Origin of the sequence: Paenibacillus sp. DRB1-1, assembly GCF_052119485.1 — a bacterium.
GTDB lineage: Bacteria > Bacillota > Bacilli > Paenibacillales > Paenibacillaceae > Paenibacillus > Paenibacillus polymyxa_B.
The window spans coordinates 57672-115342 of the sequence record NZ_JBODQH010000002.1 but is presented as its reverse complement, the minus strand read 5'-3'; the positions used below and the strand labels follow the sequence as shown (position 1 = coordinate 115342).

The following is a 57671-nucleotide window of genomic DNA, read 5'->3' as shown; positions in this document are numbered from 1 at the left end:
TTTGTAGCAGGAAAAGCAGTAGAAGAAAATGAAGTGGCTAAAAAAATAACAAAAAGAGTGGTTAAGGAAGGACATGCTATCGGAAATCATACCTACTCACATGACTACAGTTATTTGTATCCTAATCAGACTGTGAATTCGAGTATTTTTATGAACGATATTGAAAAAACAAATCAAGTTTTAAAGCAAATATTGGGGCAGAATTTTTCCACAAGAGTAATTCGTTTTCCAGGCGGCCATATGACATGGCAGAGAAATGATCCCGATGGTATGGAAGTGCTGGACAAAGCTCTACAGGCTAAGGATTATCATCAGATTGACTGGAATGTGTTACCTAAAGATGCAGAAGGTGCACCTAAGAATGCTGAACAATTAATTCGCGAATTCATAAGGAACATGGGGACTAGAGAAAAAGCAGTGGTACTCATGCATGACACTTATGGGAAGGGAGAAACAGCCAAAGCCTTGCCTGAAATCATAAGATATTTAAAAAAGCAGGGATATGAATTTAAGACAATAAAGTGACTTGCCGATTCCAAACAAAACAGAAGGGACAAGCAATAATATGGATATTAAAGGTGTGGAGGATCTATATTTATCTTGCAAATCAGACCTCTTTGGCTATCTATTGAGGATATTGCATAACAAACAGGATGCTGAAGATTTGTTGCATGAGTGCTTTATTCGGTTTATAAGAGCTTCACCTGACTTGCCTCAAGATCGTATTCGATTTTATCTTTTGAGAATTGCTAAAAATTTAGCTATAGATTTAATCAGAAAACGAAAAAAGATGGATGAATACAACTTACGTAAGGAGCTGTTCCACTATCACTGGGATATCCTCGATTTTGAAATTCAGGAGGAGGTCAATCGAATTCTTTTGATGGCAAGTAATACCGAGCAAAGGACGGTACTTGAATTGCGTTTAGTCCGAGGATACTCCATAAAAGAAACGGCTAGAATCTTAAACAAGAGTGAAAATTCAGTAAAGTCTTCGCTGCACAGAGCTTCAAAACGCATTAAATTAAGATATATTTCCTGAACTGATTTGGACGACAGCAGACATTCTTTTATTCAGCAAATCGAAAGTACTAAATCTAAGAAAGAGAATAATTTCTTAAAGAGGAGTAGACATAGAGTCTGCTCCTCTTTTCGCTCGCTACAGAGATAAAACAATAAGATCGATATTTTCCACCATAATAGATAATAAATATCCCCTTTTTTTGGATTGTTTCTATTTATAATGAAAACGCACCCATAACAATCAAAGGAGCTGATTTTTTTGACACGTAACAAACGCTTAAGAAGATTGTCCACCGCCATGTTAACGGTGCCTATGCTCACGATGTTCGCTTCAGGTGCAATGGCAGAGCAGGAAATGAACGGACATAAGCCTCCGGTTTCTAGTGGAAGCGGCGTATTTTATGAAATTTATATCAATTCTTTTTATGATTCGAATGGAGACGGACACGGTGATTTGAAAGGAATCACACAAAAACTTGATTACTTAAACGATGGAAAACCCCATTCGGGTAAGGATTTGCAGGTCAGCGGCCTCTGGCTTATGCCCCTTAATCCATCTCCAAGCTACCATAAATATGATGTAACTGATTACTATCAGGTGGACCCGCAGTATGGGAGTCTAAATGATTTCCGCACCTTGATGAAAGAAGCGGACCGAAAGGGCGTCAAGGTGATCATGGACCTTGTTATCAATCATTCGAGCAGCGAGCACCCATGGTTTAAGGAGGCCAGTGCCAACCCACAAAGCAAATACCACGACTATTACGTATGGGCGGATGAGAACACAGATTTGGAAGAAAAGGGCTCGTGGGGTCAGCAGGTATGGCATAAGAATCCGAATGGCGAAGGGTATTTCTACGGTACATTCTGGTCGGGCATGCCGGATCTGAACTTTGACAATCCCGAAGTCCGCAAAGAAATGATCAAAGTCGGCAAGTATTGGCTGCAGCAGGGTGCAGACGGGTTCCGGCTAGACGCGGCGATGCATATTTTTAGAGGTCAGACGAAGGATGGTGCGGATAAGAACATCGCTTGGTGGAATGAATTCCGTTCCGAGATGGAGAAGGTAAATCCAAATGTATATCTGGCAGGAGAGGTATGGGACAAACCGGAGACCATAGCTCCTTATTACGGACCGCTCCATTCCCTGTTTAATTTTGACCTGGGTGGAACGATTTTGAACTCCGTGAAAAACGGTCGAGATCAGGGTATCGCGGCATTCGCCGAGAAAACGCTGCAACTGTACAAATCGTATAATAAGGCGGCACTGGATGCTCCGTTCCTGAGCAACCATGACCAGACCCGTGTCATGAGCGAACTGGGCGGGGATGTGCGAAAAGCCAAGCTGGCTGCTTCCATTCTTTTGACGCTTCCGGGTCAGCCGTTCCTCTATTACGGGGAAGAAATCGGTATGAAGGGAGAGAAGCCTGATGAGTATCTTCGTGAGCCTATGCGCTGGTACAAGGGAGATGGCCCTGGTCAAACGACGTGGGAGAAACCCAAATACAACACAGGCGAGGTATCGGTGGAAGTGCAGCTGAAGAACGATGATTCCCTGCTGGAAAGCTATCGCACACTCATCCGTCTGAGAGAAGAACATGAAGCTTTACGCAGCGACAGTTTGCAACCTATACAAGCAGGTTCTGCCAGCGTGACCGCATTTAAACGTACTTCAGGCAAAGAAACACTGTATGTATATCATAACCTGTCTGGAGAGCCGGTTACCCTGCAGATGAAAGATTTCGATAAGGGTAAATGGAAAGTGGTCTTCTCCACCTCAAAGAATGTAGAGGTGAAGAAAGGAACAGTTACAATTCCGGCTTACAGTTCTCTAATTACCGAAGAAGACAGAAAGAGCTGAATATACGGCAAAATTACTGTTCAGATGAAGCAGGATATATATCGATGAATCCAGTTTGGGGTGTTAACAGCACCCCATTTTTCTATATAAGTTTTGCTGCATACGAATAGAGGATTTAAAACCGTCAGGAGATCAGTTATATGTCAAAAAGACAGTTTTTACGAGGTTGTGTGTTGAACCGGGAAATTACTCGTTTCAACTAGACCACTTCGATGTAAAGCACGCCCCTTAGAGTACACACAGGGAAGGATAAATACATTCTCCAGTGTATATTCCAAGGGGCATTGTTTAGTACCCTCAATCATAGTAAAGATCGGACGATTCCATATGATTATAAAGGGGGTATGCCTTCCGGTACATTTCGGCTCTTGCTCTTAGCAAGCAACTTCTCATCGAACGGCAGATTCTCTTTGATCGCCCACAGGTCGTCATAGCTGAGAATCCAGCGATCGGCTCTGGACAGATCCTGCCGGCCGGAGCCGGGATTGTGGAAGCCGATGCAGTGCATTCCTGCGCTTTTGGCTGCCTGGACACCGTTCTGTGAATCCTCAATAACGATGCAATGGGCCGGTGCAATGCCTAGCTGTTCGGCGGCGTATAAGAAAATGTCCGGTGCCGGCTTACCCTGCAATACCTCTTCACCGGTGATTCGAATGTCGAAGTAACGGCCAAGTCCTGTCTTTTCCATAATGAGATCAATTAGCGCCCGTGGAGAGGAAGAGGCTACCGCGACCGGAATCCCTTTCTCTTGCAGCCAGTCCAGCCACCGTTCCAGTCCGTCGATCGCCACAAGGCCCTCGTGTGCAATCATCGTCTGCATCACATTTTTTCGGTGATAGGTCAGGGCCTCTTCCACCGTATTGGTGAGCTGATGTCTGTCCAGTACCTGACGCCACATAGATTCGAGTGTCACTCCAACATAGGTATGGTGCTCTTCTTCCGTCATGGACGCACCGAAATGGGCAAAGGAGCTGCGTTCAACTTCAAAATAAATCGGTTCACTGTCTACCAACACCCCGTCCATGTCGAAGATGACCGCTTTGACCGGAACGGACGCTGATGGGCCTCCTGTGCATTCATGATTCGTCGGTGTAACATGATGAATGCTCGTCATGTCCATTCTCCCCCTTGTTAGTAGCTAAATTTAGTTGCCCGAGCCATTCGATTGCAGCACAATCTTGATCGCCTGAGACGAAGGCTGAAGTGTCCGCTCGCTGATATTGCATCCAAGTGTCTTAAAGGCTTCATGGTAGTCATCAAGCGGATACGAGTGGGTAATGATTTTTTTGGCGGGAATGATCTGCTGCTCAATCAGGTAATGCGCCGTGGAGAACGTGCCCAGAGAATCAATCGAGCCGATGATTTTAAGGCTACGGTCAACGACCTCTTTCGGATTAAACGAGCTTATCCCATCTCTCAGCCCCACCAGCATCAAATACCCGCCGCTCGCAAGCTGGCTTAATACCTCAGTGCCGACCACTCCTGTGGTATCCACAATCATGTCCACCTGATTCTTTAACGGAGCTAGCTCATGAATGGCCGACTCCAGTGTGGCGTGCGCGGACCATCGCTCAGGGGCAATGGAATCCGCTATGGCGAGCCGCTCCTCCGAGATATCAACGAGGCAACCAGTTACACCTTTCGAAGCAAGAGCATAGCTGTACAGAATCCCGATCGGACCTGCGCCTAGAATAACGGTTGTGAAGTTCGGCAGCAGGTTAATCTGGTTGATCCCGGTTAGCATACAGCTCAGCGGTTCGGTCAGCGTCGCTTCTTCGTAGCTGATATGATCCTTCAGCTTGTACAAAAAACGGTCCTCAGTCACATAATAATCGGTGAACGTACCGTCGGCGCTGACTCCGGTCTCTGTTACGGCTTTATGTGTGCAATGATTCTGTCTTCCTGTCCGGCACATTTCGCATTGACCGCAGTAATATGTTGGATCAATCACCACACGGTCCCCAGGCTGCAGTGAACTGACGGCTGATCCTACAGCGATCACATCCCCCGCTGATTCGTGGCCCAAGATCGTGGACGGCACGGCATGATATTTGCCACTAATGATGCCTAGATCCGTACCGCATACGCCTGTCGCCCGAATCCGGACAAGTACATCGTTATCTTTTTTAATCTCCGGGATAGGTCTTTCCTCAAGTGCGATATCCCAAGCTGATTTGTATACCAGTGCAAGCATGAATAATTCCTCCTTTTGCCTATTGGGCAGATCGTTAGTGAAGGGTAGCAAGAACGGTGTCAAGCCGTTTAACAATTTCGACAATCTCATCTTCTGTAGCCGTGAGGGAAGGTCTCACTTTAACCACATTGCCATAACCGTAACGGGAACCTCTGAGAATTAATTGCTGTTCGTCAAATGCACGATCGATAATCCCATTGCTTTTCACTGCATCCGGGGCATCGTCCTCGTCGACAATTTCCAGTCCCCACATCAGTCCGACGCCACGAGCCTCACCAATGCAATCGTGCTTGTCGGCCATCTCCGTCAGCAGGGTTCCGAGCAGGCTTCCTTTGGACCGAACGGCTTCCAGAAAACCGGGCTCAGATACAACCTCCAACGTGGCTTTGGCTGCCGTAACCGAGATTAGATTGCTGCCTGAGGTGAAGGAGTGCTCGTGCTTCTCCAGGACATTAAGACGAGACTGCATTAATACCGCTGCTACCGGTACACCAATGCCGCCGAGACCCTTGGCGAGAGTAATGATATCTGGCTGGATATCCAACAACTCACTTGCAAACATGTAGCCTGTCCGCCCAATCCCGGTCTGCACCTCATCAGCGATCAGGATCAGCCCGTACTCGTTGCACAGCTGACGGAGCCGCTTAAAATATCCTGCAGGTGGGATGATATTGCCTCCGTTGCCCAAGATGGGTTCAATAATCATGCAGGCCACAGAGCCTGAGCTTGCATACTCAATGGCATCCGATATGGCTTCGACGCATTGATAGCCACACTTGTCAGGCGAAGAATTAAACGGGCAGCGATAGCAGTAGGGAGCAGGTACATGCAGGGAATTTGCTGCAGCCGAGTTGGGAAATTTCCTCCGCCGGAAGGCGTTGCCGGATATGCCTGTTGCGAACTGGGTCTGCCCATGATGGGATAGATACAGGCTGATTATATCGAGCGCTCCGGTATATTTCTGGGCTAGCTTTACAGCGCATTCGTTCGCTGTGGAGCCGGTAATATCTCTCATCCATCCCGCGTCGATGCCGTTCGGCGTATACTGGATCAGATGATCCAGGACTTCCTCGACGTAAGGCTCGGTAAAGGATGAGGACATGTGGGCAAGATTGGCGACTTGTTCCTGTACCTTGGTGACGACATGAGGGTGATTATAACCGAGCGAGAGATTGAAAGTGCCAGATACGCCATCCAAATATTCCTTACCCGAATCGTCAATCAGAGTAATGCCTTTTCCGTATCTGAAACGTTCTTTGGTTAAGGTATGCACGAAACTTCCCCTCCATATCAGAATATGCATTCTTATTAAGTCATCCTTATAATGTGTACCGCCCTATTACAGCATAATGCGGCTGAACTCACCTCCCCAAAATACTGCGATTTCACAGATAAGAGATAACCGCAGCAGCAGAATCAGCCCGAAAAGCCAAAATGTGATAGGCCTCACCTCCCCTAAGAGCTAAACAATATCATCCTTCCTTGCCCTGATGGACAAGGGAGTCAACTACTCGGCTACCCCGATCATTCCATAGATGCGTGAGAATAAGTGCCAGCAGCAAAATCAGAGTAAACCCTCCTAAAATCCAAAGGCTAGCCGTCACGGGCCATTCGCTCATGCTCCAGCCTATTACATATTGAAGCACCGAGCCGCCAATTCCGCCCGACGCAATCAGAATGCTAGTTGTCCGCTCGGTCATTCCCGGAATCAGCACGTTGGCATACACAAGCGCGATACAGAAGAGTCCAGACATGAATAGACCTGCACCGAAAATTATGAGGTATGTAGCCCATTGGCTGGATATAAACACCATGGCAACTAGGAAACAGAAAGTACCGATTGCACTCCAGAGCAGGAAAGGAATATATCCTGCCGACTCTGCAATCCTTCCTGAAAACATACGACCAATGATCATTGCAATCCAAAGCACACTGACACCCAGCGAGGCTACGGATCCCTGAAGCTGTAGCGTCTCTGTCAGAATAGAAGGTAGGAAGTTCATGAGCCCTAGTTCAAGACCCATATAAACAAAGAAGAATATAATGAAGATTCCTAGCAATACACGATGCTGTCCTGAGTAACGGGCTTGTTCAACTGAACGTTCAGTAGTTCGGATGTCTGCTTGGGTAAGGTGAGAGGAGGCGGAAGCAGGCATGGTAAGCCATAACAGCGCTAAGATAAAAGTGAGAAGGGAGATGGTGTAAAAGGTTAGATTCCACATTCCAAGCCAGATATACAGGCTAACGATCGCCGGAATAAGCAGTGCACCAAGTGCAAAATAGACATCCAGCTTAGACATGGCTACGGCCTTTTGTTCCTCCGTGAACTCAATTGTAAACGCTCCGATGGACGATTCAATGATGCCTGAGCCGAAGCCAATCCAGATGGCCATTGCGATGACCCAATTCCATGAGGGCAGTACACCCAAGATAATGCACGCTGCCACGATACTGCCCAGGGCTATGGATAACATGGACTTGCGACCCATATGTAGAGCCATGAAGGGGGTTAGCAGAACACCGACAAGAAATCCGAAAAACTGCAGGAACAGCAGTAATCCACCATCACTGTACCCCCGTCCATAGTGAGGCAGTAAAGTCGGCAGTAATGCACCAAGCACCACACTGGTGACGCCGATTAACAGATAGAAAGCACAACTTAAAGCGAATAGTCTCTTCAAGGCCTAACCCTCCAGTAGGTCATATTTTTTTATATGAGTATTTTTTTACTAGAATATACCATTAGATTGGAAATGTATATATATTTTTATATAGAAAATGTAAAAAAAGTCATTTGACAATTTTACGCGTATTTAACTTTAATTGTGTTTAATCCAGTTAAGGCGAAACCCGGTTATCTGAAGTAACTGCAAGCGGAAGGGGCAAATAAGATCAGCCCAAATTGTTTTCGGGCGCCAAACCGCTCATAATTGAGGCATAACTTTGTGTTTGCAAAATTAGGTTAGTAAGGAAGCCTAACAGTTGTTTTACTGAATAAAAACTATGATTGATAGGGTAGGAAAAAGAATGTTAAACGCTTACAATTCAAAAGGGAGAGGGAATTTTATTCGAAAGTTGAGAAGGAGAAAAATGAAGAGGAGAAGAAGGAATGCAGTGCAGCATAATTATCAATAGTCATGTGTACGGCTTTTTTGAACTTTACAACAAAAGGAGTCTACCAGAATGAATTTTTATTTAGAAATCCCGGAGCTCGACCGACATTTTCCTTTTCGGAGTTTTATTAATAAAGGCGACGTGCTTTGCTACCCTCACTGGCATAAGGAAATTGAAATTATATATGTGACCCAAGGAACCTTGGATCTGGGAATTAACGATATTTCGATACGCATGAAACAAGGTGAAGTTCAGTTTATAAATGGGGGTGATGTTCATTATTTCTTGGCTTCTCCCGACAGCGAACGGGTGGTTATTCAATTTGATCTGAGTTTTTTTCAAGAGGTTTCCACATTAAGTGATCAGAAACGCCCTCTTCGATATATATTTACGGAGATGGAGCAATCAAGCTGGAACTGGCCAGAAGAAACTGCAGCTAAAATGCTTCCTCTGATTCAGAGCATTTATGATGAGAATGTCAACCACCACGAAGGTCATGCCTATATGATCAAAGCCAAGCTGTTTGAGATGTTGACTCTTATTATGCGTGAAGTGCCGAGAAGCATGACGCCAAGGCTTCCTGAAATTTCTGAAAGAACCTTAACACAATCAAAGGACACCCTTTATAAGCTGGAACGTATTTTTGAGTATGTGGAATGCCATTATCATGAAACCATCTCGCTGAAGAATGTCGCTGATTATATGGGTTTCAGTCCCTATTATTTCGCCAGACTGTTTAAGAAGAATACGGGGATGACCTTTGTAGCATTTTTGAATGATTACAGACTGAACAAGGCCAAATGGATTTTGTTGAATGAAAACAATCCGATCACTGAGGTCGCAGAGGCAGCAGGATTCAGCAGTGTAAAGACGTTTCATCATCTCTTTAAGGAAGCGACAGGAACATCACCATTGAAATACCGCAGGACAATATTCGGGAATAATACAGCAAGAAATGAGGAGGAAAGCTTTTCATGAGATTTGTATGATAGAGCTATCCGACGAAGTGAAGGGAGAGTTACGAGGACTTTAAAATTTATGGATCCATGAGCAACCGCTTGATATGGTGGTGGGCTTAAATCAGAAGTGGAGGAAGAAGAAAATGGGCAATCGTATATACAATGTAGTTATTATCGGTTATGGAGGCATGGGAAGCTACCATGTTCAATTGATCGAATCTAATCAGCAACTTGCCGTTGGCGGTGTATATGATATTGTCGATTACCGAATGGAACTGGCTGCGGCTGCCGGCTATAAAACCTACGCTAGCCTGGATGCCGTTCTGGCCGATCAGGCCGTGGATATTGTTTTGATAGCAACACCTAATGATGTTCATAAGGAAATCGCGATCCAGGCGCTACAAGCCGGAAAACATGTCATTTGCGAAAAACCAGTTACGATAACGAGCGCGGATTTCTTGGATATTGTTGAGGTGGCGAAGAAAGAAAATCGTGTGTTTACAGTACATCAAAACCGTCGATGGGATGAAGACTTCCGAATTATCAAAGATATAATTGGTAATAAGACCGTAGGCGAGCTTTTCCAGCTGGAATCGCGAGTTCAGGGGGCTAATGGGATTCCAGGTGACTGGCGGCAACTAAAGGCGTATGGAGGAGGAATGCTGCTGGATTGGGGAGTACATCTATTGGACCAGTTGCTTCAGATTACGGACAGCAAAATAGAAAGCGTAGCTGCTACCCTAAGCTATATTTTGGGGACTGAAGTGGATGACGGCTTTACCAGCTTTATTGAGTTCAAGGATGGCCTGACAGCAGTCATTGAAGTGGGTACAACCAATTACGTAAAGCTACCGCGCTGGTATATTAAAGGAACCGAAGGAACCGCAGTGATTAGGGATTGGGATTTGAGCGGAGAGATCGTCACCCGAAATCCAGATGTCGCTCACGTGGAACCCAAGCCGATTCAAGCAGGTCAAGGATTGACGAAAACGATGGCGCCGCCGTCTGAGGAATCCACCCTTAAGTTCCCGATTGAAAAAATACCTGCTGCTGCAGAAAGCTTTTATGAAAATTTTGTCTCCACCATCGAAGGAAAAGCGGAGATTGCAATCAAAAGCGAAGAAGTACACCGTGTATTGGTGCTGATTGAGACGATTTTTGAGGCGGCGGCAACCAAAAGCGTGATTCGAAGAACTATTTAGATCTGCTGCTTTATTTTCGATCCGTCATAAGAGAGATATATAGGAGCCTGGAGAGAACCAAACAGATTTATGTAATGAAATTTTGGGATGCATTTAAGTAATCAGAAACCTTTGAAATGGTGAGCAAAATAATTTTGCCCACCATAAAACACAAGCGGGTATCGCTCCACAACCCAATTCTATTACTTGATCATTTTTAAGTTGCTGAGATTTCGAATAGATTTAATTTACACGTAAAGAGAAAAAGATGTTTTACATAAAATCCGCTATTTCCTCCTTATAAATCAACATATTCCACTCTAAATTCCTGGAGACGTCAAAGAGGTCACGAATGGGACGCTCAATCTGACAGTTTCGGGAAAAGGAAACTTAAGGGTATATGTACTTGATCTCCCGGGTAATCCTGCTCCCGGTAAGATCGGTGAAAACGGGCCTTTCTTGAAGCCTTAATTTTTAAATATAAGAAGCGTGGAGGAATGACATTCCTAGGAGTGTCGGTGGTTTGAGGTTTTAAAAACACACTCATAAACATATGGGTGTGTTTTTTTGGTGTTGAGGATGAGTCGTTCATGCCATTAACAGAATTTTATCATGATTAAGTAATTCGCCATATTCCTCGCCATTGATTGAAAGTAGCACAGATAACAAGAAGATGTAACATTTGCCGCAGCTTAGTACGTTAATGTAGACACCTTAACGTACTTAAGAGTATTCTTATGTGTACTTAAGAGGGACCCCATTGCAACCAAAACTAATGAATATGTAAGTATATAAAGGAGGCCCATATGTATGAAGTCTCATACTTCTGACCGTATTAAAATCCCGCCAGGATTGTGGGCAGGATTATGTCAATTAGGGTTTGGCGCCCACGACGTCGCTCGCAAAGCACGACTGCCGATCACCATTATTACTGAACCAGTAGTCAACACTGCCCAATATTTCGCGATCTGGCAGGCATATTCTGATCTCATTGGTGACACTGCCCAAGGAATCATCAAGCTTGCGACCGTCTTTGATACAGCGAAGTACCCACCGACCGTCTTAGCGACTTACCACGCTCGGGACTACCGCGACGCTCTAAACCGAATGGCTCGGTACAAACAACTGTGTCCCCCGGAAAGCCTACATATCACTGAGGAGGGCGAGAACTGCACAATTGATCTGGAATGGCTGTCTCCCGAGCAATCTGGTCCGCCGATGCTGGTTGGTATCACGCTGGCTTGTCTTCTGGAGATTGGACGCCGGGGCACAGGTCAACCTTTGACCGCGCAGCTTGTTGAATTTTCGCACTCCATGGGTGATGTACAGGCGCTTGAAGCTTACTTCGGCTGTCGTATCCGGATTGGTGCAAAACGTAACCGATTGACGCTACATCGAAGAGATCTGGGCCGCCCCTTTGTCTCGTACAACGAAGAGCTGCTGGAGATCCTGACTCCTGTTTTGGACCGGTCGTTGGATGAACAGCAGCGCAGCCGCTCAATTAGCGAGATGGTCAAATGGATCATGAAACGTAGCCTTACAGGAGGGCGCCCCGACATTCAGGCTGTGGCGAAGGAGCTCGGTATGAGCGATCGTACCTTGCAACGCCGGCTTACTGACGAAAACACGAGCTTCAAGCTTCTGTTGACACAAGCTAGACATGAGCAGGCACGAAAGTACTTGGCAGACCCCTCGCTTGATATTAAAGAGGTGGCATTCTTGATTGGATATGAAGACCAGAACTCGTTTTACCGCGCCTTCCGCCTATGGGAGGGTGATACACCTTCAAATTGGCGGACTGAACATTTAGGTACAAACTCGATATCAGGAGCACGCTAGGACTGCCTAATGAGTTTTGTCATTTGGCGTGTTAAACAAGAACTTTGGCGCATTATACTAGTTACTGGACAATCCAGACAAGATAACATAATCACTATCCGGAGCACAAGACTGTTTTAAAAAAGGAGAAGTGTATTATGGATATGGGATTAAACCATAAAACAGCTTTAGTTACAGGATCAACGAAAGGTATAGGTAAAGCAATTGCCATTGAACTAGCCAAAGAAGGTGTTAATGTACTAATTAATGGACGAAATTATGAAGAGGTAGAACGAACTGTAAATGAAATTAAGTCAGATTTCCCAGCTACCTCTCCTCAAAATGCCACAGCCGATATTGTGGATATTGGACAAAGAGATGCTTTATTCGAAAAATACCCTAATATTGATATTTTAGTTAACAATACGGGTATTTATGAAATTATGCAATATGAGGACGTAGACGATGAAGTATGGGAAAAATACTTCCGCACTAACGTTCTTGCTGCAAATGGATTATCAAAATTTTATTTACCTAAAATGTTGAAAAATGATTATGGTCGCATTATTTTTATTGCGAGTGAAGAAGCAATTATGCCTTCAGGACAGATGCCTCAGTATTGTATGACAAAATCTATGTTGTTATCATTGTCAAAAAGCTTATCTAAATTAACAATAGGAACAGAAGTTACAGTCAATACGATCATGCCAGGACCAACACTCTCTGAGAATGTGCACCAAATAATTGAGAGTATGTATCCTCATGAAGATATGACTTTTTCAGAAAAAGAAAAAGATTTTATGGTTACCAACCTGCCTCAATCTGAAATACAGCGATTTATCAAGCCTATTGAAATAGGTAGACTAGCTACATTTGTATGTAGTCCTTATGCATCTGCATTTAAAGGTTCTCCAATCCGTATGGATGGAGGAATGGTACCGACTATTTTTTAAATATATCTATATTGTTCATTATCAAAGAACCTTGAATTTAATCTCAACTCAATAACGAGTATTCCAGTCAAAATTAATGAAATTATTGTTGCATACTAATTCAATGCTACCACAGCAGCCGGTCACTCGGCTGCTTTAAACTAGCGGGCAGTATTTTAAGATGTCACAAAGTTCCATACCTAAGTGTTCTTACTCCATTTTTACTCCAATAACAATCTTTGATAATAGGTAGAGTAAAAGGGGGAGAACCGTGGTGCGTTTCCCGACGGGTTTACCCGAATATGAAGAAGCTTTAGAACTTGTATCCATAGCATTTTTCAAACACGGATTGTCGATATTCCAAAATACTGTTTAACAGTACTTTTTTCTCTCTAATATCATCATTTTCTTTTGAAATGCCGATATAAAATTGAGTCTAGAGAACTATTTTATACATAAATTTTACCTAAAGGAAGTGGAAAGAGATGTTCAAAAAGAAATGGCTTATCACCCCGTTGGTTGCGACGACACTGTTTTTCGGTCAATCTGCATTTGCGGCAAACATGTTTTCTGATGTGGAAGGAACCAAATATGAATGGGCTGCCGAATCGATTCGTTCCATGGTCGACAAGGGCGTTGTCAAGGGCTATGCAGATGGGACCTTCAAACCAAGCAAAACTATAACGAAAGCAGAATTTGTACATATGTTTCACAAGCTTTTTCCAGAAATCGATCATTCTTCTGGCGAATCTTCCGACTTTGTGGATGCGCGTAAACACTGGGCGAATAAAGATTTTGCAGCAATATTCAACGGGGACTATGTTTGGCCGTATGCTGAAAGTGTTGGGGGGAAATATCCAAACTATCAATTCTATGTCAAGCCTGACAAACCATTGACCCGCTGGGATGTGATGATGATCGCCTCTCTTCGGACGGATTATACCAATCAGACGCTTCATCCTGAGATTGAGGAAGTGATTTCCGCAGCTGCGCAGTACAAGGATATGAAAGTTCGTCAGGCCAATTACAATGACAATTTCTCGGCCTACTATCCGGTGCTGTACATCGACAAGACTGGAGAAGAGTACTCCTATGATGGCGATTCCCAGGATCAAAAGGCAGAAGCATTCTACACCCTAACCAAGATGGGGGTCCTTACCGCTAATGAAGGATACCTTCTCCCAAAAGCGCTAGTCACACGGGCTGAAGCTGTTACCATTTTACAGCGTTTGTACGAAGCCACAACGAAGTAATTTTTAAATCAATGATGATCAGACAAAAGCAAAAAAGATCCAACAAATGGCTTCATTTACACCTCAAAGGGTAGTGCTGTTAGGTTTTGATAAGCCGAATTCAGAAAATAAACAAATCCAAAAGTGTGTTGATGAATATTGGAAAAATTGAGATTTCAAACCGCTGATCTGAACAAATCAAATCAGCGGTTTTTTTTGTTTTAACGATAGATGCCAGTCAATAGTTTAGAATATGAAATTTTCATGTAAATTCATTAAAAATCTGAAAACAATTCCTTTTTTTAAACAAAAGAGGGCATTCTTTTTGTTTATAAAATATATGTAGTATATATCACTGTACTTTAATTCATTTTAATGTTTATAATAAATTAATAGCTTTAATCAATGTCTTACACTCATCTATGATGCTGAGGTTTCTAAGTATCAACTCTGAACTTCCAGCACACTCCATTTTTTTTACACTTCCAAGTCTACTTACACACTTTAATTTCTGACTACATCATGAAACTCAAAAACGTTTCACTTTAACATGTCGATTACTGTTTGTGGCAAGATATTTTGTTGTTTTTGCTGTGTCTATCTTAAATACATAGTAATGTGAACATCTGAATCCCCAAAAACATTTTTGTTTTACCGCTTTTTATGGAGAGGAAAGGGGTTTGACATGAGTAGCATGACTTTGCTTTTTTCAGGACAAGGGTCTCAGTATGTCGGGATGGGTTCGGCATGGTATGGCGGTTTTTCAGAGGCAGATCACATCTTTGAAGAGGCTGCTGATATTTTGGGGTATGATTTGAAAACTTTATGTATGAAAGGACCCATCTCCCAATTATCGAGAACATCCTACACCCAGCCTGCACTTCTCACAATTAGTGTAATCGCATTCAGACGTTACATGCACGATGTTGGGATTATTCCTAAATTTTCTGCAGGGCATAGTTTGGGTGAGTATTCTGCATTGGTAAGTAGCGGAGTCTTATCGTTTGGCGATGCTTTGCGGGTGGTACAAGAACGGGGACGCTTTATGGAAGAAGCCTCAGAGGCCGGCCTGGGTTGCATGATTGCTGTTCGGGGGGCTGATTTAAATCTGCTGGAAGAGCTGTGCGATCACTATTCCGTAACCAGTCAGCCTATTACCATCGCTTGTTATAACTCCTCCTATCAATACGTCGTTTCTGGTCATCATGCCTCTGTTGCTGCGGTGGCGGGACAATTAGAGCAACGTGGGTTCCAAATTACCCGTTTGCAGGTAAGCGGCCCTTTTCACAGCCCGCTTATGCAGCATGCTGCTGACCGATTAGCATTGGAACTGCAAAAATATACGTTTCATGAACCGCTGTGGCCTGTCATTTCTAATGTTACAGCACTGCCATATACGGATGCCAACAGCATTCGTCAAGGTTTGCATTTACAAATGATCCATCCAGTACGGTGGATACAAACGATGCAGTATATGGAGAAACATGGGGTGAAGCAGGGAATTGAATTAGGACCGCGAACGGTGCTGAAAAACTTGGCGAAGGAAACAAACATCGCTTTTGAGGTGCTTTCCTTGGACAGAGACTTGGATCGGCTTGAACTGGAACGTCGTTTTTCGATCCGTGATTGGTTGGTCAAACCGCTGGCGGTGGCGGTGTCTACACCCAATGCCAATTGGAATGAGGATGAGTATCATAAGGGGGTTATTTTACCTATTCGCAGATTGGAGGATTTACTCAAAAGCATAGAATCGGGCAGATCTTCTTCTGCTTATGAACTAAGACGCGAGGCGCTGGAGTGTATTCGCCTGATATTGCAAACCAAACAAGTATCTGCAGGAGAGCTGGAGGAAGTTTTAGACCTTTTGAGGAGGGATCAGGATGGAGCAGTTTCAAACTTTAATTGAAATCATTCAGGACCGAGCCAGTAGAGCTGAAAATGGAATTATTTTCATTTCGGGTGATACGCAGGAGGAGTATGTAAGCTACAGTCAACTTCTGGAGCAAGCACTGCAGGTACTTCATCAATTGCAGGAAAAAGGAGTACAGCCTGGCAATAAGCTAATTATGCAAATTGAAGACAATCATACCTTTGTGAATGTGTTTTGGGGTTGTCTGCTTGGCGGAATCGTCCCCGTACCTGTAAGTATCGGGAATAATGATGAACATAAAATGAAGCTGTTTAAAATCTGGAGTACCCTTACTTGCCCTTACATGATTGCGGATCATAAAGTATTAGAGCAGTTAGAAAAGTATTCTCATCAGCATGAGATGCTGGATTTCTTTGATTCTGTGAAAGAAGCGACCTTTTCTAGCCATGATTTTGATTATTCCGATCAGAACAAAGGGACCATTCATCAATCCAGACCGGAGGATTTGGCGTTTATTCAATTTTCCTCTGGTTCAACAGGTGATCCCAAGGGAGTCATGCTGACGCATGAGAATCTCGTATACAATATTCGGGATATCGCCAGTCAAACAGGAATGACTTCAAGTGATGCGTATCTGGGCTGGATGCCACTCACACATGATTTGGGATTGATCGCTTTTCATTTAACCTGTATCATCGCCCATGCCAAGCAGCTCATTATGCCAACAGCTCTTTTTATAAGACGTCCTTCATTATGGCTAAAAAAGGTGTCGGAGCATAAGGTGACTCAAATCTGTTCTCCTAACTTCGGGTATAAATTTTTCCTTGATCAGTATAAATCCAAAACAGCGGATAACTGGGATTTGTCAAGTGTTCGCATGATTTTAAATGGGGCTGAGCCCATATCGGTGGAGCTTTGCCATGTATTTATGGAAGCCATGAGTGTACATGGATTAAAGAAAAATATCATGTATCCTGTATACGGTTTGGCAGAGGCAAGCGTAGGTGTCTCCACTCCACCTTTGGATAAAGATAATTTTGTTACTATTCATTTAAATCGGCAGCAGCTACATGTAGGTGAACCCATAGAAGAAGTAGATTCATCCGATAAGCGTTGTCTTACGTTTGCGGATTTGGGCTACCCCATGGCCAGCACCTCTGTTCGCATTTGTGATGAGCAAAATCAGGTACTAAAGGACGATGTAATCGGATACACCCAAATTTGCGGCAAAAATGTGACTGCCGGGTACTATAACAATCCTGAGGCTACCGCAAAGGTCAAGACAGAGGATGGCTGGCTCATTACCGGAGATTTGGGTTTTATGAGAAACGGACGACTGGTGATTACAGGCAGAGCCAAGGATATCATTTTCGTGAACGGCCAGAACATTTATCCGCATGATATCGAAAGGATTGCAGAGGAACTGGACGGGGTGGATCTGGGGAAAGTAGCTGTCTGCGGTGTACATGATGCACAAACTAGACAAGATCGTATTGTTGTTTTTGTGATGCACACGAAAAAAATAGAGTTATTTTTGCCAACAGTCCAAAGGCTGAAAAGCCATTTGAATTATCGGGGAGGATGGCATATTCAGGACGTAGTTCCAATCCGCCGTATTCCCAAAACAACTAGTGGAAAGGTTCAGCGCTACAAGCTGGCTCAGAGCTACGAGCAGGGAGAATTTGATGTAGTATTGGCAACCCTGGCGGAGGCCACTCGAATTACACAGGAAGCGAACGATGCCCCTGTGCATCAAGGTGAGATCGAGCAAAAACTGATTGGGATTTGCCAAGCTATTTTAAATGTACAGTCAATTGGGACGGAAGACAGCTACTTTGATATCGGCGTAACTTCCTTACAACTCGTTCAGATCGTGGACCAATTAGAGGAACAGCTCGGGATTCATATTGAGGTAACGGACTTTTTCTCTTATCCGACTATCGCCAAGCTAGCTGGTTATATATCCAGCCAGGATTTAGGTCATAAGGTGATTACAGCACCGCAATTGGAATCCAAAGAGGAGGTAGAGGACCTGGATATTGCTATCATTGGCATGTCCGGTAAGTTTCCTCATGCGGATACACTTGAGCAGTTTTGGGCGAATGTAGCTTCCGGTACAGATCATATCAGTCCATATAGCGACGAAAGAAAAAAGGATGCCGAAGGTTTTATTTCCCGTCTGAATATGGAAGGCCGAAACATGCAAATCGCCGAAGGTGGCTATCTGGACGAAGTGGACAAATTTGACTACACCTTCTTCAAGCTGACTCCACGGGAAGCTTCTCTGATGGACCCGAATCAACGTTTATTTCTGCAAACTGCTTGGAGCACGATTGAGGATGCAGGCTATGGAGGAAAACAGCTGTCGGGGAAAAAGGTAGGGGTGTATGTTGGATTCTCCAAAACCAGCTTTGAATATGAACGATTGTTGTCCGAAGTGGAGCCAGGAGCGCTTCCAAACTTTGGCATAGGCAATCTTCCGTCCATTATCTCCAGTCGGATTGCGTATTTGCTTGATTTAAAAGGCCCAGCACTGACCATTGATACGGCATGCTCCTCGTCACTCGTAGCGGTGCATCTGGCGTGTAAGTCGATTTTGAATGGAGACTGTGAGATGGCTTTGGCCGGTGGAGTGAAGACCATTTTGCTGCCGTTGAAAGCTGGCATTGGCATGGAATCCTCCGATGACCGGGCACGAGCATTCGACGATCAGTCGGACGGCACAGGCTGGGGCGAAGGCGTTGGAGCCGTTCTCTTAAAGCCGCTCCGCCAAGCGGAAAAAGACGGAGATCACATTCTGGGTGTGATCAAAGGAAGCGCGATTAATCAGGACGGCAGTACGATTGGAATTTCCGCGCCCAATGCGCTGGCTCAATCAGAAGTCATTTCACAGGCGTGGCGTGATGCACGGATCGATCCCGAGACGGTAAGCTATATTGAAGCCCATGGTACTGGCACCAAGCTGGGCGACCCCGTTGAAATTAAGGGCATTACCCAGGCATTCCGCAGATTTACACAGCGCAAGCAGTTTGTGGCGATAAGCACGGTTAAAACGAATATTGGGCATTTATACGAAGCTGCTGGGATTGCGGGATTGATCAAATGCGTGCTGTCGATGAAGCATCAACAGATTGCACCGCTCGTTCATTTTCGCACACCCAACCGGAACATCCATTTTGAAGAATCTCCGGTGTATGCCAACACTAGACTGAGGGAATGGAAGACAGACGGATTTCCGAGAAGATGCGGGGTGAGTTCCTTTGGCTTCAGCGGGACAAACTGCCACGTGGTGCTGGAAGAATATATAGCGAAAAAGGGTGCGGACCTAGAAACCACCGACCGAAAAAATGGATCATCGCCATTGTTGCTGACACTGTCGGCGCGAACTGAAGGAGCTTTAAGTGAGTTGATTGCACGGTACGTGGATCGCTTTGAACGTGAGGAAGAATTGCCGATGGAGGATGTCTGCTATACGGCTAACACGGGCAGAAGCCACTTGACATACCGAGTGGCTGTGATAGCCGAAGGAGCGGAGGCCCTGAAAGCGAAATTACTTCAGCTTTATGAGCAGGGCAAGGCCATTGAAGGTGTATACATTGGAAAAGTAGATAGTAGTGGTGGTACAGAAACAGCCGTCGGAAGCTCGGACACTTTGCAAGCACTGGAGCAAGTAGCAGTGAAGTACGTACAGGGGGCACAGATAGACTGGGACACGATATACGCAGGTCACCCGTACAAAAGGGTTTCTCTACCTACGTATCCGTTTGAAAGGAAAAGGTGCTGGATTCATGTTCCAGAACAGGTTCGAGCAGAGCAGAACGCGCCCGTTTATAAAAAACCAATAGTAAGGGAGTCTGAAAATATGGGGAATGAGTATTCGACTTCAGCGTCGTTTACTGAGCAGCATAAATCTTCCATTCAACAAAAGCTAGCGAAAATGATCGGTAATGTGTCACAACTTAGTCTTGAGGAACTGGAACCGCAAACACATTTTCTAGAACTAGGGCTGGACTCCATTAATTTGTCCCAGGTCCGCCACAGCATCAAGGATACATTCGACCTAGATGTCCCGATGAATGAATTTTTTGAATCGCTGACCACGCTCGAACTGCTGACTAACTACGTCGCAAATCAAGTAAGTATTTCCTATTCAGACGAGGTAGCAGTTGGTGCTTTGGAAAGCCAACCGAAAATACCTCTTCATCGGGTAGAAGCTACTACAGTATCAACCTGGACGGGGCAGGATTCCAGCGCAATTGGTACATCGTCTCATGGAATAGTTACGTCCGGGCAAGAGCCATTTCAAAGCGCAACAGTTATAGCGACTTCTGCGAGTGTCGAGCAGATTTTGCAGCAGCAGCTGCACGTGATGTCACAGCAGCTTGATGTGCTCCGAACTCAACCGACTCCTCCGTCATCCGTTTCCCAATCATTTCAACCGGAAAGGGTTTTGCCGTCAGCAAATAGAGGAAGCGCAGAGATCATTGAAACCAAACAGGAAATCGCAACTGCATTAGCTACTGTTCCACCGGTACTAGCTGTTCCGAAGAATGCAGGCCAGGAACCAAAACCGTTTACACCCTATAAAAAGCTGGAGGTCAAAGCCAATGAATTGCTTTCACACCGACAAGAACAACATCTCCAAGAGCTGATTGAGCGCTATACTGCTCGGACGCGAAGCACCAAGCAGTACACTCAGCATTATCGGTCTGTCTACGCGAATAACCGTAATGTAGCCGGATTTCGGCCTATTTTGAAGGAAATGGTCTATCAAATTGTTTCTCAACGTGCAGACGGGTCCAAAATTTGGGATTTGGATGGGAATGAATATGTGGATTTGACCATGGGCTTTGGTGTTAATCTGTTTGGACACAATCCAGCCTTTATTCGTGAAAAAATTGAGGCAGAGCTAAATAACGGCATGTGTGTCGGACCCATGTCTAACATGGCAGGACAAGTCGTCGAGAAGATTTGCAAGCTGACCGGTGTAGAACGGATCGCTTTGTACAATTCCGGCACCGAGGCGGTTATGGTTGCCCTCCGTTTGGCGCGTGCTGCCACTGGGCGAGCCAAAGTAGTCATTTTTGCTGGCTCCTATCATGGTACGTACGATGGTGTGCTCGCGTTGGGTAGTGCAGGCAATAATAAGGAGAAATCCACACCTCTGGCGCCTGGCATCTTGCAGCATATGGTGGACGATATCGTTGTACTCAACTATGGAACGGACGAATCGCTGGATTATATACGTACACATGGGCAGGAGCTGGCTGCTGTGCTAGTGGAGCCGGTGCAAAGCCGTCGTCCCGATTTTCAGCCAAAGGCCTTTTTGCAGGAGGTCCGTCAAATCACGGAGCAATCCGGTACGGCCTTTATTTTTGATGAAGTGATTACAGGCTTCCGGATTCAATCGGGAGGCGCTCAAGCGTGGTTTGGGGTACAAGCTGATCTTGTGACCTACGGTAAAATTATTGGCGGAGGGATGCCGATCGGTATCGTAGCAGGGAAAGCCGCCTTTATGGATGGGATTGACGGAGGAACCTGGAGCTTCGGAGATAATTCCTATCCTCAGAATGAGCATCGGCGGACCTTTGTAGCCGGTACGTTCTGTCATCATCCGCTGGCGATGGCGGCATCCCTAGCAGTGTTGGATTATTTGGAAAACCACGGTGAGCAGCTGCAAAATCAGTTGAACAGCCGTACTTCGACGTTGGCAGCAGAGTTAAATAGTTACTTTACCAACGAGCAGATACCCATGAAGATTGTTCACTTTGGTTCACTATTTCGCTTCGTTCTCAAGGGTGATCTGGAGCTTTTCTTCTATCACATGCTGGAAAAGGGTATTTACATCTGGGAAGGGCGGAACTGCTTCTTGTCGACCGCTCATACGGAGGAAGATATTGCGCGGATCATACAAGCTGTCAAGGACAGTGTAGATGAGCTGCGTAAAGGGGGATTCTTGCCTGATCTGACCCCGAACGGGAAAGGCCCAGGTCCAGGTAAGCAAAGTGTGTCTATAGCCAACCCTTCAGAAGTATCGACAGTGGACGTGGATGAAACGGTTATCCCACTAACCCCGGATCAAAGGCAGTTCTGGTTCGCTTAATGTCAAGAAACGAAGTGACTTCCATCTTGATACGCGAACGTATATTAATGTGAGAAGTTAAGTGAACTGTCCAATCCCGTATTGATGTTGCCGGAAAATTGAGTAAAGTGCACTTCGGCGTCTTTACCCTCCAAATTTGATAAAATGTCAGGTTCTATTTTAGGACTTGGCATTTTTAGTAGTGTGGGTATCAGTTATGAGAAAGTCGGTCGGAGATGAAGAAAATCTCAATTGGGCATGCGTATAGCTTCATCGAATTCAATTGTCATAAATTAGATGATAAATTCTAACATTTACTTTTAAATTGAGTCTTTAATTTGAGCTTTGAGTATCATAACTTTTAAACTTTATGAGGACGCATGTCAGCGAGCAAAAGAAAAGATTTGAGTTTTTAAGAATCAATACTGGAAAAAAACTATATCCTGCATAATAAGTTGAATAAAAGAATTTAGCCATTAATGGTTTAATAAAACAAATTAGATCCTCGTTTTACTAGATGGATAATTATATTTTATTAGTATAAGGATGGTTCCTTATACAGTGGATCGTTCATATTTACCTTCCTATGAGAACTTTATCTGTACCCCTAGCTAGGTTAAATCGTGCTTTTTGGGTTAGCGTCACAGCTGGAAAGGATAAAATTAATTCCTTGAATACCCCATAGTAAAGGAGTCTGAAAAGATGGTGAATGAATATTTCTCGACGGAATCTGCTTCCAATCCGCAAAAATCTACGATTACAAATAAACTGTCAAAAATAATCGAAAGTGTATCCCAACTCAGTCCAGACGAATTAGAGCCGCAAAAACATTTTTTAGAACTGGGTTTAGACTCTATTCTTCTGTCTCAGGTTAAACACAGCATTAAAAGTACATTTGGCTTGGATATCCCGATGAACGAGTTTTTTGAATCACTGACTACGCTGGAGTTGCTGACAAACTATATTGCTGATAGGGTAGCCTCGACCTCTGAAGAATTGACCCGGAATTCGGAGGAGCATCAGCTGGCTGCGTCGTCCAGTATCACTTCTTCGGTGCCTTCCGTCTTGCCGGGCTGGAGTCAAAAATCTGCTATCCCTATAGAAGGCCCAGCATCACATGAAAGCAAGCTATCAAATAAGGATGTACTTGCGGGGAGAGAACGAATTTTAGAAATGCAACTTCAACTCATGTCGCAGCAGATGGAAATACTGTGTCAATCTCGACCTGCACCAGTGGCAATGCCTGAATCGCTTTCACTACAAACTTCTGTCGAGCCTCAGACATCCGCGATGAAGGAGGTAGCTGCCACAGTCACTTCTGTTTCCCCCATACAGGCTTCCGTGTCGGCTGTTTTGCCAGACAGAAAAAAATCAAAAGCATTTGTTCCCTATCAAAAAATAAATGTACAAGCCCATAATTCACTTTCACTTAGGCAGGAAAAGCATCTGCAAAAGCTGATTGAACATTACACGATGCGCACACGAAAGACCAAAGAGTATACTCAGCAATACAGGTCTGTATATGCCAATAACCGGAATGTGGCCGGATTTAGGCTTGCTCACAAGGAAATGGTGTATCAGATTATATCGCAGCGTGCAGAGGGTTCTAAAATTTGGGATTTGGATGGTAATGAATATATTGATTTGACGATGGGGTTTGGGGTCAATTTGTTTGGTCACAATCCATCCTTTATCCGTGAATCGATAGAGAAGGAAATACATAACGGGATGTGCCTTGGACCGATGTCTAATATGGCCGGACAGATTGCCGAAAAAATTTGCAAAATGACAGGCATGGAACGAATTGCGCTATATAACTCGGGGACAGAGGCGATTATGGTCGCTCTTCGGTTAGCACGGGCTGCCACCGGGCGAGATAAAGTGGTGATTTTTTCTGGTTCCTATCACGGTACCTTTGATGGAATATTGGCATTGGGGGGGACAACGGATGACAGGGAACAACATTCCACTCCCCTGGCACCTGGTGTACTACAGCACATGGTGGACGATGTCGTTGTGCTCAGCTATGGAACGGACGAGTCACTCCATTATATCCGCTCCCATGCCCATGAACTGGCTGCTGTTCTCATAGAGCCAGTGCAGAGTCGTCGTCCTGATTTCCAGCCCGCAGCTTTTCTGAAGGAAGTACGCCAGATTACGGAGCAATCCGGGACCGCGTTCATTTTTGATGAGGTAATTACGGGCTTCCGTATTCAGCCAGGGGGTGCGCAGGCGTGGTACGGCATTGAAGCTGACCTTGTAACTTACGGTAAAATCATTGGCGGCGGTCTTCCCATCGGTATCGTGGCAGGGAAAGCATTGTTCATGGATGGAATTGATGGAGGAATGTGGAGTTTCGGAGATGACTCCTATCCACCGCATGAGCAACAACGGACGTTTGTAGCGGGAACTTTTTGCCATCATCCCCTGGCTATGGCAGCTTCCCTGGCCGTACTAGAGCAGTTGGAGAAGGACAGGGGGCAATTGCATAACGAGCTAAATAGTCGTACGAAGGCGTTCGTAGAAGAACTGAATCACTATTTTACGGAGGAACAGATACCTATAAAGGTCGTTTACTTCGGTTCCTTGTTCCGCTTCGTCCTTAAAGGTGACTTGGAACTATTCTTCTATCACATGCTGGATAAAGGAATTTATATATGGGAAGGCCGGAACTGTTTTTTGTCAACGGCTCATACTTCGGAAGATATAGAGCGGATTGTACAGGCAATTAAAGAGAGCGTTAATGAGCTCCGCAAAGGAGGATTTCTGCCGGATCTGCACCCTCATGAAAACGATCTAAACAAGGCCTTTTTTCCTGAAACTGCAACTGCAGACCTTAAGGAATCGACGATTAAGCTGACTCCGGATCAGAAGCAATTATGGCTCGCCTCAGTCTCGGATTCAAAGGAATCGCAGTCGCTTCATGAGACTGTTTTACTGCGTTTCGAGGGTCCGCTACATGTTAAGGAATTTAATGAGGCTGTTCATCGCATCGTTAAACGCCACGAAGCCTTACGCACCTTTATGGGGGAGGACGGAGAAACGCAGATCATCGCCCCGGCAATGGCCGTCAGCATTCCACTACATGATATCAGCAGTCTTACTGTAGAGGAACAGAAACATGATATCCGTGCTTGGATGGATAAGGACAGGGAGACCGTATTCCCAATAAGTGCGGGGGACCCTTTATTCCGTATCCAACTTTTAAAAACGTCGAATGAGAAGCACATCGCTGCATTTACATTTCATCATCTGATTGCAGATGGCTGGTCCATCGGTGTGTTTTTCCATGAATTGGAACGATTTTATTCCGCTTGTGTACAGGGGGAACACTGCACGCTTCCCGATCCTGTTCCGTTCCGAGATTTCGCAGCATGGCAGCAAAACCAGTTAGAGGCAGGTGGAGCGGCTGCCCTTGCTTTTTGGTCAGATGTACTTGCGAAGCCATTGCCCGCCCTTGACTTGCCGTCTCTCCAACGCAACATCAGCTCTCCTTCTTCGCGCGGAGCACGGCACACCATTGTGGTGGATGCACCTCTGGTGAAGCAGCTGAAATCAGTCAGTATTCGGCTTGGCAACAGCTTGTTTGTGACTTTATTGTCTGTTTTTCAGCTTTTCTTGCACAGACTGACAGGCCAAAATCAAATAATGGTAGGTATTCCAACCGCAGGGCAATCTCATATGGGTGTGTCCCCGCTAATTGGCAACTGCGTTAACTTGCTCCCAGTGATTTGTGAGGTAGACTCTGGAGCAACGTTCACGGAATTCACACAGACGGTCAAGCGAGTAATGCATACGCTGGATGCTTATCAGAAATACAGCTTTGCAGGACTTGCCCAGTTAGGATTAAGCCATCTGCCCGTTCTGAAGGTGTTATTCAATATGGACCGCCCCATTCCGGAGTTTGACTATTACGGACTGGAAACAGAATTGCTGGAGCACGAACTATTGTTTTCTCAATATGAGTTGTTTTTGAATGTTACGGAATCTGGTCAGCAGTTGCGGCTTGATTTTGACTATGCTGCGAGTCTTTTTCAACAAGACACTATGGAATTATGGGCGCAATACTTTCTACATCTGCTGAGCTCAGTTGTGCAGGAAGACGGAATGCGTATATCTGCGCTGTCTTTGCTTCGAAGTACGGAAAGGGAGCGGCTTTTGGAAGTGTGGGCGACATACGCGGATTCTAAAGGGAATTATCCTTGTGTCCTGGACAAATATAAACATCCGTCTCCTACTGGTACCATCGGACAAGTATATTTGGCCACATCCGCTGGTTTACTGGGAACGACGCTGGAATGGGCTTATATCGAGGTTGGAGGGAGAATGCGACATATCGGTGCAGCCAACCGAGATGTTCTTATTCGCGGTCATCAAGTGAATCTTGAGCAGATAGAGAACCATCTTTTGCGAGCACTGGATTTGGATGCCTGTGTTTTGACGGCACGGAAAGACGGCGAGAGCAGTAACTCTTCGTATCTAGTGGCTTATATAGTGGACAATAATTCTAATTCGTGGGATATAGCGAAGCTGAAAGAGAGTGTTAGCTCAATACTTCCTGATTATGGGCAACCTCGCTTTTGGGTTCTGATGGATAGCATCCCTCTTTTGGCTGATGGGAAGCCGGATTTTCAATTATTGCCGAAACCAGAAGATATCAGGATAGAAGACTCGCAGAAGCAGGTTTCTGACAGTAATATGACTGAGGACAAACTGATATCCATATGTAAGGAAGTTTTGAATGTATCTGATATCGGATACAACGATAATTTTTTTCAAATGGGTGGAGACTCCTTAAAAGCGACTGTTCTTCTAAGCAGAATTAACAAGGAATTCGAAGTATATATTCCGCTGGTACAAATTTTACATTTGCAAACGATTGCACAACTGGCGGCACATGTAAAAGGAGGACAAAAGCGAAAGTTTGAGCCGCTTGTTCCGGCAGATTTACAGCCCTTTTATCCGGTATCTCCCGCTCAAAAAAGAATGTATGTGCTGGATCAACTGGGTGGAGGTGCAGCGTATCATGTATCGGGTCAACTGCATATAGAGGGAGAGTTACACGTTTCCAGGTTCATTGTTGCAGTGAAGGAGGTTTTTTCACGGCATGAATCCTTTCGGACGTATTTTGAGATAGTAGACGGGGAAACCGTGCAGAAGGTACAGGATGTGCTTTCACTGGACATTCCTGTTACTCCAATTTCCGAAGAGGATGCTAATCACACCCGTGAACTGTTTATTCAGCCTTTTGACCTGAGTAAGGCTCCTTTAATTCGTGCTGAGCTGTTCGCAATCCATCGTGACCAGTTTATGTTGCTGATCGATATGCACCATATCATTTCAGACGGCTTCTCGATGGCAGTATTAATGGATGAGATCAGCACGCGGTATCAGGGTATGCCACTTGCCCCCATTGACGTTCACTACAAAGACTATGTCGTTTGGCAAAAACAACATTATGCCGGAGACAGCCAAGCAAAGGATGAAGCATTTTGGTTAGACACGTTGGACGGCGAGCTCCCTGTATTAGACCTGCCAACTGACTTTGCTCGTCCGTCAAGTCAGAGCTTCGCAGGGGACAGCCTTACCTTCATTGTGCAATCCAAGCTGACGGATAGACTTAATCAATTGGCAAGAGATACGGGAACAACGCTCTTTATGGTGCTTTTGGCAGCTTATAATGTGCTGTTAAGCAAATACTCCGGGCAAGAGGACTTCCTCGTAGGTACACCGGCAGCGGGTAGAGGGCATGCGGATACGGAAGCGATGATCGGCATATTTGTGAATACTTTAGTTCTCCGTAATCGACCGCTGGCATCCCAGCCATTCAGTGCTTTTCTGGAGGACGTAAAACATAACACTCTGCTTGCGTTGGAGCACCAGGAATATCCATTTGATCAACTGGTCGACAAACTGGATCGAGTACGCGATGTAAGCCGCAATCCCATCTTTGATACGATGTTCAGTCTGCAAAATAAGGGAACAGAGGTCATTGAACTCGGCGGACTTCGTTTGCAACCGAATGAGTTTAATTTAGGTGTATCGAAGTTCGATCTTTCATTACATGTAACAGAAACTCAAGACCAGTTAACTTTCACCTGGGAGTATGCGACCAGTCTGTTTAAGTTGGAGACGATTGAGCGATTTGCCCTCCATTATATAAAAGTGCTGGAAATCGTAACTCAAGATGTCGGAATTCGCTTGGCTGACATGGATATGCTGACAGAAGAAGATAAGCACTTATTACTATATGAGTTCAACAACACCTCTGCCTATTTTCCGCGGGATGCAACGATTCATGGAAGGTTTGAGCAGCAGGTTAGCAGGACTCCAGATGACATGGCAATCATATTTGGAGATAAGTGTATGACTTACCAAGAGTTGAATGAGCTGGCGAATCGTTTAGCGCGAACGCTGCGGGCGGAAGGAGTGGGACCGGATCAGCCGGTGGGGATTATCGCTCAGCGTTCACCTGAGATGATGATTGGCATCTATGCAATTCTAAAAGCAGGTGGAGCTTATGTACCCATTGACCCGGGATACCCACAGGAAAGAATTCAATATATGCTTGAAGATTCGAAAACACAACTGGTGCTGACACAACCACAGTTTGCAGAACAGCTGAAGCAATATGCGGACTGCAAGGTAATGGTGTTGGATTATGCTTCCACGATCATGGCTTTGCAAGCGTCCAGGTCGACGGAGCCTACGACAGACTGCATGAGTAGCTGGCATGAAGATGCCTCCAACCTTGAGCCTCTAGCAGAACCAAACCATGCGGCCTATATCATCTATACATCCGGTTCCACAGGGAAACCGAAAGGGGTTATTGTTGAACACCGCTCAGTCGTGAATCGGCTCTGCTGGATGCACAATAGATATGGCCTGAGCGCAGAAGATACGATTTTGCAAAAAACTGCCTTTACTTTTGACGTATCCGTTTGGGAGTTGTTCTGGTGGTCGATGGTGGGCTCTAAAGTAAGCTTGCTGCCAATCGGTGGAGAAAAGTCTCCCGAACAGATACTGAACACGATTAATGAAGACAAGGTGAGCACCCTTCATTTTGTACCCGCGATGCTGCATATTTTTCTGGAATACTTGGAGCAGCAACCAAGGGAAATGGTGCAAGCAAAATTGAAAACGTTAAAACATGTATTTGCCAGTGGTGAAGCATTGCCTCCTCAGCATGTGGCGCGTTTCTATCGAATTATGTCAGGGTTTGGAAGCGCAAAACTAATTAACTTGTATGGTCCAACAGAAGCTACTGTAGACGTTTCATTCTTTGAATGCGAGCCTGTGGAAGAGCACTCGGTGATCCCGATCGGTAAACCGATTGATAATATTCATTTGTATGTTGTACAGGAAGGTACGGAGCGATTGCAGCCGATTGGAGTGGTGGGAGAACTTTGTATCAGTGGTATAGGAGTAGCCCGTGGCTATCTTAATCGACCGGAACTGACAAAGGAGAAGTTCGCTGCCAATCCGTTTAACAGCGGAGCGGAGGACTATGAGCGGATTTACCGCACAGGAGATTTGGCGCGTTGGATGCCTGACGGCAACATTGAGTATCTGGGTCGGATCGATCAACAGGTAAAAGTGAGAGGATATCGTATTGAACTGGGCGAGATTGAAGCGCAGTTGCTGTCTGTAGACGGAATCCAATCAGCAGTAGTCGTAGCGCGGGAGAACAAAGACGGCTACAAGGATTTGTGTGCATACTTTGTGGCTTCTGAGCCATTAAGTCCGCTGGACGTGCAGAATGCGCTCAAGCAGAAGCTGCCGTTTTATATGATTCCAGCATATGTGGTGCCTATGCAGCAGCTTCCTCTTACGGCTAATGGAAAAACTGACCGAAAAGCTTTGCCTGAGCCGGACCGCCATGATTCTTTACAAACGGATTATGTTGCTCCGAGAACTGATGTCGAAAGGGCGCTGGTCGTGGTATGGCAAGACGTTTTGGGATGTGACCCTATAGGCGTTCGAGATCATTTTTTTCTGCTTGGCGGCGATTCTATTAAGGCCGTTCAGGTTGCCTCACGTCTGCGTCAGCATGGTTATTCCCTTGACATTTCTCTTTTGATGGAGCACCCGTTCATTGAGGATCTCAGCAAGCTTGTGACAACTTTGTTCCGCTACACAGACCAGAATTCGATAGATGGAGAGATTCCATTAACATCGATTCAGCGGCAGTTGAATGAACTGGGCACATTTTACACCTTGCGGACGGCAACATCCATGCTATTTGCAGGCAACCCGGACTTCGATGAGGATCTGTTACGGTCTGTGCTGCAAACATTAACTACTCATCACGAGGGATTACGGCTTGGTCTGGCGTCGATCGACGAACCGTCTACCCTTGTATACCGAGATGAAAATGAAGAATGGTTCACACTTGATGTGTTCTCTCTTGTAGATGATGACCATGAAGCTAGCAAGCAATTACAGATCGAATGCTTCCAGATTCAAAATAGTTTTGGAATGTTTGAGGGACCCAGAGTACGCGCAGGCTTATTCCGGATGTCGGGTTCCGACCAGTTCTTCCTTTCTGTAGATCCGCTAGTGGCTGATCCCATATCTTGGCGTATCCTGCTTGAGGATTTCACAACTGCCTATGAACAAGCTCTCAACGGGGAACCGATAGTGCTTCCTGACAAAACAGATTCTTACCGCTCCTGGATGCGGTGGCTAGAAGACTATGCAGACAGCAAAAAGCTGGCCAAAGAGAAACTCTACTGGCTGGATAAGGTTAATTTCGATGGAGAATTTATACCGAAGGACCATGAGACACCTGCACATTCCGAAACACTTCGTCCAGTAGACAATTGCATCATACAGCTTTCGGACGAGAAAACAAGCCAGCTGTTGACACGGGCTAACCAAACCTATAATACGGTGACCGCTGAGTTACTGCTTGCTGCATTGGGACTGACTATAGCGGAATGGTCCGGACAGTCTAAGATTGCCATTGGATTTGAACATTATGATCGGGAGCAACAAACTGTGACTTCGGACAAACCAGACCTTTCAAGAACCGTAGGACAATTCGGTTCCATATATCCGCTTGTTTTGGACATGGAGCCTGGGGAAGACAGTTCTCTTTTGCTCAGAAACGTGAAGGAGACGGTCCGGCAAGTACCCAACCAGGGTTTAGGATATGGATTACTAAAATATGGTTCTGCAACCTACGGCAGATCGGAATTTAATGCTAAGTATTACCCGGAAATTGGCTTCCGCTTGATTCATTCTGAATCGGTCAGTTCCTCTCACTTTCATACATCGCCTATGGATGTTGAATTATGGTCCGACCAGAATTGTAGCGTTTCAGGTTTAGCCTATCCCCTCTATCTGGATGGGTGGATAAAAGATGGTAAGCTTTCCATCTGCATGCTTTATAACCGTCACGCGTATGAAGCAGATACTATCCGAATGCTTCTGTTGCGTTTTGAACATCATTTGTCGGGCATTATTCAGCATTGTCTGGACCAATCCGGACGGCAACTAACACCATCGGATGTGGGAGCACGTGGTTTGGATCTAGATGAGTTTGAAGACATGAAGCAGTTTTATGAGAATCTATAACGATTCGTACGAGGAGGATATCCATGATCAAAGGACTTGAAATTGAAAAAGTGGTCAACTTGACTCCCTTACAGGAAGGAATGCTCGTTCATGCGCTGATGGAACCAGAATCACAGGCTTATTACGAGCAATTACGTATTTCTATTCGGGGAGATCTGGATTGGAATGCCCTGCAAAAAAGCTTTCAGCTACTGGTTCAGCGTCATGAAACGCTGCGCTCGAACATTTATCATAAATCCGCTTCTCGTTCGCGGCTGATTGTCTTTAAGAAGCGAAATACGGCGATTACTTACGAAAATATGACAGAACTGACCGGAAAGGAGCAAGCCGACGCTATTCGTAGATTTATGGATGTGGACCGTAACACCCATTACGATTTGAGCAGGGATATGCTCATCCGGATGGCTGTACTTCAAACGGATAAAGATGCCTATACGCTGCTTTTAAGTTTTCATCATATTATTATGGACGGCTGGTGTCTTGGCATCATAATGGACGAGTTGTTAACGGCCTATGAGGCCTATCATACAGGCCGTTCCGTTCAATTGCCTGAACCACGACCTTACACCGGGTATGCCGACTGGCTTGAAGAACAGGATCAGGAGGCCGCCAAGAATTACTGGAGTTCTGTATTACAAGGCTACGAACAAACAGCTGGACTTCCGATGCTAAAAACTCCAGCTACAACTTCTGAAAAAGACGGCTATCTGCTACAGGAATATAGAACGTCGCTGACGGAAAAAGAGACCAGCACTTTGCGTGCGATTGCTGAATGCAATGGGACCACGCTCAGCAGTCTTTTTCTGGCCGCCTGGGGAATTGTACTTGGTCGTTACAACGGAAGCAAGGACGTAGTTTTTGGCACGGTTGTATCTGGGCGCCCGTCGGAATTGGATGAAGTAGAGCGAATTGTTGGATTGTTCATTAACACCATTCCATTACGAATTAGATTAAATGAAGAAAAGAGTTTTGTTGAATTGTTGCGCGATGTCCAGAGAGCCTCTGTCCAAGGAAGGATGAACGGATACTGTTCACTTGCTGAAATCCAGTCGCAATCTGCACTCAAGCAACGCTTGCTTGATCATATCGTTGTATTCGAGAACTATCCGCTGGAAAACATGATCGGGAGACAGGACTGGCAAGACAAACTCGGGTTCATTATTGAGGACGCCCGGTTATTCGAAGAAATACCGTATGACTTTAATATTGAAGTTGAAGACAAGACGGCAATGAGCTTTATATTGTCCTATAACGGCAAGGTTTACAACGGTGAAGCGATGAAGCATCTGGCCGATCACTTGAAGCATGTCTTCCTCCAAATTGCCAGCAATCCGGATGTTTGCCTCCGTGACGTTCGGCTGTTAACAACCGAAGAAGAGGCAAATTTGACGAAAACATGGAGCGGACCCGTTGTCCAGTTTCCTTCACTTACTTTTCACGGGATATTCGAAGCGCAGACGGAGCGTACACCGGAACGAGCGGCCGTCATATATAAAGATACGCTGCTCACTTACAAACAACTCAATGATAGAGCAGACGCTCTTGCCCATTTTTTGCAGAAGCGTGGAATTACACGGGAGAGTCTGGTCGCTGTCATGGTTGACAGGTCTGTTGAGATGATAGTGGCGGTGCTGGGAATTATGAAAGCCGGAGCTGCCTATGTGCCAGTAGACCCCGTGTATCCAGAAGAGCGTATTGAATATATGCTGCGTGACTGTGGAACGACGATTGTGCTTACGCAATTTCACCTGACGGGCTGGCTGAAAACAATGGATTTTATGGGCGAGGTAGTCGATCTCGCTACCTTGCCACTCCAGCCCGAGATGGATTCGAACAAGCAGTATATCTCCACATATGAGCCCAGCTCTTTGGCGTATGTCATTTATACATCGGGTACCACAGGTAAGCCCAAAGGCGTTATGGTTGAACATCAACAATATGTCAACACCGCACTCGGTTACAGACACAGCCAAGGATTTAAAGATTTCCCTGTTAAGCTACTGCAAATTGCCAGCATGTCGTTTGATGTGTTTGCATGCGATTTGGCCAAGGCATTTGTCAATGGAGGTACCTTGGTCATTTGTCCTGAAAACGTGAGAAATGATCCAGCTGCCTTGGCTACACTGTTGGAGCAGCAGGAGATTACTACGTTTGAGACGCCGCCTGTGCTTTTAGCTCTGCTATTGAATTACATCTATGAGCATGGTACAAATATCAGTTCCCTAAAGCTGCTTACTACTGGAGCAGATAGCTTGGCTGTTGCAGATTACCGTAAGATGTTGACACGTTTTGGCAGCAAGATGCGGATTATTAATACGTATGGAGTTACCGAAGCCGCAATCGAATCTAGCTTTTATGAGGACGAGCTGGAAAAATTGCCTCTGTCCGGAATTGTCCCTATCGGCAGAGCTCTACCAAATCATAAGTTATATATTGTTGATGAAAGGATGCGTCCGGTCCCTGTCGGTGTAACGGGCGAGCTGTGTATTGGTGGAGCTTCTGTAGCGCGGGGATATCTGAACAGACCGGAGCTTTCGGCTGAGAAATTCGTGTCTGATCCGTTCTCGCCTGGTGGACGCTTGTATCGTACTGGGGATCTGGCGCGCTGGCAGCCAGATGGGAATATTGATTTTATCGGGCGAGCTGACTACCAATATAAAATTCGCGGATACCGGATTGAGCCTGGAGAAATCGAATCTATTTTGCTCGAAACGGAAGGAGTGCGCCAGGCTGTTGTTGTTGATCGACTGGACACAGCGGGACAAAAGTATTTATGTGCCTATGTTGCAGGTGCAGCTGAGAAAGACATACTGCGAGATAAACTGGCTCAGCAGTTACCAGTCTACATGGTTCCAGCCCAAATCATTGTATTGGAACAGTTGCCATTGACCCATAACGGGAAAATAGACCGATCCAATCTGCCCGAACCAGATGAAATAGCACCGTTGGATAGCGTATATGAGGCACCACAGGATGAATTGGAAAAAACAATCGCTTTGATCTGGGAAGAAGTGATCGGTGTTAAACCAATTGGATTACACAATAACTTTTTCGAGCTTGGCGGGGACTCGATTAAAGCATTGCAAATTGCAATCCGCTTAAATGCCAAAGGTCTGAAAATGGAAGTAAAGGACTTATTCCGTTACCCTGAAATTCACCTGATAGCACCGTTTATAAAAAAAATCACCCGTATCATTCCCCAAGGGATTGTAGAGGGTGCGGTAGACTTGACACCCATTCAACTCGATTTTTTTCAGCATCATCGGAGAGATCGTCACCATTATAATCAGGCGGTCATGCTGCAAAATGATGAAGGATGGAATGAATTATGGCTGAAAAATGCCATGGACAAGCTGGTAGCCCATCACGATGCATTACGGCTCATTTTTGTGGAAGAGGAAAAGGGAGCCTCCGCCTATAACAGGGGAGTGAACGAAGGTGAGTTCTTTACATTAACGAGCTATGATTTGACACAATCAAGCCAGCCTGAAGAAGAAATCCGACACATTGGTGATGAGCTGCAAAGCAGTTTGGATCTGCAACGAGGTCCTCTCATACGTTTGGCTTTATTCCATTTATCCGGTGAAGATCATCTGATGATCGTTATCCACCATCTTATTGTAGACGGTGTGTCTTGGAGAATTTTGCTGGAAGATTTGGGCACCGCCTATGATCAGGTAGCTCGAGGTGAGATGCCGAATCTGCCCGGCAAGACTGATGCTTACAAAGAGTGGGCTTTAGGACTGACCACTTACGCCGAAAGTGTACAGGTACGCCAAGAAATCAGCTACTGGAACAATGTAGATTCACGCAGGATACGTCGGTTACCAAGAGATCATGAAATCGCGGTTAGCCTGATGCAAGATCGACGCCAAGCGGAGGTGGTACTCAGCAGGGATGAGACGGAAAAGCTGTTGAAGCATGTACATCATGCCTATCATACGGAAATGAATGATCTGTTGCTTACAGCCTTGGGTCTGGCTTTTTATGAATGGAGCGGTTACAACGAAATCCCGATTTTGCTGGAGGGGCACGGCAGGGAGGAGATCATTAAAGATTTGGACATCTCACGTACAGTCGGCTGGTTTACCTCCCTGTATCCCTTTGTAATCGAGGTCAACAGACCCGAGAACTTGGCCTATCAGATCAAAATGGTTAAAGATAAGCTGCGGCGGGTGCCTAATAAGGGCGTCGGTTATGGTATTTTACGTTATTTGACCAAGGACCAGACTAAAGCCGCTTCTCTAGTCGCTGCACCATTCCCGGAAATCAGCTTCAATTATTTGGGACAATTCGACGAAGAAAACAAGACAGACATGCCTTGGCGTATTTCCCGATTAGCAGACTTAGCCAATGGTGAGAGAAGCCCGCGTGCGGAAAAGACGAATACATTTGACATTAACGGCATGATCACGAACGGAATCCTTCGGTTTGAATTTGAATATAACGGGCTTGAATATGGTGTAGCAACGGTAGAGCGATTAACGATCGGCTTTAAAAAACATCTATTGAATCTTATCCATCATTGTTGCACTAAAGATCAGGCGGAGCGCAGCCCTACGGATTTTACATATAATCAATTGTCTATGGGGCAATTTGAACAAATATCAAGCCGATTATCGGATAAGCTGGGAAATCTGTTGAAATAAATGATATCAGCAAGTTGAAACTCAAATTCTGCATGGATAAAGGAAAGGTGAATGATTTGGCACAGGTAAATATTAAAGATATCTATCCGCTATCCCCGATGCAGGAAGGAATGTTGTTTCATTCCATCCTCGACGCAAAATCAGAAGCTTACTTTGAGCAGACCGTTATTACCTTTAATGAAGTGCTAGATGTTCATTTGGTTCAGCAAAGCTTGCAGCAGCTCATGAATCGATATGATATATTCCGTACCATTTTTATGTATAAAGAAACAGAACGTCCGCTTCAAATTGTCCTGGAAGAACGTGAAGCGTTGCCTGTTCATTTCGAAAATATCAGTGTTTTTCCTGAAGCTGAGAAAAGGGAGCATTTTACTGACTTTTTAAAGACAGAGCGTCAAGCGGGTTTTGACTTGGAAAAAGATGTTCCGATTCGACTTGCCCTGTTTCAATGGGATGATGACTCTTGCAGGCTTGTCTGGAGTGTTCATCACATTATAATGGATGGTTGGTGCATGGGAACGGTAGCCCAGGAATTTTTTACTATGTATACTTCCCTTCGGTCCGGAGTGCCTGCACAATTGGATACGGTATATCCGTACAGCAGTTTTATTCAGTGGCTGGAGAAACAGGACAAGGGAGAAGCGACAGCCTATTGGCGAGGGTATTTAAATGGGCTTGAAAATCAAACAATTTTGCCAGGTTATAACCGTCCATTGAATCCAATCTTCGAAGCAGAACGTTACACATGCAAGCTGGGGAAAGAACTGACTCAAGGAATGGAGAGAATAGCTAAACACTACCACACCACAGTCAGCACTGTATTTCAGACGGTATGGGGATTATTGCTTCAAATGTACAACCACAGCCGGGATGTTGTGTTCGGGTCTGTAGTATCCGGCAGACCAGATGAAGTTCCGGGAATTGAAAATATGGTTGGATTGTTCATTAACACAATACCAACACGCATAACCAGTGATGCGGACCAGAGATTCTCAGATCTGCTGATATCTGTACAAAACTCCAACATCGAGTCTACTCAGTACTCTTATTCTTCCTTGGCAGATATTCAGAATCACACGGATTTGAAACAAAATTTAGTCCGTCATATTGTTGTTTTTGAGAACTATCCTTATTCAGAGGAGCTTATTCATGCGGAAAAAGGGCCTGATACACTTCAGGTCACCGATGTGGAGGATATTGTACAGACCAACTATGATTTTAATGTGATTGTCGTTCCTGGATCACAGTATGAAGTTACTTTTAGTTACAATCGGCTGGTTTACGATGAAAATTGGATTAGGCTAATTGCAGCTCATCTTAAACGTGGACTGGAACAGATTGTTCAACAGCCGGATCTACTGATTTCCGATTTGGAATTTCTGACGACGGAAGAGAAAAGTCAGGTTTTATCCCAATTTAGCGGAGTACAGATCTCATATCCTTCTAGTGATACCATCCATCTTTGTTTTGAAAAACAAGTAGAAAAGACACCGAATACAACAGCAGTTGTCTGTGAGAACTCCAGTCTGACTTATGCTGAGCTGAATGAACGTGCCAACCGACTAGCTCGTACCCTACGTAGTTACGGCACAACAACCGATCGGCTGGTTGGACTCATGACTGATCGTTCTATAGATATGGTGGTCGGCATCCTCGCTATTCTTAAAGCAGGAGGGGCATATGTACCCATCGATCCGTCATATCCAGAGGAACGTATCCGTTATATATTTGACGATTCCGGTGCAGACCTGCTTTTGACGCAAAGCCATCTTGTGGAAAAGGTCAAAGAGGCCGCTTTTGGAGGAAAAGTCCTAGTATTGGATGATGATCCAACTATATATCACATGAAAGGATCAAATCTGGAGGCCGTATCAGGAGCAAACGACCTAGCCTACGTCATATATACTTCAGGTACTACCGGACAGCCAAAAGGTGTAATGCTGGAGCACCATGGATTGTGTAACCTGAAAACGTATTTTGATGAAACATTGCAGATAAGTCCGTCAGATCATGCCCTACTGTTTGCGAGCTACGCATTTGATGCTGCCTGCTGGGAAATATTTCAGGCGCTATTTTGTGGCGCGACACTTTACGTGCCTACTTCGGAAATCATACTGAACTACAACCAGTTTGAACAGTACATGGCGGATCATAAAATTACGGTGGCGGCATTACCTCCTACCTATGCCGTCTATCTAAATCCAGAACGAATGCCAGATCTGCGTATTCTGTTCACCGCTGGTTCCGCTTCCTCGATGGAGCTCGTAACCAAGTGGAAGGATCAGGTTGCCTATTTTAATGGTTACGGACCGACAGAAAACTCGGTAGCAACGTCCATTTGGCCGGTGTCAGAGCACCCCGGAGCAATCGATACCATTTCCATAGGACGTCCCGTACCCAACCACCGGGTGTACATGATCGATGCTCTTGGTCATCTTTTACCTGCTGGAATAGCAGGGGAGTTGTGTGTATCCGGCCCAGGACTGGCACGCGGTTACCTGCACCGTCCGGAATTAACAGCTGAACAATTTGTGACCAATCCGTTTGCAGGTGGGGAAGCGGGCTATGAACGCATGTATCGGACAGGCGACCTGGCAAGATGGTTGCCTGACGGCAACATTGAGTACATGGGCCGGATTGACCATCAAGTCAAAATTCGCGGTTACCGGATTGAACTGGGCGAAGTTGAGGCGGCTATGCTGAAGGCAGATCGCATGCAAGAGGTCATCGTACTGGCACATGCTAACAGCCAAAACCAACACGAATTGGTTGCCTACTACGTGGCAGAACGGGAAGTGACAGGGAGCGAGCTTCGCAAGCAGTTAAGTGAAGAACTCCCGAATTATATGGTTCCCTCGCACTTTGTTCAGATGGAGCAAATGCCACTCACACCTAACGGCAAAATCGACCGTAAGGCATTGCCGGCACCGGAGCAGATCTCCCGTTCTACGCAGGAATATAGTGCTCCACGGACGGCAGAGGAGCAGGTTCTGGCTCGTGTGTGGGAGGCTGTACTGGGCGGCGGTCCGGTCGGATTGACGGATCAATTTTTTGATCGGGGCGGGGATTCGATCAAGGCGATTCAGGTGTCCTCACGCTTGCTGCAGGCAGGATACAAGCTGGATATCAAAGACTTGTTTAAGTACCCTGAGGTTGCTGAGCTAGCTACGCACCTGCGTGTGTCGGATAGCCAATTAGCTGATCAGGAAGAGGTCAGTGGAGCTGTGCTGCTGACACCGATTCAGCAGTGGTTTGTGGAACAAGAGCAGCCTGTGCCGGACCACTTTAATCAGGCGGTTATGCTTCACCGGGAGCAGGGATTCGAGGAAGAGCCACTACGCCAGGCACTGACGCAGTTGGTGGTGCACCATGATGCGTTGCGGATGGTGTTCCGCAAGGTAGAGCAAGGCTGGGAAGCGTGGAACCGCGGAGTGAAGGAAGGGAAGCTGTATGATCTGGAAGTGGCCGATTTTAAAGACGTGCCGATCGGTCCCACATTGGGTCAAGCTATAGAAGCCTGGGCCAGCACTATTCAGAGTAACATCCGACTGGATGAAGGACCTCTGCTGAAAGTGGGCCTGTTCCACTGCGCTGATGGGGACCATCTGCTACTGGCTATTCATCATATGGTGGTAGACGGTGTATCGTGGCGGATACTGTTGGAGGATTTGTCGAATGCCTATGAGCAGGCTGTACGTGGAGAAGCCATACAGTTCCCGACGAAAACAGACTCCTTCCGGGTCTGGTCGGAACGGTTGTCAGCCTATGCCGACAGCCTTGAGATGGAAAGTGAGCACGCATACTGGGAGCAACTGAATGAATTGACGGCATACGAGTCTTTAAGGCTTACGGAATTGCTGAATTCTAAAAAACCATTGACCATAAATGACACGGCTACTTTGAGCTTGAAATTCACGAAAGAAGAGACTGATCAACTGCTAAAGCAGGCCCATCGCGCGTACAACACAGAAGTGAATGATCTGTTGCTGACGGCACTCGGCAAGACGTTAAGCACTTGGTCTGGCAGTGAGCAGGTTGCAATTCTTCTGGAAGGCCATGGCCGGGAAGAAATCATGAAGGATACGGATATATCACGAACGGTCGGCTGGTTTACAAGTCAATACCCAGTGCTGCTGCGGATTAACCGGGAAGATGATATCTCCGGGCACATCAAACGGATGAAGGAGATGCTGCGCAGCATTCCACATAAAGGGATTGGATACGGCATCTGGAGATATCTCAGCCAGAACGGACCGTCCGAGGCAACATACGCCGAGCCACAGATCAGCTTTAATTATTTGGGCGAATTTGATCAAACGCTACAGCACAGCGAAACGCGCATGTCACCGTACTCCAGTGGAGCAGATGTTAACGAACAGACCCGTATGCCGTGTTCCCTGGATGTGGGGGGCATTGTAACAGACGGAATGCTTGAACTGGATATTCGTTATAACACAAAAGTATTACAGGAAGATAATGTAGTAAAACTAGCCAGGGAGCTCAAGCAGAACGTGTTGGAAGTGATTCGCCACTGTGTATCACGGGAGCGTTCTGAATTGACGCCGAGTGATGTGCTGCTTCCGGGTCTAAGTCTGGAAGCATTGGACCGGATGGTGGAACAGATTCAGCCTGACGGAGAGCTTGAGAATATATACCCCATGACGCCGATGCAAAAAGGCATGCTGTTCCACAATATGCTGGATTCCCGGTCCAGCGCGTATGTGGAGCAGTCCACCTTTGAACTGAAGGGAACGCTGGATCTCGTAGCGTTTGCTGCCAGTCTGGACTTGCTGGTGCAGCGTCATTCAACACTGCGGACTAACTTCCGGAGCGATTTGCAGGATGAGCCCTTGCAAGTGGTATACCGGAGTAAACGTGGAGATTTGTACGTGGAGGATATACGTGAGAAGGAGAAGGCGGCGCAGGAGCAGTATATCGAGGAGTTCGCGCGTCGGGATCAGCAGAAGGGGTTTGATCTGGCAAAGGATACGCTGATGAGAGTATCCATCTTCCGTACATCAGACGATTCATACCATTTTGTATGGAGCTTCCACCACATCATAATGGACGGCTGGTGCTTGTCACTGGTCACCAATGAGGTATTTGGAGGATATACCACCCTTACAGAAGGAAAGCCACCACAATTGCCTGTGGTAACACCATACAGTCGATACATCGAATGGCTGGAGGAGCAGAACCGTAAGGAAGCAGTGGAGTATTGGAGTAGTTATCTGCAGGGCCATGAGGAGACGACGGTCTTGCCTCAGGCCAAAACAGGGAAGGCGAAGGGATATGAGGCTGAATATCTGGAATTTGATTTAGGTATAGACCTGACGGCGGAACTTCAGAAGCTGGCAAAGCAAGAACAGGTGACGATAAATACGCTGATGCAAACAGCCTGGGGTGTTTTACTGCAAAAATATAACCGCACAGAGGATGTCGTTTTCGGTAGTGTGGTATCAGGACGTCCAGCGGACATTGCGGGAGTAGAGCAAATGATCGGACTTTTCATTAATACCATCCCAGTCCGTATTCAAGGTCGACCGGCAGCTGCATTTGCTGAGTTAATGAAGCAAACTCAGAGGCAGGCGCTTTCTGCCAATGCCTATGACACTTTCCCGCTATATGAAATTCAGGCACTGACCGAGCAGAAGCAGGATTTAATCAAGCACATTATGGTATTCGAAAATTATCCGGTGGAACAGCAGGTAGAACAGCTGGGAAGTGATGGGCAGGAACCATTCACGATTTCGAACGTGGTGGTCACAGAACAAACCAACTACGATTTGAATGTTGTCGTGATGCCGGGAGAAGGCATCAAGATTCGTTTTATGTATAACGCATTGAGCTTTGATCAAAACGGGATTGAGCGTCTGTATGGACATTTTGCCCGTCTGCTGGAGCAAATTTCATTCAACCCGTATATTCGCGTTGAAGAACTGGAAATGGTGACAATAGCGGAAAGACAACAGATTACAGGCGAGTTTAACGACACGGCTTCTGTATATCCTCGCAATCAGACGATCCAAAAGCTGTTTGAGGAGCAGGCTGCGCGTACGCCTGATCATATTGCTGTAGCTTTGGGGCATCAATCTCTAACCTATCGGGAACTGAATGAGAAGGCTAACCGATTAGGGCATACGCTACGGGCTGCCGGAGTGAAGGCCGATGAGCCTGTCGGCATTCTAACGGAGCGCTCGCTGGATATGATTACGGGAACACTCGCTATTTTGAAGGCTGGCGGAGCGTATGTGCCGGTAGACCCTCAATATCCGGAGGACCGTATCCGTTATATGCTGGAGGATTCGGGAGCCAAACTGCTGCTGACTCAACAAGATTTTCTGGATCGTTGCTATTTTGATGGACAGATTGTCAATCTGAATGAGGATACGTCCTACAGTTCGGATGCTTCCAATTTGGGGATAGATGGAGCGGGCGAACATGCTGCTTATGTCATCTATACCTCGGGATCAACAGGCAAGCCTAAGGGCGTCGTTGTTGAGCATCACAGTGTCGTGCGATTGGTACGTAATACGGATTATGTGCCGTTCGATGAATCGATCCGAATGTTGCAGACTTGCGCATTTGTATTTGATGTGTCTACGTTTGAAATTTGGGGGGCGCTACTGAACGGAGGTCAGCTTGTACTCGTGCATAAGGATGATCTTTTGGACGCAGCTAAGCTCAAGGAGACCATACGGGATCATTGCATCACCATGATGTGGCTGACTACACCGCTATTTAATCAGCTTTCGCAGCAGGACAGTAAATTGTTTGGAGATGTAAAGTATTTGCTGGTCGGAGGCGACGTGCTGTCTGCGCCGCATATTAACCGGGTGTTACGGGATAATCCGGACATGAATATCATTAACGGCTATGGACCAACGGAAAATACTACTTTTTCGACGGCTTATCATATTAAGGAAGAACAGCTTGATTCTGTGCCGATCGGTCGTCCTATCCGCAATTCGACGGCGTATGTGGTCGATTCGGCGTTTAACCTGCAGCCGATTGGAGCATGGGGTGAGCTGGTTGTTGGCGGAGACGGAGTCGCACGCGGTTACTTGAACCGTCCTGAATTGACGGCTGAGAGATTTCTTGCCAATCCGTGGGTAGACGGAGATCGCCTATACTGCACGGGAGACCTTGTTCGCTGGCGTGAAGACGGTACATTGGAATACGCTGGACGGATGGATCAACAAGTTAAAATTCGCGGCTACCGAATTGAGCTGGGCGAGGTCGAGTCGGCCATGCTGAAAATAGATCGTATCCAGGAGGTCAGCGTACTGGCCCATGCGACAAACCAAAACCAACACGAACTGGTTGCCTACTACGTGGCGGAACGGGAAGTGACAGGGAGCGAGCTTCGCAAGCAGCTGAGTGAAGAACTCCCGAATTATATGGTTCCTTCGCACTTTGTTCAGATGGAGCAAATGCCACTCACACCTAACGGCAAAATCGACCGTAAGGCATTGCCGGCACCGGAGCAGATTTCCCGTTCTACGCAGGAATATAGTGCTCCACGGACGGCAGAGGAGCAGGTTCTGGCTCGTGTGTGGGAGGCTGTACTGGGCGGCGGTCCGGTCGGATTGACGGATCAATTTTTTGATCGGGGCGGGGATTCGATCAAGGCGATTCAGGTGTCCTCACGCTTGCTGCAGGCAGGATACAAGCTGGATATCAAAGACTTGTTTAAGTACCCTGAGGTTGCTGAGCTAGCTACGCACCTGCGTGTGTCGGATAGCCAATTAGCTGATCAGGAAGAGGTCAGTGGAGCTGTGCTGCTGACACCGATTCAGCAGTGGTTTGTGGAACAAGAGCAGCCTGTGCCGGACCACTTTAATCAGGCGGTTATGCTTCACCGGGAGCAGGGATTCGAGGAAGAGCCACTACGCCAGGCACTGACGCAGTTGGTGGTGCACCATGATGCGTTGCGGATGGTGTTCCGCAAGGTAGAGCAAGGCTGGGAAGCGTGGAACCGCGGAGTGAAGGAAGGGAAGCTGTATGATCTGGAAGTGGCCGATTTTAAAGACGTGCCGATCGGTCCCACATTGGGTCAAGCTATAGAAGCCTGGGCCAGCACTATTCAGAGTAACATCCGACTGGATGAAGGACCTCTGCTGAAAGTGGGCCTGTTCCACTGCGCTGATGGGGACCATCTGCTACTGGCTATTCATCATATGGTGGTAGACGGTGTATCGTGGCGGATACTGTTGGAGGATTTGTCGAATGCCTATGAGCAGGCTGTACGTGGAGAAGCCATACAGTTCCCGACGAAAACAGACTCCTTCCGGGTTTGGTCGGAGCGGCTGTCAGCCTATGCCGACAGCCCTGAGATGGAAAGTGAGCACGTATACTGGGAGCAATTGAATGAACTGGCGGCATCCGAGTCGCCCCAACTTCCGGTGTCCCAAGAGCATAGCGATAAGTTTATGCAGCAAGACATGGGTATCGTAAATGTGAGGCTTACGAAGGAAGAGACTGATCAACTACTAAAGCAAGCCCACCGCGCGTACAACACAGAAGTGAATGATCTGTTGTTGATGGCACTCGGCAAGACGTTAAGCGCTTGGACTGGCAGTGAAAAGGTTGCGATTCTTCTCGAAGGCCATGGCCGGGAAGAAATCATGAAGGATACGGATATATCACGAACGGTCGGCTGGTTTACAAGTCAATACCCAGTGCTGCTGCGGATTAACCGGGAAGATGATATCTCCGGGCACATCAAACGGATGAAGGAGATGCTGCGCAGCATTCCACATAAAGGAATTGGGTATGGCATCTGGAGATATCTCAGCCAGAATGGACCGTCCGGGGCAACATACGCTGAGCCACAGATCAGCTTTAATTATTTGGGCGAATTTGATCAGACACTGCAGCATAGCGGCATGCATTTTTCTCCATATTCCAGCGGAGCTAATACTCATGAATTGACCCAAATGTCCTGTGTTATGGACGTGGGAGGACTCGTTACAGATGGCATGCTGGAACTAAGTATTCAATACAACATTAAGGCACTCCAACAAAATGCTGCTGAGCTACTAGCAGAGCAATTCAAGCAGAACGTGCTGGAAGTGATTCAGCATTGTGCATCTCGGGAGCACTCCGAATTGACGCCAAGTGATGTGCTGCTTTCGGACTTAAGCCTTGAAGAACTGAACCGGATGGTGGAGCAGATTCAGCCTGACGGAGAGCTTGAGAATATGTACCCCATGACGCCGATGCAAAAAGGCATGCTGTTTCACAACATGCTGGATTCCCAGTCGATCGCCTATGTGGAGCAGTCCACCTTTGAACTGAAGGGAACGCTGGATCTCGCTGCATTCGCCGCCAGTCTGGACTTATTGGTACAGCGTCATTCAGCTCTGCGGACCAACTTCCGGAGCGATTTGCAGGACCAGCCGCTGCAAGTGGTGTACCGGAATAAACGCGGAGAACTGTACGTAGAGGATATACGTGAGAAGGAGAAGTCGGCGCAAGAGCAGTATATCGAGGAGTTCACGCGTCGAGATCAGCAGAGGGGCTTTGATCTGGCAAAGGATGCACTGATGCGTGTATCTATCTTGCGTACATCAGATGATTCATACTATTTTGTATGGAGCTTCCACCACATCATAATGGATGGCTGGTGTTTGTCGCTGGTTACCAACGAAGTCTTTGGAGGATATACCGCCCTAGCAGAAGGGAAGCAACCGCAATTGCCTGTGGTAACACCATACAGCCGATACATCGAATGGCTGGAGGGACAGAACCGTCAGGAAGCAGCGGAGTATTGGAGCGGTTACCTGCGAGGCTATGAGGAGACGGCGGTTTTGCCGCAGGCCAAAACAGGGAAGACCCAGGGATATGAGGCCGAATATCTGGAATTTGATTTGGGTATAGACCTGACAACGGCCCTACTGCAATTGGCAAAGCAAGAACAGGTAACGATAAATACGCTGATGCAAACGGCCTGGGGTGTTTTGTTGCAAAAGTATAATCGCACAGAGGATGTCGTTTTCGGGAGCGTGGTATCTGGACGTCCAGCGGACATTGCCGGAGTAGAGCAGATGATAGGACTATTCATTAACACGGTCCCCGTCCGTATTCAAGGCGGACAAGCAACTGCATTTACAGAGCTGATGAAGCAAACTCAGCGACAGGCGCTTGCTTCGGGATCATACGAAACGTTCCCACTCTATGAGATTCAGGCACAGGCAGAGCAAAAAGTGGAACTGATTAATCATATTATGGTATTTGAGAACTATCCGGTGGATGAACAAATTGAGCAATTAGGTGAAAGGGAGGAAGCTGATTTTAAAATAACCGGAGCAGGAGCGGTTGAGCAGACGAATTACGATTTTAACATCGTGGTGTTACCGGGAGAGACGCTTCGAGTTCATTTTGGTTACAATGCCCAGGTATATGACTATGAAAGGGTAGAGCAGATTCAGGGGCATTTGCTGCAACTACTGGAGCAAATCAAGATCAATCCAGCTGGCCGGATTTGCGAGCTGGATATATTAACCGCGCAGGAACGCGAGCAAATGCTGGATGCTTGGTGTGACACGACAGCAGCATATCCACGTGAGCAGACGATTCACGGGTTGTTTGAGGAGCAGGTCTTGCGGACACCGGAGCAGGTAGCTGTATATTTTGAAGGAGCGCAAGTGACCTACCTTGAATTAAATGAGCGAGCGAACCGTCTGGCGCGTACTTTACGCAGTAACGGTGTGATGGCAGACGGCCTAGTCGGCCTGATGACAGAGCGATCGATTGACATGATTGTCGGCATCTTGGGTATTTTGAAGGCAGGGGGCGCCTACATTCCGATCGATCCGACTTATCCGGAGAACCGCATCCATTATATGCTGGACGATTCAGGTACGGAACTGCTGTTAACGCAGCAGCATTTGGTTGAAAAAGTGGAATTTAGGGACAAGGTACTGCTGTTGGATGCAGAAATGGGCGAAGGAAGTGCAGATGCAAGTACGGCTGAGACAAAAGGAAAGGCTATATCCGCATATCACAGGGATGGTTCGAATTTGGAAGCCACATCCGGTCCTCATAACCTAGCGTATGTAATCTATACGTCTGGAACGACAGGCCAGCCTAAGGGAGTCATGCTCGAGCATCGTGGACTCTGCAATCTGCATACGTATTTCAGGGAGACATTGCGAATCAGCAGTTCCGACCGTGTTGTATCGTTCGCCAGCTTTTCCTTTGATGCGGCATGCTGGGAAATGCTTCAGGCGCTCTTCAACGGGGCCACTTTATGTATCCCGACATCAGAGACCATTCTCAGCTATGATAAGTTTGAGCAGTATATGGCGGATCATCACATTACAATTGCAACGCTGCCCCCAACCTATGCCATATATTTGAGCCCAGAAGGAATGCCGGAACTACGCATCCTGTTCACGGCCGGATCGGCGACCAGCACTGAGCTGGTTACTAAATGGAGAGACGGTGTGACCTATGTTAACGCCTACGGTCCAACGGAAAATTCCATAGCAACGTCTGTCTGGCCTGTACCGAGAGGTCCCGAAGCAGGGGGGGCTATATCAATCGGACGCCCTGTACCGAATCACCGCGTGTATATGGTCGATGCACATGGGCAGCTTGCACCAGCAGGAATCCCCGGTGAACTGTGTGTATCCGGTCCAGGATTGGCACGCGGTTACCTGCACCGCCCGGAATTAACGGCTGAACAATTTGTGGCTAATCCGTTTTCAGATGGGGAAGCGGGCTATGAACGCATGTATCGGACAGGCGACCTAGCAAGATGGATGCCTGACGGCAACATTGAGTACCTAGGCCGGATTGATCATCAGGTCAAAATTCGCGGTTACCGGATTGAACTGGGCGAAGTTGAGGCGGCTATGCTGAAGGCAGATCGCATGCAAGAGGTCATCGTACTGGCACATGCAAATAGCCAAAACCAACACGAACTGGTTGCCTACTACGTGGCGGAACGGGAAGTGACGGGGAGCGAGCTTCGCAAGATGCTAAATGAAGAACTCCCGAATTATATGGTCCCTTCACACTTCATTCAATTGCAGAACGTACCTCTTACGCCAAACGGTAAAATTGATCGAAAGGCACTGCCGATACCAGAAGGTCGTTTGGCCGACCATGTTGCACCGCGAACGTGGATGGAAATAAAATTGGTAGACATCTGGCAGGATGTACTGGGTCTACCGCAAGTAGGCATCAATGAAAATTTCTTTGAAATTGGTGGTCATTCGCTGCGGGCGACGACACTGACTTCTAGAGTTCGCAAAGATTTAAACAAACCGATGGATTTGCAAAACATATTTGAGGCACCGACGATCGAGCAATTGGCGGCCTTGCTTGAAGAACAGGATCAAATCACATATGCATCCATTCCGGTAGCGGAAAAACGCGACACTTACCCGCTTTCTTTCGCACAGACACGGATGTATGTGCTTCACCAGCTGGATCCGGAAGGAATAAGCTATAACACCACATCAGCACTGAGAGTAATCGGTCCGATAGATATGAAACAGGTGGAAGAGGTATTCCATCAATTAATTTCACGTCATGCGGCCCTACGGACGAGCTTTGAACTGGTAAATGGTGTGCCGATGCAACGGGTCCACGATACGATTCACTTTGAGTTGGAATATGCCACAATATCAGAATTGCGGACAGAATCCAACGAACTTATGCTTGAAAATTTAGCAGAAGAACATGCCCGTTCCTTTGTCCGCCCATTTGACTTGAGGATCGCTCCGTTGCTACGTGTAAAGCTGGTCAAATGGGGATTGGACGAAGAAGGACAGGAGCCGCAGCACTTATTGATGCTTGATATGCACCACATCGTTTCAGACGGGGTATCCATTGAAATATTAGCTGGTGATTTTGCCCGCTTATATAGCGGTGAAGTATTATCTCCGCTGCGTATTCAATATACGGACTATGCTGTGTGGCAGCATAGCAAAACTCAGCAGGAGCGTATAAAGAGTGAGGGAGAGTACTGGCTGAATAGATTTAGTGGTGATTTGCCTCAACTGGATTTGCCAACTGATTTTGAGCGTCCGGCAACACGATGTACGAAAGGTGACGCTGTTGATTTTGAAATGGGACGGGAATTGACCCAGTCTTTAAAAGAACTGGCGGTGCACACGGATTCTACGCTGTACATGGTACTTATGGCTGCATACACAGCATTGTTGCATTATTACACAGGGCAGGAAGACATCATTGTCGGTACTCCGATTGCAGGTAGACCGCATGCTGACCTGGAGCCTATGCTCGGTATGTTTGTCGGCACGCTTGCATTACGTAATCATCCTCACGCTGAACAGACGTTTTATAACTGCATTGAGGACGCCAAGACATGTGCACTGCAAGCATATGCGCATCAGGATTATCCGTTTGAGGAACTGGTGGAAAAGCTCGACCTGAAACGAGATATGAGCCGTAATCCGTTGTTCGACACGATGTTTGTATTGCAGAATGTGGAGAAAAAGGAAGTGAAGTTGGACAAGTTGTTCTTCCGCTCTTTTGGCATAGAGCAGGTTTCTGCGAAATTCGACCTGACGCTTGAAGTCAGTGAGGAGGAAGCATCTATCCAGCTCCAATTTCTGTACGCTACATCTTTGTTTAAACGGGAAACGATAGAAAGCATGGCAAGGCATTTTGTACAGTTGGTCAAAACTGTTGTAGCCGATCCGAATACAAAACTGGGCGAAATGACACTGATTTCGGAAGAAGACAAAGGGATTCTAAAAAAACATAGGGATACCCTAAAGACTTCTCGCTACTGGAGTACTCTGCTCGAAGGCTATGAAGAAGCACCTCAATTGCCATATGCCAATCTGATGGGGCGCAGTCCATATCAGACAGAGCATCTGGAGATTAATTTGGATGTTGAACGAACGGTGGCACTGGAGCGAATTGCACTGAATGAGCAGGTGACGATAAATACACTGCTGCAGACAGCCTGGGGAATTTTATTGCAAAAGTATAACGGTACAGATGATGTGGTGTTCGCTTGCTCCATATCAGGTCCTTTGACAGATATATTGGAATTGAGGCATTCAACTGGACTGGGCAACCACACCTTACCAGTTCGCATTCGAACCAAAGCAGGAGCGAACTTTATCGGCTTGATGAGAAAAGTACAGCAGCAAACCGATGAATCTGCGGTATTTGAACATTTACCAATGTCTGAAATGGTTACAACGAAAGTGCAACAACTGGCACTCTTTGGCCATAGAATGGTGTTTGAGACTACTTTGGAAGAGGCCAATACTGAGCAAGAAAGCTACGATTTAAGCATCGTAGTACTTCAGGGAGATACGCTACGAATTGATTTTGCCTACAATGCCCAGGTATATGATCATCAGAGTGTGTCACAGATTCAAGGACATCTACTACAGTTGCTGGATCAAATTATAGCGAATCCGGATAGTTTAATTGAGGAAATGGATCTGTTGACTAAGCCGGAGCGGGAGCAAATCATCCAGGTGTGGGGAAATACCACGGCAGAGTATCCGCGTGAACAAACAATTCACGGACTGTTCGAGGAACAGGTTTTGCAGGCTTCGAATCAGACAGCGGTATATTTTGAAGGTCAACAATTGACCTACCATGAATTGAACGAGCGCGCTAATCGGTTGGCCCGTACTTTACGCAGCTATGGCGTGAAAGCCGATAGTCTGGTTAGTCTTATGACAGAGCGTTCCGTAGATATGATTGTGGGCATTTTGGCAATTTTGAAGGCAGGGGGAGCATATATCCCGATAGACCCAACCTATCCGGAGGAACGCATCCGCTACATGTTAGACGACTCAGGTACCGAACTGTTGTTAACGCAACAGCACCTGACGGAAAAGGTGCTGTTTGGAGGCAAGGTGTTGGTGCTTGACAGTGAACAGAACGGAGTCGCTTCCGATACAAAAAAAGCGGATGTACGCGGGGAAATGCTGTCCGTATATCATCAAAACGGTTCGAATCTGGAGGCTGTATCGGGTCCAAACGATCTAGCATATGTCATCTATACGTCCGGGACGACGGGTCAACCTAAGGGAGTAATGCTTGAGCATCACGGTCTTAGTAATCTTAAAACCTACTTCGAGCAAAAGTTGAGTATTGGCTTGTCCGATCGGGTTGTCATGTTTGCCAGTTATTCGTTTGATACGTCATGCTCGGAAATAATCCAGTCTTTACTATGCGGAGCGACATTGTATATACCTTCCTCCGAGACTATTTTGAATTATGAACGTTTCGAGCAGTACATGGCTGCCTGCAAAATTACAATTGCAACGCTGCCGCCAAACTATGCTGTATACCTGAACCCGGATCGCATGCCTGATTTGCGTGTTCTGCTTACAGCAGGATCGGCCTCTACCGCAGAACTGGTGTCCAAATGGAAGGACCGGGTGGGTTATTACAATGCGTATGGTCCTACCGAAAATTCCGTTGCAACGTCTCTTTGGCCGGTATCGGAAGAAAATTCTGAGTTAGGTGGAATCATATCCATCGGGCGGCCTGTATCTAATCACCGCGTGTATATGGTGGATATACACGGAAATCTTTCACCTGCAGGAGTCCCTGGTGAGCTGTGTGTATCCGGTCCGGGGCTGGCACGCGGCTATCTACACCGTCCAGAGCTGACAAAAGAAAAATTCGTAGCCAATCTGTTTGCAGCAGAGGAAGTTGGCTATGAGCGAATGTACCGTACAGGTGACTTGGCACGATGGTTGCCAGATGGGAACATTGAATATTTGGGTAGGATTGACCATCAGGTCAAAATCCGCGGGTATCGGATTGAGCTCGGTGAGATTGAAGCGCAAATTATCAAGGTGGACGGTGTTAAAGAATCTATTGTCATGGCTCGTGCAGATCAGCAGGGAGACTATCATTTGGTTGCTTACTACGTAGCTGAAAAAGAAATCAGCGGCAGTACGATGTTGAATTTGCTGAATGAAAAATTGCCGAACTATATGATACCGTCGTATTTTATACAGCTGCAGAACATGCCGCTGACACCGAACGGAAAAATTGATCGTAAGGCACTGCCGGCATTCGAGGAACATGCTGATTTGACTGCAGAATATGCAGCGCCGCGCACTGCCATGGAGGTGAAGTTAGCGCAAATCTGGAGAGAGGTACTCGACGTTCCGTCCGTTGGAATTCATCATAATTTCTTTGCCATTGGCGGACATTCACTTCGTGCGACTGCGTTGTCCGCAAAAATCCACAAAGAACTGAATATTGAGCTACCGTTGCGTTATGTATTTGACTTTCCAACAATTGAGCAAATGGCGCAGGCTATTCATGAATTGTCTCCCAATCCATTTGCAGCGATTCCTATTGCCGAATTGAGAGACAGTTATCCAGCATCTATAACTCAAAATAGACTGTACGTTTTGAGCAGCATGAATAATTACAATATGTCTGCCATGCTTTTGATGGAAGGGGAACTGAATTTTTTAAGATTAGAAAGAGCGCTTAAGCAATTAATTCAGCGTCATGATACATTGCGAACCTCTTTTGAATTCGTAGATGATAAACTGGTACAACGGATTCACGACCATGTCGACTTCACTTTGGAGGTTGTGCAGGGACACGGCGAGAACGAAGCAAGAGCATTGATGAGACAATTTATCAGACCTTTTGATCTTGGGAAGGCACCGTTACTTCGAGCTGCTCTGTTGCAAGAATCTCCGCAGCGTCATTGGTTTATGTTTGACATGCATCATGTGATTTCAGATGGTGTATCCATGAGTATATTGCTGAACGAGCTGCCCGCACTGTATGAAGAAAAAACGTTACCCGCCTTGCGAATTCAATACAAGGATTATGCGGTATGGCAGCAAGGAGATATTGGTAGCTCATGGATGGAAAAACAAGAAGGATACTGGCTCAAGCAAATGAGCGGCGACATTCCGATTTTGGGTATCCCGGTCGACTTTGAAAGACCTGCAACACGTAGCACTTCGGGCAGCACTGTTTCCTTTGCCATTTCACCTCAGGACGTGGACCGTTTGAAAGAAATCAGTTTGCAGGCGGGAGCTACCTTATTTATGGTATTACTGGCGGCCTACAAGACCCTATTGTTCAAGTACAGCGGTCAGGAGGATATTGTTGTTGGAACACCTATTGCAGGTAGACAGCATCATGATTTGCAGCCGGTCATCGGTATGTTTGTCAACACGCTTGCATTGCGGAGCTTTCCTGAAGGGGACAAGTCATTTTATGAATATGTTCAGGAAGTAAAGGACCAGGTGCTTGACGCCTTTGAGCATCAGGATTATCCGTTTGAATTGCTGGTGGAGAAGCTGAATGTACAGAGGGACCTGAGCCGAAATCCGTTGTTCGATACTCTTTTTGAGCTAGATAACATGGACTCTGGTACGACGGAATTCCAAGACTTACAGGTTACTCTGTGCCCAGGCGAACAGAATATGGCAAAATTCGATTTAACACTTACGGCGATGGAAAGCTCTGAAGGTTTGGTTTTCAGCTTCACATATGCCGATAGCCTGTACAAGAGAAGCACGATTAAACGAATGGCCGATCACTTCATCCAGTTGATTAAAGCTGTTGTAGATGAACCACAGACAAAGCTTTCTGAAATTGAGATCATTACGCCGCAGGAAATCGAAATGATATTGGACGTCTGGGGAAATACCGCGGTGAAATACCCAAGTGAAAAAACCATTCATCAATTATTCGAAGAACAGGTAGAGAAGACTCCAGATCAAGTAGCTGTAGTTTTTGGAGATAGCCAGATCACATATAACGAACTAAATGTGCGTGCAAACCAACTGGCTCGCGTGCTAAGAGCAGAAGGAGTCCAGGCGGATCAATTGGTCGGAATGATTATGGAGCGCTCTATCGAAATGATTGTAGGGATTTTTGGTATTTTAAAAGCTGGTGGGGGATATGTACCTATCGACCCTGAGTTTCCGCAGGAACGTATGCTCTATATGTTACAAGACAGCCATATTAGGCTTATGGTTGCCAAGCCAGAAATGGCCGCGAAGGTACCGTCGGATGTGCTGGTCATTTCACCTGATAGTCATAGGCTATCCGCAGAAGACTGTTCCAACTTGGCTGAAATATGTGACCCTGGCCATTTGGCTTATGTGATGTATACCTCAGGTACAACGGGCAAACCCAAAGGAGTGATGATTCAACACTCTAATGTCGTTAATATGACAACCGCATTTAGACAACAAGTATATAAGAAATACAAATCGCCAATGCGGATGGCATGGCTATCGCCGTATGTATTTGATGCATCAGTGAAACAAATTTTCCCATGTCTGCTTCTTGGGCATGCGCTTCACGTGGTGCCGAGAGAGATTAGCACCAATGGTCATCGTTTGGCTGACTATTTCAGATCCCAACGGATTGATTTTACTGATGGTACACCGGCACACATGCATATGCTGACGGAAATGCAAGACTCCGTTGCAGATCTGAATGTACAGCATTTTATTTTTGGAGCAGAGGCGCTGCCCGGTCATCTCGTTAAAACATTTTTGAGCACCCGGCCCGGATATCGTCCGCAAATAACTAATGTTTATGGTCCTACCGAGTGCTGCGTAGACACAACTGCGTACGACATTGACGGGGAGACGATGACAGCTTGGACACATACGGTGCCGATTGGCAAGCCAATGGCTAACCAGCACGTATATATTATGGATATGAATCGGAAGTTGGTTCCGATAGGAATTGCAGGTGAAATCTACATCGGTGGGGATGGAGTAGGGCGAGGTTATATGGGAAATCGTGAGCTGACAGATGAGAAATTTATAGCTGACCCCTTCAAACCAGGAAAACGTATGTACCGCACAGGAGATTTGGCGCGATGGATGGCAGATGGAAATATTGAATATTTAGGCAGGATGGATCATCAGGTGAAAATTCGGGGTTACCGAATTGAACTTGGAGAAGTGGAAGCGCAATTAATGAACCTGCCTGCGATCCGTAAAGCGGTGGTTATTGCTCGTGAGAATGAATCAGGACAAAAAGATTTATGTGCTTATTTTGTGGCTGATAGGGATCTGACCATTCAGGAACTTAAAGCAGCGTTAGTTCCCAATCTTCCGATGTACATGCTGCCAAGCTATTTTGTTCAATTGGAGAAGATGCCGTTGACCACTAACGGAAAAATTGATCGTAAATTGCTTCCTGTGCCGGAAGGAGACATTCAAACAGGTGTTGAATATGCAGCCCCGCGAAACGACATGGAACGGCATATGGTAGATATTTGGAAACAGAATCTGGGTGTCAGTATTGTTGGCATTGATGATAACTATTTTGATTTAGGCGGACACTCCCTAAAAGCCATTCAATTGGTTTCACAGGCTGAGGCTGTTGGCATTGAAATAGGGATTAATCAGGTGTTTCAATATCAGACTATTCGCCAAATGTCAGAGTATATGCGAGCAGACACTTCGATGCCGGGTATGTTAATACGTGATATTGCCGAGGCAATCGACATCATCGAAAAGGCTTATGACGTATATGCTCATTTCCAATCAACAACTGTTGAAGGGCGAGATCAATTAACTTTGCACATAGATCCTTTCGATTCTATACAAGCAGAGGCCCTGAAGAAAGTCATTTTGTCACGCCTTCATCCTGACCTTCATCCACATCATTTGCTTCCTTTTGAAGCAGGTGCTCAAGTACCTGACTGTGAAAAGCTGTACACAGATACGATGGTAGACGATGAGGCTGCAAAGCGGCATGCTGAGGAATGGCTGGAATATCTGCTGCGGATGAATGACCAATGGAACAGCACGATGCTGGCAGGAGAGCCTTTACAACGCTATGCGCTTGCTCCCGCTCAACATTATCATTTGGAGCATCCGCAATCCTCAGGAGGTGTCATTCCTTTTGATAGTTACCTGCTGGATGTAGAACGGTTATCTGCAATCATGCAACGCCTGATAGAGCGCCATGAACTCTTTAGAAGTGTGTTGGTCCAAACGGATGTCGGATGGGAATGGGAAATGTTGTCCATGAAGGAGCGCATGGACATTCCAATGATAGATTTATCGAACTACGGTGCAGAGATGCAAAATCGTATACTCTCACATATATTGCCTGCATTCTTTATGAACCCTTATGAAACAACCGGAAACTTATTATATCGTATTGCGCTTGTCCGCCTCAATTTAAGGGATCATTTGCTGCTGCTCCCTTGTTCACATCTCATCTATGATGGCATGAGCGGAGAGGTCGTTAAGAGTGAGTTGTACCGTGCATATGAAGATATGAGCAATGTAAAAGGGCAACTAGCAGGAAGCTACCGTGATTATGTGAGTCAGGTCCGGAAAGGACCTCAGGGCATGGGCGATCAAGAGATTGTTGACAAATTTCGCTTGTCCGCATTTGCTGCTGCTTCGGATGCTGTAGTCCTCGCAATTGATGAGCGCAACCATACAACGGGCACAGATGTGACAGTAGAACTTGCAGATTTGAATGATTCTGACGCAATCGGACACATGTGGGACTTGGCTATACGCCTAGCTAACCGCTTTTTCCGCAGATATTTGCAAGTGGACGAGATTCCTATTCTTCTCACCAATTATGGACGGGCATACGAGGACAAGCAGTATTTTGATATTATAGGTGAATTTATAGACCAAATCCCTGTACTGCTTACAGATGCGGATGAACATGGGCATGAGATCAGAAACAGTATGCAGTTGGCCGTATCGCGTAACCTGAATTTTCTAAATCTCATATACAATGATGAAATGGCTTCGTTGTATCCGCAGTCTAATAGGTATCTGAAGCATAGCCTGAATAAGCTACCTATTGTCTTCAATTACCTTGGCGAAGCGTCAGATAAATATCAGCTGTTTAAAAATATCGAGCCAGAAGAGAGAGACATTTATCGGGATTCAATCATTTTCTTTACTGTTCAGCATGTGGAAAATGTATTGCAAATCTCGCTGGAACTTCCTTTTGAAGAAAATTCAGAAACCGTTAAAGCGTTGATGGAAACAGAGCTAGCGAATTTACTAGTAACAGACGAAAATGGAATAAAGTCCACCTAATCTTCACTCAAGGCATTAAAAACAAGCTCCGAGTTCAAAATAGGGAAACTGGCCCCAAAGCTTTCAAATGGCTTTGGGGCAATCTAAACAAACCACAAAAGCCGCAAGTCTCCAATAACCCTGGAGATTTACGGCTTTTGTG

At 46.2% G+C, this 57671-nt stretch carries 17 protein-coding genes (1 of these 17 only partly in view); 13 read left to right on the top strand and 4 right to left on the bottom strand.

The annotated features are described in order from the left end of the window. The 3 genes from ACQW03_RS25095 to ACQW03_RS25085 all read left to right on the top strand — a co-directional run. A protein-coding gene (locus tag ACQW03_RS25095) for a polysaccharide deacetylase family protein (protein WP_441952558.1) crosses the window boundary here: on the top strand, nt 1-525 show its 3' portion. The gene continues 417 nt to the left of window position 1, outside the view; the window shows 525 of its 942 coding nt (coding positions 418-942); its start codon lies off the left edge, out of view; the stop codon is at nt 523-525. 40 nt (nt 526-565) lie between these two features. Next, entirely contained in the window at nt 566-1042 is a 477-nt protein-coding gene (locus ACQW03_RS25090) for an RNA polymerase sigma factor (RefSeq protein WP_025723377.1), read from the top strand. A gap of 240 nt (nt 1043-1282) precedes the next feature. Beyond that, nucleotides 1283-2884 (top strand): alpha-amylase family glycosyl hydrolase, encoded by a 1602-nt coding sequence (locus ACQW03_RS25085; protein WP_441952556.1) that lies wholly within the window; start codon nt 1283-1285, stop codon nt 2882-2884. A gap of 331 nt (nt 2885-3215) precedes the next feature. Here ACQW03_RS25085 and ACQW03_RS25080 read toward each other — a convergent pair whose 3' ends face one another. From ACQW03_RS25080 to ACQW03_RS25065, 4 genes are all read right to left on the bottom strand, one after another. After that, on the bottom strand, nt 3216-3998 hold the full coding sequence (locus tag ACQW03_RS25080) for an HAD family hydrolase (RefSeq protein ID WP_441952554.1): 783 nt from the start codon (nt 3996-3998) through the stop codon (nt 3216-3218). A 30-nt stretch (nt 3999-4028) separates the two neighbouring features. Continuing rightward, nucleotides 4029-5078 carry a 2-amino-2-deoxy-D-mannitol dehydrogenase GutB1 gene (gene gutB1 / locus ACQW03_RS25075; protein WP_220031364.1) on the bottom strand — a complete coding sequence of 350 codons (1050 nt, stop codon included), beginning with the start codon at nt 5076-5078 and terminating at the stop codon, nt 4029-4031. A 34-nt stretch (nt 5079-5112) separates the two neighbouring features. Beyond that, entirely contained in the window at nt 5113-6351 is a 1239-nt protein-coding gene (locus tag ACQW03_RS25070) for an aspartate aminotransferase family protein (protein WP_076294704.1), read from the bottom strand. A gap of 199 nt (nt 6352-6550) precedes the next feature. After that, complete coding sequence (locus ACQW03_RS25065) at nt 6551-7759, bottom strand: MFS transporter (RefSeq protein ID WP_441952551.1); 1209 nt, start codon at nt 7757-7759, stop codon at nt 6551-6553. A 502-nt stretch (nt 7760-8261) separates the two neighbouring features. On the opposite strand from ACQW03_RS25065, the gene ACQW03_RS25060 reads away from it, so the two are divergent. From ACQW03_RS25060 to ACQW03_RS25015, 10 genes are all read left to right on the top strand, one after another. Then, nucleotides 8262-9170: an AraC family transcriptional regulator gene (locus ACQW03_RS25060; protein ID WP_209942186.1), complete on the top strand. Its 909-nt coding sequence runs from the start codon at nt 8262-8264 to the stop codon at nt 9168-9170. A gap of 124 nt (nt 9171-9294) precedes the next feature. Continuing rightward, nucleotides 9295-10353: a Gfo/Idh/MocA family protein gene (locus ACQW03_RS25055; RefSeq protein ID WP_256703409.1), complete on the top strand. Its 1059-nt coding sequence runs from the start codon at nt 9295-9297 to the stop codon at nt 10351-10353. 789 nt (nt 10354-11142) lie between these two features. Then, on the top strand, nt 11143-12171 hold the full coding sequence (locus ACQW03_RS25050; protein WP_441952548.1) for a helix-turn-helix domain-containing protein: 1029 nt from the start codon (nt 11143-11145) through the stop codon (nt 12169-12171). Nucleotides 12172-12308: 137 nt separating this feature from the next. Beyond that, entirely contained in the window at nt 12309-13103 is a 795-nt protein-coding gene (locus ACQW03_RS25045; protein WP_025723368.1) for an SDR family NAD(P)-dependent oxidoreductase, read from the top strand. Between the two features lie 464 nt (nt 13104-13567). Further along, on the top strand, nt 13568-14335 hold the full coding sequence (locus ACQW03_RS25040) for an S-layer homology domain-containing protein (RefSeq protein WP_076294710.1): 768 nt from the start codon (nt 13568-13570) through the stop codon (nt 14333-14335). A 664-nt stretch (nt 14336-14999) separates the two neighbouring features. Then, nucleotides 15000-16220: an ACP S-malonyltransferase gene (gene fabD, locus ACQW03_RS25035; RefSeq protein ID WP_076294713.1), complete on the top strand. Its 1221-nt coding sequence runs from the start codon at nt 15000-15002 to the stop codon at nt 16218-16220. Beyond that, nucleotides 16195-22287: an aminotransferase class III-fold pyridoxal phosphate-dependent enzyme gene (locus tag ACQW03_RS25030; protein ID WP_441952545.1), complete on the top strand. Its 6093-nt coding sequence runs from the start codon at nt 16195-16197 to the stop codon at nt 22285-22287. Before fabD ends, ACQW03_RS25030 begins: the two co-directional genes overlap by 26 nt. A gap of 684 nt (nt 22288-22971) precedes the next feature. Continuing rightward, complete coding sequence (locus ACQW03_RS25025) at nt 22972-31845, top strand: amino acid adenylation domain-containing protein (RefSeq protein WP_441952779.1); 8874 nt, start codon at nt 22972-22974, stop codon at nt 31843-31845. 23 nt (nt 31846-31868) lie between these two features. Next, nucleotides 31869-36494 (top strand): amino acid adenylation domain-containing protein, encoded by a 4626-nt coding sequence (locus ACQW03_RS25020; protein ID WP_441952543.1) that lies wholly within the window; start codon nt 31869-31871, stop codon nt 36492-36494. Between the two features lie 56 nt (nt 36495-36550). Beyond that, entirely contained in the window at nt 36551-57529 is a 20979-nt protein-coding gene (locus tag ACQW03_RS25015; protein WP_441952541.1) for a non-ribosomal peptide synthase/polyketide synthase, read from the top strand. Nucleotides 57530-57671: the final 142 nt, after the last annotated feature.

Excerpts from the sequence above, each read along its gene's own strand:
- ACQW03_RS25090 (WP_025723377.1), top strand. The coding sequence starts at position 566 with ATGGATATTAAAGGTGTGGAGGATCTATATTTATCTTGCAAATCAGAC.
- ACQW03_RS25050 (WP_441952548.1), top strand. The coding sequence starts at position 11,143 with ATGAAGTCTCATACTTCTGACCGTATTAAAATCCCGCCAGGATTGTGG.
- ACQW03_RS25080 (WP_441952554.1), bottom strand. The coding sequence starts at position 3,998 with ATGACGAGCATTCATCATGTTACACCGACGAATCATGAATGCACAGGA.
- gutB1 (WP_220031364.1), bottom strand. The coding sequence starts at position 5,078 with ATGCTTGCACTGGTATACAAATCAGCTTGGGATATCGCACTTGAGGAA.
- ACQW03_RS25020 (WP_441952543.1), top strand. The coding sequence starts at position 31,869 with ATGATCAAAGGACTTGAAATTGAAAAAGTGGTCAACTTGACTCCCTTA.
- ACQW03_RS25040 (WP_076294710.1), top strand. The coding sequence starts at position 13,568 with ATGTTCAAAAAGAAATGGCTTATCACCCCGTTGGTTGCGACGACACTG.
- fabD (WP_076294713.1), top strand. The coding sequence starts at position 15,000 with ATGAGTAGCATGACTTTGCTTTTTTCAGGACAAGGGTCTCAGTATGTC.
- ACQW03_RS25055 (WP_256703409.1), top strand. The coding sequence starts at position 9,295 with ATGGGCAATCGTATATACAATGTAGTTATTATCGGTTATGGAGGCATG.
- ACQW03_RS25045 (WP_025723368.1), top strand. The coding sequence starts at position 12,309 with ATGGATATGGGATTAAACCATAAAACAGCTTTAGTTACAGGATCAACG.
- ACQW03_RS25060 (WP_209942186.1), top strand. The coding sequence starts at position 8,262 with ATGAATTTTTATTTAGAAATCCCGGAGCTCGACCGACATTTTCCTTTT.
- ACQW03_RS25030 (WP_441952545.1), top strand. The coding sequence starts at position 16,195 with ATGGAGCAGTTTCAAACTTTAATTGAAATCATTCAGGACCGAGCCAGT.